General features: G+C 68.2%; 47 protein-coding genes, 1 tRNA gene and 1 pseudogene. 31 read left to right on the top strand and 18 right to left on the bottom strand.

The genetic code is table 11. The annotated features are described in order from the left end of the window. The first annotated feature begins 59 nt into the window (after window positions 1-59). Window positions 60-2,435, top strand: a complete 2,376-nt coding sequence (gene pheT / locus ACE3T2_RS08615) for a phenylalanine--tRNA ligase subunit beta (protein ID WP_374656709.1) — start codon at window positions 60-62, stop codon at window positions 2,433-2,435. Between the two features lie 118 nt (window positions 2,436-2,553). Then, on the top strand, window positions 2,554-4,101 hold the full coding sequence (locus tag ACE3T2_RS08620) for a hypothetical protein (protein ID WP_374656710.1): 1,548 nt from the start codon (window positions 2,554-2,556) through the stop codon (window positions 4,099-4,101). Here ACE3T2_RS08620 and ACE3T2_RS08625 read toward each other — a convergent pair. After that, window positions 4,098-4,853, bottom strand: coding sequence for an alpha/beta fold hydrolase (locus ACE3T2_RS08625; protein ID WP_374656711.1), 756 nt, complete (start codon window positions 4,851-4,853; stop codon window positions 4,098-4,100). The genes ACE3T2_RS08620 and ACE3T2_RS08625 overlap by 4 nt on opposite strands. A gap of 16 nt (window positions 4,854-4,869) precedes the next feature. Beyond that, complete coding sequence (locus tag ACE3T2_RS08630) at window positions 4,870-5,526, bottom strand: DUF1134 domain-containing protein (RefSeq protein ID WP_374656712.1); 657 nt, start codon at window positions 5,524-5,526, stop codon at window positions 4,870-4,872. Window positions 5,527-5,677: 151 nt separating this feature from the next. On the opposite strand from ACE3T2_RS08630, the gene lepA reads away from it, so the two are divergent. Together lepA and ACE3T2_RS08640 are read left to right on the top strand one after the other, a co-directional pair. After that, window positions 5,678-7,483, top strand: coding sequence for a translation elongation factor 4 (gene lepA / locus ACE3T2_RS08635; RefSeq protein ID WP_374656713.1), 1,806 nt, complete (start codon window positions 5,678-5,680; stop codon window positions 7,481-7,483). Between the two features lie 143 nt (window positions 7,484-7,626). Beyond that, entirely contained in the window at window positions 7,627-7,764 is a 138-nt protein-coding gene (locus ACE3T2_RS08640; RefSeq protein WP_374656714.1) for an entericidin A/B family lipoprotein, read from the top strand. An 11-nt stretch (window positions 7,765-7,775) separates the two neighbouring features. Here ACE3T2_RS08640 and ACE3T2_RS08645 read toward each other — a convergent pair whose 3' ends face one another. Next, window positions 7,776-7,928, bottom strand: coding sequence for a hypothetical protein (locus tag ACE3T2_RS08645; RefSeq protein WP_374656715.1), 153 nt, complete (start codon window positions 7,926-7,928; stop codon window positions 7,776-7,778). A 125-nt stretch (window positions 7,929-8,053) separates the two neighbouring features. On the opposite strand from ACE3T2_RS08645, the gene ACE3T2_RS08650 reads away from it, so the two are divergent. The 4 genes from ACE3T2_RS08650 (at window position 8,054) to ACE3T2_RS08665 (ending at window position 10,776) form a co-directional block, all read left to right on the top strand. After that, on the top strand, window positions 8,054-8,434 hold the full coding sequence (locus ACE3T2_RS08650) for a DUF983 domain-containing protein (protein WP_374656716.1): 381 nt from the start codon (window positions 8,054-8,056) through the stop codon (window positions 8,432-8,434). A 78-nt stretch (window positions 8,435-8,512) separates the two neighbouring features. After that, on the top strand, window positions 8,513-8,671 hold the full coding sequence (locus tag ACE3T2_RS08655; protein WP_374656717.1) for a DUF3309 family protein: 159 nt from the start codon (window positions 8,513-8,515) through the stop codon (window positions 8,669-8,671). A 53-nt stretch (window positions 8,672-8,724) separates the two neighbouring features. After that, a complete protein-coding gene (locus tag ACE3T2_RS08660) occupies window positions 8,725-10,059 on the top strand; it encodes an MFS transporter (protein ID WP_374656718.1) in 1,335 nt (444 codons plus the stop codon). Between the two features lie 36 nt (window positions 10,060-10,095). Next, entirely contained in the window at window positions 10,096-10,776 is a 681-nt protein-coding gene (locus ACE3T2_RS08665) for a DUF599 domain-containing protein (protein ID WP_374656757.1), read from the top strand. 6 nt (window positions 10,777-10,782) lie between these two features. Here ACE3T2_RS08665 and ACE3T2_RS08670 read toward each other — a convergent pair whose 3' ends face one another. Further along, complete coding sequence (locus ACE3T2_RS08670) at window positions 10,783-11,121, bottom strand: MmcQ/YjbR family DNA-binding protein (RefSeq protein ID WP_374656719.1); 339 nt, start codon at window positions 11,119-11,121, stop codon at window positions 10,783-10,785. Continuing rightward, entirely contained in the window at window positions 11,118-11,771 is a 654-nt protein-coding gene (msrA, locus tag ACE3T2_RS08675; RefSeq protein ID WP_374656720.1) for a peptide-methionine (S)-S-oxide reductase MsrA, read from the bottom strand. Before msrA ends, ACE3T2_RS08670 begins: the two co-directional genes overlap by 4 nt. A 145-nt stretch (window positions 11,772-11,916) precedes the next feature. Here msrA and ACE3T2_RS08680 point away from each other — a divergent pair. The 5 genes and pseudogenes from ACE3T2_RS08680 (at window position 11,917) to ACE3T2_RS08700 (ending at window position 15,679) form a co-directional block, all read left to right on the top strand. Beyond that, window positions 11,917-12,006: transfer RNA gene (locus ACE3T2_RS08680), tRNA-Ser, on the top strand. Window positions 12,007-12,141: 135 nt separating this feature from the next. Beyond that, a pseudogene (locus ACE3T2_RS08685) lies at window positions 12,142-12,330 on the top strand (DUF6538 domain-containing protein); the annotation flags it as partial. A gap of 27 nt (window positions 12,331-12,357) precedes the next feature. Next, a complete protein-coding gene (locus tag ACE3T2_RS08690) occupies window positions 12,358-13,869 on the top strand; it encodes a tyrosine-type recombinase/integrase (protein ID WP_374656758.1) in 1,512 nt (503 codons plus the stop codon). A gap of 431 nt (window positions 13,870-14,300) precedes the next feature. After that, window positions 14,301-14,525: a helix-turn-helix transcriptional regulator gene (locus ACE3T2_RS08695; protein ID WP_374656721.1), complete on the top strand. Its 225-nt coding sequence runs from the start codon at window positions 14,301-14,303 to the stop codon at window positions 14,523-14,525. A gap of 8 nt (window positions 14,526-14,533) precedes the next feature. Next, entirely contained in the window at window positions 14,534-15,679 is a 1,146-nt protein-coding gene (locus tag ACE3T2_RS08700; RefSeq protein WP_374656722.1) for a reverse transcriptase domain-containing protein, read from the top strand. On the opposite strand, the gene ACE3T2_RS08705 is transcribed toward ACE3T2_RS08700, so the two are convergent. Together ACE3T2_RS08705 and ACE3T2_RS08710 are read right to left on the bottom strand one after the other, a co-directional pair. Then, a complete protein-coding gene (locus tag ACE3T2_RS08705) occupies window positions 15,642-16,061 on the bottom strand; it encodes a hypothetical protein (RefSeq protein WP_374656723.1) in 420 nt (139 codons plus the stop codon). The two genes, ACE3T2_RS08700 and ACE3T2_RS08705, sit on opposite strands and share 38 nt — an antisense overlap. Next, window positions 16,055-17,191 (bottom strand): hypothetical protein, encoded by a 1,137-nt coding sequence (locus ACE3T2_RS08710; protein ID WP_374656724.1) that lies wholly within the window; start codon window positions 17,189-17,191, stop codon window positions 16,055-16,057. The genes ACE3T2_RS08705 and ACE3T2_RS08710 overlap by 7 nt, the downstream gene beginning before the upstream one ends. Before the next feature lie 504 nt (window positions 17,192-17,695). Between ACE3T2_RS08710 and ACE3T2_RS08715 the strand changes: the two genes are divergently transcribed. Genes ACE3T2_RS08715 through ACE3T2_RS08730 form a run of 4 tightly spaced genes read left to right on the top strand, consistent with a single transcriptional unit; the run spans window position 17,696 to window position 19,928 of the window. Next, window positions 17,696-18,463, top strand: a complete 768-nt coding sequence (locus ACE3T2_RS08715) for an SDR family NAD(P)-dependent oxidoreductase (RefSeq protein ID WP_374656725.1) — start codon at window positions 17,696-17,698, stop codon at window positions 18,461-18,463. Window positions 18,464-18,469: 6 nt separating this feature from the next. Further along, the gene (locus ACE3T2_RS08720) at window positions 18,470-18,919 is read left to right on the top strand and encodes a hypothetical protein (RefSeq protein WP_374656726.1); all 450 of its coding nucleotides are present in this window, start codon (window positions 18,470-18,472) and stop codon (window positions 18,917-18,919) included. Beyond that, entirely contained in the window at window positions 18,916-19,512 is a 597-nt protein-coding gene (locus ACE3T2_RS08725; RefSeq protein WP_374656727.1) for an NAD(P)H-dependent oxidoreductase, read from the top strand. The genes ACE3T2_RS08720 and ACE3T2_RS08725 overlap by 4 nt, the downstream gene beginning before the upstream one ends. A 35-nt stretch (window positions 19,513-19,547) precedes the next feature. Then, window positions 19,548-19,928, top strand: a complete 381-nt coding sequence (locus ACE3T2_RS08730; protein ID WP_374656728.1) for a DUF302 domain-containing protein — start codon at window positions 19,548-19,550, stop codon at window positions 19,926-19,928. 10 nt (window positions 19,929-19,938) lie between these two features. Here ACE3T2_RS08730 and ACE3T2_RS08735 read toward each other — a convergent pair whose 3' ends face one another. After that, on the bottom strand, window positions 19,939-20,787 hold the full coding sequence (locus ACE3T2_RS08735; protein WP_374656729.1) for a universal stress protein: 849 nt from the start codon (window positions 20,785-20,787) through the stop codon (window positions 19,939-19,941). Window positions 20,788-20,936: 149 nt separating this feature from the next. Between ACE3T2_RS08735 and ACE3T2_RS08740 the strand changes: the two genes are divergently transcribed. Beyond that, window positions 20,937-21,482, top strand: coding sequence for a hypothetical protein (locus tag ACE3T2_RS08740; RefSeq protein ID WP_374656730.1), 546 nt, complete (start codon window positions 20,937-20,939; stop codon window positions 21,480-21,482). A gap of 380 nt (window positions 21,483-21,862) precedes the next feature. On the opposite strand, the gene ACE3T2_RS08745 is transcribed toward ACE3T2_RS08740, so the two are convergent. Beyond that, complete coding sequence (locus tag ACE3T2_RS08745) at window positions 21,863-22,111, bottom strand: hypothetical protein (protein WP_374656731.1); 249 nt, start codon at window positions 22,109-22,111, stop codon at window positions 21,863-21,865. A 186-nt stretch (window positions 22,112-22,297) separates the two neighbouring features. Between ACE3T2_RS08745 and ACE3T2_RS08750 the strand changes: the two genes are divergently transcribed. After that, window positions 22,298-22,948 (top strand): helix-turn-helix domain-containing protein, encoded by a 651-nt coding sequence (locus ACE3T2_RS08750; protein ID WP_374656732.1) that lies wholly within the window; start codon window positions 22,298-22,300, stop codon window positions 22,946-22,948. 79 nt (window positions 22,949-23,027) lie between these two features. Here the strand turns inward: ACE3T2_RS08750 and ACE3T2_RS08755 are convergent, their stop codons facing one another. The 3 genes from ACE3T2_RS08755 to ACE3T2_RS08765 form a co-directional block, all read right to left on the bottom strand. Beyond that, entirely contained in the window at window positions 23,028-23,855 is an 828-nt protein-coding gene (locus ACE3T2_RS08755) for a universal stress protein (RefSeq protein WP_374656733.1), read from the bottom strand. 1 nt (window position 23,856) lies between these two features. Continuing rightward, window positions 23,857-24,693, bottom strand: a complete 837-nt coding sequence (locus ACE3T2_RS08760; protein ID WP_374656734.1) for a universal stress protein — start codon at window positions 24,691-24,693, stop codon at window positions 23,857-23,859. Between the two features lie 225 nt (window positions 24,694-24,918). Then, a complete protein-coding gene (locus tag ACE3T2_RS08765; RefSeq protein WP_374656735.1) occupies window positions 24,919-25,989 on the bottom strand; it encodes an alpha/beta fold hydrolase in 1,071 nt (356 codons plus the stop codon). A 74-nt stretch (window positions 25,990-26,063) separates the two neighbouring features. Here ACE3T2_RS08765 and ACE3T2_RS08770 point away from each other — a divergent pair, with 74 nt between their 5' ends. Beyond that, window positions 26,064-26,681 carry a TetR/AcrR family transcriptional regulator gene (locus ACE3T2_RS08770; protein ID WP_374656736.1) on the top strand — a complete coding sequence of 206 codons (618 nt, stop codon included), beginning with the start codon at window positions 26,064-26,066 and terminating at the stop codon, window positions 26,679-26,681. Window positions 26,682-26,777: 96 nt separating this feature from the next. Beyond that, the gene (locus tag ACE3T2_RS08775) at window positions 26,778-27,578 is read left to right on the top strand and encodes a YwqG family protein (protein WP_374656737.1); all 801 of its coding nucleotides are present in this window, start codon (window positions 26,778-26,780) and stop codon (window positions 27,576-27,578) included. A gap of 76 nt (window positions 27,579-27,654) precedes the next feature. Here the strand turns inward: ACE3T2_RS08775 and ACE3T2_RS08780 are convergent, their stop codons facing one another. The 3 genes from ACE3T2_RS08780 to ACE3T2_RS08790 are packed head-to-tail and all read right to left on the bottom strand — an operon-like array spanning window position 27,655 to window position 31,701. Beyond that, the gene (locus ACE3T2_RS08780) at window positions 27,655-29,112 is read right to left on the bottom strand and encodes an efflux transporter outer membrane subunit (RefSeq protein ID WP_374656738.1); all 1,458 of its coding nucleotides are present in this window, start codon (window positions 29,110-29,112) and stop codon (window positions 27,655-27,657) included. Continuing rightward, a complete protein-coding gene (locus tag ACE3T2_RS08785) occupies window positions 29,096-30,628 on the bottom strand; it encodes a DHA2 family efflux MFS transporter permease subunit (RefSeq protein ID WP_374656739.1) in 1,533 nt (510 codons plus the stop codon). Before ACE3T2_RS08785 ends, ACE3T2_RS08780 begins: the two co-directional genes overlap by 17 nt. Beyond that, the gene (locus tag ACE3T2_RS08790) at window positions 30,625-31,701 is read right to left on the bottom strand and encodes an HlyD family secretion protein (protein ID WP_374656740.1); all 1,077 of its coding nucleotides are present in this window, start codon (window positions 31,699-31,701) and stop codon (window positions 30,625-30,627) included. Before ACE3T2_RS08790 ends, ACE3T2_RS08785 begins: the two co-directional genes overlap by 4 nt. Before the next feature lie 148 nt (window positions 31,702-31,849). On the opposite strand from ACE3T2_RS08790, the gene ACE3T2_RS08795 reads away from it, so the two are divergent. After that, a complete protein-coding gene (locus ACE3T2_RS08795; RefSeq protein WP_374656741.1) occupies window positions 31,850-32,794 on the top strand; it encodes a LysR family transcriptional regulator in 945 nt (314 codons plus the stop codon). A 75-nt stretch (window positions 32,795-32,869) separates the two neighbouring features. Continuing rightward, window positions 32,870-33,133 (top strand): hypothetical protein, encoded by a 264-nt coding sequence (locus ACE3T2_RS08800; RefSeq protein WP_374656742.1) that lies wholly within the window; start codon window positions 32,870-32,872, stop codon window positions 33,131-33,133. On the opposite strand, the gene ACE3T2_RS08805 is transcribed toward ACE3T2_RS08800, so the two are convergent. Together ACE3T2_RS08805 and ACE3T2_RS08810 are read right to left on the bottom strand one after the other, a co-directional pair. Then, on the bottom strand, window positions 33,130-33,519 hold the full coding sequence (locus tag ACE3T2_RS08805) for a DUF6491 family protein (protein WP_374656743.1): 390 nt from the start codon (window positions 33,517-33,519) through the stop codon (window positions 33,130-33,132). The two genes, ACE3T2_RS08800 and ACE3T2_RS08805, sit on opposite strands and share 4 nt — an antisense overlap. Before the next feature lie 104 nt (window positions 33,520-33,623). Then, window positions 33,624-34,997: an L-serine ammonia-lyase gene (locus ACE3T2_RS08810; protein ID WP_374656759.1), complete on the bottom strand. Its 1,374-nt coding sequence runs from the start codon at window positions 34,995-34,997 to the stop codon at window positions 33,624-33,626. A 105-nt stretch (window positions 34,998-35,102) separates the two neighbouring features. On the opposite strand from ACE3T2_RS08810, the gene ACE3T2_RS08815 reads away from it, so the two are divergent. The 5 genes from ACE3T2_RS08815 to ACE3T2_RS08835 all read left to right on the top strand — a co-directional run bounded on the left by ACE3T2_RS08815 (window position 35,103) and on the right by ACE3T2_RS08835 (window position 40,476). Beyond that, window positions 35,103-35,639 (top strand): GNAT family N-acetyltransferase, encoded by a 537-nt coding sequence (locus ACE3T2_RS08815; RefSeq protein WP_374656744.1) that lies wholly within the window; start codon window positions 35,103-35,105, stop codon window positions 35,637-35,639. A 110-nt stretch (window positions 35,640-35,749) separates the two neighbouring features. Continuing rightward, a complete protein-coding gene (locus tag ACE3T2_RS08820; protein ID WP_374656745.1) occupies window positions 35,750-37,348 on the top strand; it encodes a flavin monoamine oxidase family protein in 1,599 nt (532 codons plus the stop codon). Window positions 37,349-37,403: 55 nt separating this feature from the next. Then, window positions 37,404-37,892, top strand: coding sequence for a RidA family protein (locus ACE3T2_RS08825; RefSeq protein WP_374656746.1), 489 nt, complete (start codon window positions 37,404-37,406; stop codon window positions 37,890-37,892). A gap of 137 nt (window positions 37,893-38,029) precedes the next feature. Next, window positions 38,030-39,229 carry an alanine racemase gene (locus ACE3T2_RS08830; protein WP_374656747.1) on the top strand — a complete coding sequence of 400 codons (1,200 nt, stop codon included), beginning with the start codon at window positions 38,030-38,032 and terminating at the stop codon, window positions 39,227-39,229. Window positions 39,230-39,363: 134 nt separating this feature from the next. After that, window positions 39,364-40,476 (top strand): S-(hydroxymethyl)glutathione dehydrogenase/class III alcohol dehydrogenase, encoded by a 1,113-nt coding sequence (locus tag ACE3T2_RS08835; protein WP_374656748.1) that lies wholly within the window; start codon window positions 39,364-39,366, stop codon window positions 40,474-40,476. 12 nt (window positions 40,477-40,488) lie between these two features. On the opposite strand, the gene ACE3T2_RS08840 is transcribed toward ACE3T2_RS08835, so the two are convergent. After that, window positions 40,489-42,009 carry a hypothetical protein gene (locus ACE3T2_RS08840; protein WP_374656749.1) on the bottom strand — a complete coding sequence of 507 codons (1,521 nt, stop codon included), beginning with the start codon at window positions 42,007-42,009 and terminating at the stop codon, window positions 40,489-40,491. 154 nt (window positions 42,010-42,163) lie between these two features. Between ACE3T2_RS08840 and ACE3T2_RS08845 the strand changes: the two genes are divergently transcribed. The 3 genes from ACE3T2_RS08845 (at window position 42,164) to fghA (ending at window position 46,385) form a co-directional block, all read left to right on the top strand. Next, window positions 42,164-44,020, top strand: coding sequence for a hypothetical protein (locus ACE3T2_RS08845; protein ID WP_374656750.1), 1,857 nt, complete (start codon window positions 42,164-42,166; stop codon window positions 44,018-44,020). A gap of 2 nt (window positions 44,021-44,022) precedes the next feature. Next, window positions 44,023-45,474 (top strand): MBL fold metallo-hydrolase, encoded by a 1,452-nt coding sequence (locus ACE3T2_RS08850; RefSeq protein WP_374656751.1) that lies wholly within the window; start codon window positions 44,023-44,025, stop codon window positions 45,472-45,474. Between the two features lie 80 nt (window positions 45,475-45,554). Continuing rightward, entirely contained in the window at window positions 45,555-46,385 is an 831-nt protein-coding gene (fghA, locus tag ACE3T2_RS08855) for an S-formylglutathione hydrolase (protein WP_374656752.1), read from the top strand. Window positions 46,386-46,556 lie beyond the last annotated feature (171 nt).

Genomic DNA, 46,556 nt, shown 5'->3' on the forward strand with positions numbered 1-46,556 from the left:
CGTCGCTTCGCTCCGAACGCCACCTCCCCCAGCGGGGGAGGAACTAGGAAGAGACGACAATGAAGTTCACGTTGTCCTGGTTGAAAGACCACCTCGATACCGAGGCCACGACGCAGCAGGTCGTGGACGCCATGACCATGGCCGGGCTGGAGGTCGAGCATGTCGACGATCCGGCCGCCAAGCTGGCCGCCTTCTCGGTCGCCAAGATCGTCGAGGCCGTCCAGCACCCCAATGCGGACCGCCTGCGCGTCTGCCAGGTCGACACCCGCGACGGCCGCAAGGAGATCGTCTGCGGCGCGCCGAACGCCCGGGCCGGGCTCACCGTCGTCTACGCCCCGATCGGCGCCTATGTGCCCGGCCTGGATGTGACGCTGGTCGAAAAGCCGGTGCGCGGCGTGGTCTCCAACGGCATGCTCTGCTCGGCTTCCGAGCTGGAAGTGGCCGGCGAGTCCTCGGGCATCATGGAACTGCCGGACGACCTGGCGGTCGGGACGCCGGTCGCCGAGGCGCTCGGCCTGGAAGCGGTCATCGACTTCGAAGTGACGCCGAACCGCCCCGACTGGCTGGGCGTGGTCGGCATCGCGCGCGATCTGGCCGCCGCGGGCCTCGGCGTGCTGAAGGACGTCGGCGTGGCGCCGATCCCCGGCAAGTTCGCCAATCCGATCGAGATCCGCCTGGACGGCTCGGAGGGCTGCCGCCAATACGCCGGCCGGCTGATCCGCGGCGTCAAGAACGGCCCCTCGCCCGATTGGCTGCAGCGCAAGCTGACCTCCATCGGCCTGCGCCCGATCAGCGCCCTGGTCGACATCACCAACCTGATCTCCTACGACCGCGCGCGGCCGCTGCACGTCTATGACGTGGCCAAGCTGTCGGGCGGCTTCATCGAGGCCCGCGCCGGCAAGGACGGCGAGAGCGTCGAGGCGCTGGACGGCAAGACCTACGCGATCACCCCGCAGATCAGCGTCATCGGCGACGCCTCGGGCGCCATCGGCCTGGGCGGGGTGATGGGCGGAATCTCCACCGGCTGCGACGAGACCACCACCGACGTCTTCATCGAAAGCGCCTGGTTCGATCCGATCGTCACGGCCCAGACCGGCCGTGCGCTGACGCTGAACTCCGACGCCCAATACCGTTTCGCCCGCGGCGTCGATCCGGAGAGCCTGGTTCCGGGGATCGAGCTGGCGACCAAGCTGATCCTGGAGCTCTGCGGCGGCGAGCCTTCGGAAGTCTCGCTGGTTGGCGAGGCCCTGCCGCGTCCCGAGCCGATCGTCTTCGACCGGGCCTATGTGAAGCAGCTCTCGGGCCTGGACCTGACCACGGCGCGCATCGACGACATCCTGCGCGACCTGGGCTTCTCCTTCGACGGCGACAAGGTCCTGCCCCCCTCGTGGCGCCGCGACGTCGAGGGCAAGGCCGACCTCGTGGAGGAGGTGGCGCGGATCGAAGGCTACGACGCCCTGCCCGCCTCGCCGCTGCCGGAAATCGCCCAGCCGCCGGGCGGGGTGCTGACCGCCCGCCAGGCCCGCATCCGCGCGGGACGCCGCGCTATGGCCGCCAAGGGCTATGCCGAGACCATCACCTGGAGCTTCACCAAACGCGAGACCGCGGCCCTGTTCGGCGGCGGCGCGCCGGAGCTGGTGATCACCAACCCGATCGCCTCGGACCTCGACTGCATGCGTCCGTCGATCCTGCCGAACCTGATCGAAGCAGCCGGCCGCAACGCCAATCGCGGCTTCCCGGACGTGGCCCTGTTCGAGATCGGCCCGTTCTATCGCGGCGACAAGCCTGAGGACCAGGTGACGGCGATCGCCGCGGTGGTGGCGCCGCACGCCCCGCGCCGCTGGGACGGGGTCGCGATCGATTCGCTGTTCGAGCTGAAGGCCGACGTGCTGGGGCTGCTGGAGGACATCGGCGCGCCGACCGGCTCGCTGCAGGTCGCCCAGAGCGGCCTGTCTGACTGGTGGCATCCGGGCCGGGCCGCGGCTCTGCGCCTCGGCAAGAACACCCTGGTCGAGTTCGGCGAGATCCACCCGCGCATCCTGAAGGCGCTGGACGTCGACGGGCCTGTGCTGGCGTTCGAGCTGGTGCTGGACAACGCCCCGGAGCCGAAGAAGAAGGCGACCAAGACCAAGCCGGCCCTGGAGCTCTCGCCCCTGATGCCGCTGTCGCGCGACTTCGCCTTCGTGGTCGACGAGACGGTGGCGGCAGGCGACCTGACCAGGGCGGTGGCCGGCGCGGACAAGGCGCTGATCACCGGCGCGCGGGTGTTCGACGTCTATCGCGGGGCCGGCGTGCCGGAAGGCGCCAAGTCGGTGGCCGTCGAGATTCTGCTGCAGCCGCGCGAGAAGACCCTGACCGACGCCGAGATCGAGGCCCTGTCCGCCAAGGTCGTGGCCGCGGCGGAAAAAGCCACCGGCGCCAAGCTGCGGGCCTGACGCCTCAGGCGGGACGTGCAGGTGCACGCCCCGCCACTTTAGATTGCCAACACCTCGCGGACGCGCAAATGTAGCGGCGGGGGAGCCCGGCAAGGCCGGGCCGTTGGGGGCGATCGAGATGAATTGGCGCGCAACGCTTGCGCTGGCCGCGACGCTTGGGCTGTCGGGCTGCGCCACACTGGTCGAGAATGTCAGCGGAACTCAGGACAGCAGGGTTCTCAATCCAGACGGGGTTCAGGGCAATCGGGGCCAATCCTCGACGACCGGGCGCAGCAGCCCGGCGAACCCGGCGGCGGCCGACCGGCTGAGGGGCGCGACGCCCGACATGACGTGCGCCGGCGGCGCCAAGGGGTCGCGGTTCGCCTTCTTCTGCCGCCAGCAGGCCGCCGAGCGAGACGGCAGCAGCCCCGAGGACGCCCGCCAGTACCTGGCCGCCGGACTGACCCTCTCCAACGAACTGTGCGACGCCTGGTTCACGCGCCTGCAGGTGACGCAGGTCACGCTGCGCCAGACTTCGGACGTCATCAGCTCGGTCGGCTCGGTCACCGCGGCGATCATGGGCTTCACCCAGACTCCCTCTAAGACCATCGGCCTGACCGCCTCGCTGTTCGGAGCGGCCAAGCAGGCCAACGACAATCTGGCCGCAAACTACATCGTCGCGGCCGACCTGACGTCGGTCGCCTCGGCGGTGCGCGAGTACCGGGCGCTCTACGCCCAGCAGATCGACCAGAGCCAGGCGACCTGGAACTACTACACCGCCCGCAGGGTGATCATGGCCTATGACAACACCTGCTCGGCGATCTTCGTGCGCCGGTTCGTCAATGCGCGGATCGAGGGCGGCAAGGGCGACGACCGCGAGGTCACGCCCCTGCTGGAAGCCGCCATCGCGGCCTTCGTCACCGAGTCGGGCCGCTATTTCGCGAAGCCGTTGACGGTGGGCCAGCTGGTCGACCTCTACGCCTATCTTTACCTGACCGAGACCCCGCAACCGACCCGTGACAAACTCGCCGAGGGTCTTCGCGCCGACCAGCTGCTCAACGACCAGGGCGTAGTGTTCAGAACCAAGGACGGCCAGCCGGCCGCCTCGGTCGAGAGCCTGGCCCGGATGCTGATCGCAGCGAACATCGACGAGGCCATAAGGACCCGCGCCCGGGCGCGGGTGGAGGCCGTGCGCGGGGTGCTGGCGGCCGAAGCCCAGGCCAAGGCCAAGACCGCAGAGAAGGCCGATGCCACGGCGAAGGACGACGCCGCAAAGGCGGTCGAGTTGGCCGCAGCCGCCGACATCAAGGCCCAGGCCGCAGCGAACGCCGCCGCCGAAGCGGACGCCGCCCGCGCCAAGGTCACGGCGCTGAGTGTCGAGCTGCAGGCTGCGCCTGACAGCGCCGCGACGAAGCTCATCCAAGAGGCCACGGACGCCGACGCCAAGGCCGCCAGGCTACAGGACGAGGCCGACAAGGAACGCGCCAGGGCGACCGCGGCGGCCAACACCGCCGCTCAGTCGGCGATCACGCGCGACCAGGCGCAGGCCGCCGCAGACAGGGCCGCCAAGGACCTGGCCGGCGCCGCCACCGGCGCTTCGCGCGCGACCCTGGACGCCGAGCGCGCCGCCGCTCCCGTGCCGAGCGGGCCGAACGGGCGTCCGCTGGACGCCCCGCCCAAGCCCTAAGCCCTCGCCAGCTCCTCGAGAATCAGGTCCCGGCACAGCCCCGGGGCCTGGGCGAGGATATTGTGGCCGCAGCCGGAGACCACCTGCACCCGCACGTCCGGATAGGCGGCCAACAGGGCGTGGTCGGCTTCGTCCAGCATCGAGGGCGCGGCCTGCAGCTCACGCTCCTCGCCGAGCAGGACGTCGCCGCAGACCACCAGAGCGGGGGCCTTGATGCGCCCCAGCAGGTCGCCGTAGCGACGGTCCTCCACGAAGCCCCCCTCGCGCCAGCCGAGCGCGTCGAACAGCAGGTCAGGATGCGGCGCGGCCCCGCGTTCGGCCGACCGGCCCAGCCCGACCGCGATCGGCCATTGCTTGGCCGTCGAGAGGAACGGATCCAGGGCGACGCAGGCGTAGCCGCGTGCGCCAAGCGCCAGGGCGATCACGCCGCCCAGGCCGGCCCCCGCGACCAGCACCCGCCGGCCATCGGCGAAGCTGCGCAGGGCCAGGTCGTAGGCGCCGACCAGCTCGTTCCAACCGCGAGCGGCCAGGGGCGGCCCTTTGCCGTGTCCGGGCAGCGCGCCCAGCACCAGCTCGGCCTCCGGCTCCAGATGGCCGAACCAGGACGCCAGCGCCCCGGCCGATCCCATCACGTCATGGATCAGGACGACGATCGACTTGTGGCGCTCGCGAAGCTCGGGCCGGGCGGCGAAGACCAGCTCGCCGGCCGGCGTGCGGCATCGCACCCACTTGGTCTCGATCGCCGGCCGCATACGCCCCTGCCGGGACCTAGAACGGCAGGGTTCGGCGGTGACGGCTGAAGCCGAGATAGCCGACATTGGCGCCCAGGCGGATGCCGACCCCGGCGCGGATCGGCGCCAGGGTGACCTCGTCCGAGCGCAGGTAGTTCACGCCCAGACCGGCGACCAGATAGGCCGACCCTTCCACGCCCGGGAAGCGCTGGAAGATCACTTCGGGGTACTGGAGATTGTAGCAGAGGGTGAAGACTCGGCTGGCGTTGCCGCCGAAGTCCCAGCCGACCGAAGGGCCCTGCCAGAAGACTTCGATCGGAGGCCGGTTCTTCATGTACAGCAGGCCGCGGCCATACCGCGCGCCGCCGAAGAAGGCGCCCGAGGCTTCCTCGCCGGCGATGTAGGCGGTCGGACGGCCGTTGTCCTTGAACACCCGCTCGATCGCCCCGCCGGCCGCCTCGGCCGTGACGCCCATGAAGTCGGACACGGTGTTGACCAGCTCGTCGCGGCTATAGGTCTCGGCCTGGCCGGTCGGGTAGCTGGGATTGGCGCTCGCGCTGGGCGAGGGCGGCGGCGGAGACCCGGCCCCGTAAGCCGGGCCAGGTCCAGGGCCCTGTCCGGCCGGCTGTGCGCCCGCGCCCCCCGCGGCGCCCATGGCGGCCAGTCCCGAAACGATCAGCGTGCGGCGGTCCATATGTCGCAATATTCCTCGAAGCTTGAACGAGCCTCACATCCCCAGACGGCATGAATGCGGCGTTCAGGCTTAACGGCCGATTAACCATGAAGACGTCGTCGAGCGCTCGCCTACTCGCGATCTGCGCCGAATGTGGTAGAGGGCGGGCGCAATGACGACGCCTCTTTCCCGCATCCGCAATTTTTCCATCGTGGCTCACATCGACCACGGGAAGTCGACCCTGTCCGACCGGCTCATCCAGGAGACCGGCGCGCTGACCAAGCGCGAGATGACCGAGCAGGTTCTGGACAACATGGAGATCGAGCGCGAGCGCGGGATCACCATCAAGGCCCAGACCGTGCGCCTGGAGTACAAGGCCAAGGACGGGGAGACCTATGTCCTGAACCTGATGGACACCCCCGGCCACGTCGACTTCGCCTATGAGGTCAGCCGCTCGCTGGCGGCGTGCGAAGGCTCGATCCTGGTGGTCGACTCCTCGCAAGGGGTCGAAGCCCAGACCCTCGCCAACGTCTACCAGGCGATCGACAACAACCACGAGATCGTGCCGGTCCTGAACAAGATCGACCTGCCGGCCTCCGAACCCGACCGCGTACGCGAGCAGATCGAGGACGTCATCGGCATCGACGCCTCCGACGCGGTGCTCTGCTCGGCCAAGACCGGCGAGGGCATCGCCGATGTGCTTGAAGCTGTGGTCGAGCGCCTGCCGGCCCCGAAGGGCGACCGCGAGGCGCCGCTGAAGGCGCTGCTGGTCGACGCCTGGTACGACCCCTATCTCGGCGTCGTGGTGCTGGTCCGCATCATCGACGGCGTGCTGAAGGCCGGCATGAAGGTGCGGATGATGAACGCCGGCGCCACCCACCAGGTGGACAAGATCGGCGTGTTCCGGCCCAAGCAGACCGAGGTCGCCGAGCTCGGCCCCGGTGAGATCGGCTATATCACCGCCCAGATCAAGCAGGTCGCCGACGCCGCCGTCGGCGACACCATCACCGAGGAAAAGCGCCAGACCGAGCACTCCCTGCCCGGCTTCCGGGTCGCCCAGTCGGTGGTGTTCTGCGGCCTCTTCCCGGTCGATGCGGCCGACTTCGAGGACCTGCGCGCCGCCATCGGCCGCCTGCGCCTGAACGACGCCTCGTTCACCTACGAGATGGAGACCAGCGCGGCGCTCGGCTTCGGCTTCCGCTGCGGGTTCCTGGGGCTGTTGCACCTGGAGATCATCCAGGAACGCCTCTCCCGCGAGTTCGACCTCGACCTGATCGCGACCGCGCCCAGCGTGGTCTACAAGATCCACCTGACCGACGGCAGCGAGGTCGAGCTGCACAACCCGGCCGACATGCCCGATCCGGTGAAGATCGCCGACATCAGCGAGCCGTGGATCAAGGCGACCATCCTGACCCCGGACGAGTATCTCGGCTCGGTCATCAAGCTTTGCCAGGACCGCCGCGGCGAGCAGCGCGAACTGTCGTACGTCGGCTCACGCGCCCTTGTCGTCTACGACCTGCCGCTGAACGAGGTGGTGTTCGATTTCTACGACCGGCTGAAGAGCGTCTCGAAGGGCTATGCGTCCTTCGACTACGTCATCGAGGGCTACCGCGTCGGCGACCTGGTGAAGATGTCGATCCTGGTCAACGGCGAGCCGGTGGACGCGCTGTCGATGCTGGTCCACCGCGACCGCGCCGAGACCCGCGGCCGCGGCATGGTCGAGAAGATGAAGGACCTGATCAGCCCGCACCAGTTCCAGATCCCGCTGCAGGCGGCGATCGGCGGACGGATCGTGGCGCGCGAGACCATCCGGGCGCTGCGCAAGGACGTGACCGCCAAGTGCTACGGCGGCGACGCCAGCCGCAAGCGCAAGCTGCTGGACAAGCAGAAGGCCGGCAAGAAGCGCATGCGTCAGTTCGGCAAGGTCGAGATCCCGCAGGAGGCCTTCATCGCCGCCCTGAAGATGGACGCCGACTAGCCCCCGTCGATCACGATGTATCACGCCGGGCGGGACCGCCCGTCCGGCGCAAGCTGCGCCACATTGATCCAGCCCCGCGCCGCAGCCTAAATTGCGCCGCGAAGCGTCGCCATGTGACGCCGACCAATCGAGGGGAACACTCCATGCGCAAGATCGTCGTCCTGGCCGCCGTCGCCGCGGCCCTCCTGACCTCCGCCTGCAACACCGTGGCCGGCGTCGGCCGCGACGTGCAGGCCGCCGGCAGCGCCGTCACCGGCGCGGCGAACGACGCCAAGCGCTAGTCCAGGCCAGATCAGGCGTCCTCTTCGCGGGACGCCTCCTCGGCGATGCGGGCCTTGTCGCCCGGCGGCACGGCGGGCGCCTCGCGAGAGGCGTCCTCGGCCGGGGTCGTCGGTCCGGTGTGGCCGTGCACCGGCCGCTCGCGGCTGCGGGGTTCCTCGTTCATCGTCGACCTCTCACCTTGGATAAGCGCCGGGCGGGCTGCGGCGTTCCGCGACATGCCGCCGCCCGGCCTTTCCTTTGCGCCGATCAAGGCTCATATCGGGACCACAGTCACCAGGCGGCTTTCGTATGTTCGGTAGATCCATGCTCCGGGGCCTGAAAGGCCGTTGTCCGCATTGCGGCCAGGGCAAGCTGTTCCGCAGCTACCTGAAGGTCAACGAGACCTGCCCCAGCTGCGGCCACAACCTGTCGAAATATCCTGCCGACGATGGCCCGGCCTATTTCACCATCCTGATTGTCGGCCACCTGATCGTCGCGCCGCTGCTGATCTTTCCGGTGATCTGGGAGGCCTCGCCCTGGATCGTGCTCCCGGCGACGCTGATCCCGCTGACCTTGGTCTCGCTGGCCCTGCTGCCGCTCAACAAGGGCTGGTTCATCGGCCTGCTCTACGCGCTCGGCATCAAGCGCGGCGACAGCGCGATCCACACCGCCGACCTCGCCGACCGCTGACTCCTTGGCGGAACCGTGCGCGTCGCAAGCCGTTGGCTTGCTCTGAACGGCGTCAAGCGGGACAAGGAGAAAACGCCCATGGGCCTCGGAACCATCCTGCTGATCATCCTGGTCATCCTGTTGATCGGGGCGCTGCCGACCTGGGGCTATTCGCGCAGCTGGGGCTACTTCCCGACAGGGGGCCTCGGGCTCGTGCTGGTCATCGTGCTGATCCTCGTACTGATGGGACGCATCTAGCCTTCGCCCCGCTCGCCCCCTAGCATCCTCCCAAAATAGGGGGAGGAGCGGGCATGAGCGCCGCAGAGACCGGGGCCGACGCCCCGCCGCCGGAGCTTGCGTTCGCGACTGGCCTGGCGCCGTCCCAAAGGCTGCGGGCCATACTGGGCGGGTCGGCCGGCAACCTGGTCGAGTGGTACGACTGGTTCGCCTATTCGTCCTTCACCCTCTATTTCGCGCCGCACTTCTTCCCCAAGGCGGACCAGACCGCCCAACTGCTGCAGGCCGCGGCGGTGTTCGCCATCGGCTTCTTCGCCCGCCCTCTCGGCGCCTGGCTGATGGGGCTTTACGCCGACCGCGCCGGGCGAAAGGCGGCCCTGACGCTGGCCGTCGGCATGATGTGCGCCGGCGCGCTGATCATCGCGGCGGCGCCCAGCTACGCTACGGCCGGCGCGCTCGCCCCGGCTATCCTGCTGGTCGCGCGCCTGCTCCAGGGCCTGTCGGTCGGTGGCGAGTACGGCGCCAGCGCCACCTACATGTCCGAAATGGCCGGGCGCGCGCGCCGCGGCTTCTGGGCCAGCTTCCAGTACGTGACCATCATCATGGGCCAGCTGGCGGCGCTGGCCGTGCTGATCCTGCTGCAGAACGTCATGGACAAGGCCGACCTGGAGGCCTGGGGCTGGCGCATCCCGTTCGTGATCGGCGCCCTGCTGGCCGTGGTCGTATTCTGGATCCGCAGCCGGCTGGACGAGAGCCCGTCCTTCGTCGCGGCCCAGGCGAGCGGCGCGCCGCGCTCGGACACGATGCTGCTGTTCCTGAAGTTCCCGCGCGAGAGCGCGATCATCTTCTGCCTGACCGCGGCCGGCTCGCTCGCCTTCTACTTCTACACGACCTACATGCAGAAATTCCTGGTCAACACCGCCGGCTTCTCGAAGAACGAGGCGACCGGGATCACCGCCGCGGCGCTGTTCGTGTTCATGATCTGCCAGCCTCTGTTCGGCTGGCTCTCGGACCGTTTCAGCCGCCAGCGGACCATCGCGCTCGCCTTCGGTCTGGGTGCGGTCCTGACCTATCCGGCGATGAGCGCGATCGCGACGGCCGACAACGCCACGCTCGCCTTCCTGCTGATCACCGTCCTGCTGGTCGCGCTGTCCGGCTACACCGCGGTCAGCGGCCTGGTGAAGGCAGAGCTCTTCCCCGCCCATGTCCGCGCCCTGGGCGTGGCCCTGCCCTATGCGGTCGCCAACGCTCTGTTCGGCGGCACCGCCGAATATGTCGGGCTTTGGTTCAAGCAGCAGGGTATGGAAAGCGGCTCGTACGTCTATGTCGCGGGACTCATGGCGATCGCCTTCGCCGTGGCCCTGCGCCTGCGCAACACCAACCGCGAAAGCCTGATCGCCGAGGACTAGGCCGTGAACATCCTGAGCGCTCTATCGCCGGCCGACATGGCCGCGCTCGCCGTCTTCCTGGTGCTGTGGCTGGCCTATGAGCCGATGCTGAAGGCGATCTCGCGCGGGCGCGGGGTCATCAACACCGACATGACCGTGATCCGCGCCGCCTGGATGCGAACCATGGCCGGGCGCGAGAACAAGTTCATGGACGGCCAGCTGCTGGGCCACACCCTGAACTCGGCCTCGTTCTTCGCCTCGTCCAACCTGATCCTGATCGCCGGGGCGGCCGGCGTGCTGTTCGGCGGCGAGGGCGCGTTCAAGAGCGCCTCCAGCCTGGAAGTCCTGAAGACCTCATCGCGCCTGCTGTTCGAGGTGCAGATCGCCCTGGTGCTGCTGACCCTGGCGCGCGGTCTGCTCGACTTCATCTGGGCGATCCGCCAGATGAACTACTGCCTGGCGGTGATCGGGGCGACGCCCCAGAGCGAGGACGCCGCGTTCCAGCAGGCTTATGGAGATATCGCCGCGCGGCTGCTGAACCCGGCCCTGTCGGCCTTCAACCGCGGGGTGCGCGGCTACTATTTCGGCCTGGCCGCCGCGGCCTGGCTGTTCGGGCCCCTGGCCTTCGCCCTTGTCACCCTGGCCGCCGTGCTGCTGCTGGTCATGCGCCAGCGCCGCTCGCCCGCCGCCCGCGCCATCGGCGACCTGCGCCGTCTGATCGAGACCGGCCGGGACTAGGCTAAGCTAGAACCCCAGTTCGGCCCGCGCCTTGCGGGTCAGCTTGGCGGCGATCAGGTCGTGGGACACGGCCAGCCAGCTGCGCGCGTCGTCCGCCTCGGCGTCCTCCAGGTCGACGATCACCCAGCTGCCCTTGGCCAGATACGGCGCCTGGCGACCCGGACCGCCCTCGTCGGTCAGCACCATGAAGCCGATCTCGGTGACCTTGAACGACAGACCGCCGGACAGGCCGCAGATGGCGAACACCTTTCCGCCGACCTTGTAGACGTCCGAGCCGCCCCACTGGACGACCTTCTCCGTCGCCGGCAGCGCCAGGGCTATGGTCTCGACCTCCTCGCGCGTCACGCGCTGACGCCGACGCCGATCGGGCAGGTGACGCCGGTGCCGCCGATGCCGCAGTAGCCGTTCGGGTTCTTGGCCAGGTACTGCTGGTGATAGTCCTCGGCGAAGTAGAACTCCGGCGCCTCGGCGATCTCGGTGGTCACCGCGCCGTAGCCCTTGTCGGACAGCGCCTGCTGGTAGGATTGCAGCGAAGCGGCCGCGGCCGAGGCCTGGGCGTCGTTGTGGACGTAGATGCCCGAGCGGTACTGGGTGCCGATGTCGTTGCCCTGGCGCATGCCCTGGGTGGGGTCATGGTTCTCCCAGAACACCTTCAGCAGGTCCTCGTAGGTGACCACGCGCGGGTCGAAGACCACCCGCACGGCCTCGGCATGGCCGGTTCCGCCGCTGCACACCTCCTCGTAGGTGGGATTGGGAGTGATCCCGTTCTGATAGCCGACCGCCGTCACCCAGACGCCGGGGACCTGCCAGAACTTGCGCTCCACGCCCCAGAAGCAGCCCATGGCGAAGTCGGCCACCTCCAGCCCGTCGGGATAGGGGCCCTTCAGCGGCCGGCCGTTGATGAAGTGGGTCTCGGCCGTCGGCAGCGGAATGGAGCGCCCAGGCAGGGCGGTGTCGACAGTGGGGAGGTCTAGGGACTTCTTGGCGAAGAGCATGGCGCGCCCGATCAATGAGGTTCGTCGCAAACATAGGGTCGGATGCCCCCGATTGCACGCCGCGCCTCAAGGCCGCTTGCCCGCGAAGGCGTCATGAGTATATTGCGCGCCTTCCGCGAGGGGCCACGCGCCCTTCAAGGCCTGTGGTGAGGTGGCGGAGTGGTCGATCGCGCACGCTTGGAAAGCGTGTATAGGTGAAAGCCTATCGAGGGTTCGAATCCCTCTCTCACCGCCAAAATCTGGCAAACCCTCGCAAAATCAACAACTTGGAATACATCCAAGTGTCGTTGACAGCGACGATGCTCCACACCATGCTCCACATTAGGCTTAGCCACCGCGCTAGGCCTACACCGGCTCCAGGGTCGGTGTGGTGACCCGACAGAACCGAAACCGTCACCCGCATCTCGAATCTAGGAATGGAATCTGGACCTTACGGGTCCGGGTACCGAGAGATTTGCGCGCGCGAGTAGGTTTGTCGGAGGTTCGACGGTCGCTTGGGACCGACTCTCTTCGACAAGCCCAACGTCTCGCTGCGCAACATTTTGCGCGGCTGAAGGGGCTGTTTGAATTGGCACACGGAACTAGTTTGTCGGACGCTGAAATCCAGGCGCTTGCTCAGGACTACTACAAGACGCTCGCACCGCAGGCCGAGCGATTCAAACCACGCACCTCTGAACCTGAATGGGAGCAGCGAGAACAAGCCGCCCTCGCCGAGGAGGAGATCAGCGACCTCAAGAGGCAGATCTCCGGCCGCTCCTACAAAAGCGATGTCTCACGCGCAGTCGATGACGCGCTCAGCCAGCGCAACTTGCAGATCGACGACCTATCCGCGAGCGACGCGAACAAGCTCACGAATGCGATTGCGCGCGCCCTCATCGAAAACCTGCGCCTGTTCATGCACCGGCTCGACGAACCCGTCCTGCCCTACGAGCCGGTCGATCCGCTCCTAAAGGGCTTCACCAACGCGTCGCCGCCTGACAGCACACCCGCCCCTCACGTAGAGGGGGGCTCCAGCTTCGGCTCAACCATCTCGGCTCTTGTCGCGGCCTATCTGGCCGCAAAGCGGAGCTCCTGGGTCCCCAAGACCTATGCCAACCGGGTCCAAAAACTCGCACTTTTCGTCGAGCATCTGGGCGCCAGCACACGCACCTCGGAAATCACGCCCGATCACATGCGTGCCTTCCGCAACGGTCTCAGTCGCATGCGCAGAATCCACCACACCGGCTGCGACAGGAGCTTCCAGGGCCGCCAGACTGACGACGAGGGCGCGAGGGTCGATGCCAAAACCGTGGCGCTTCACATCGCCGATGTGAAGTCGATGTTCATCTGGGCTCAGAAGCAAGGATACCTCAAGGAACCGCCACTGGCGGGCTTGGCCGTGGACCAGCCGAAGAAGCCGAAAGGCGAGAAACCCCGACGTCCGTTCGGGGAGGCCGAACTGAGGAAACTCTTCCTGGCTCCCAACTTCACGGGATGCAGGGGCCCCCGTAGGCGCTTTGAAGCGGGCTCGAACATTATTCGCGACGGCAAGTTCTGGATCCCGATAATCGCCTACTACACCGGGGCACGGTTGTCGGAGCTGGTCCAACTGCACCTTGAGGATGCGAATGTGCACGACGGTATTCCGTTCATCGACGTGAACGAGAACAATCCGACCGGCCAACTCCATAGAAAGCACGTCAAATCAGAGGCGGGCATACGGAAGATTCCCCTCCACTCGGATCTGATCGCGCTGGGCTTCCGGGAGTTCGTCGCCAGTCGCCGTTTGGACAAACGCGCGCAATCGGCCGGGCGGCTGTTCTGGGAGATTCCTTACGGCGCGGATGGACAGCCTTCGAGCACGTTCTCCAAATGGTTTGCTCGGCTCATGGACAAGGCCGGCCTGCAGGACCCCGCCTTGGTCTTCCACAGCTTCCGCCACACAGCCGAGGACGCCCTACGCAACGCGAAAGAGCCGCAGTACGTGATCAATCGAATTATCGGGCACGACGATGGCCACATCAGCGGCGAGTACGGCGACGGCGTCTCCCTTGAAGTCTCCAAGGCGGCGGTCGACGCGATGAAGCTGCCTGTCAGCTTGGTCGACCTTTGGTCATGAGGCAGAATTATGCGGTTATATGAGGCCATAATGAAATTGTGATCAGTACCTTCTCGGCCTCTGAGCAGTTACGATCAGAACTGATACGGCTATAGGAGGCAATAATGCAATCGTTTCACTGTCTCTCCATATTCCATCCGCGAGCAAATCGGATGCTGCTATAAGCTGCCATTGTGCAACTGATGTCATTTTTACTAATGACAAGCTCGGAGCCGCATTTAGCTTGACGGGCCATCAAGCGGGGCCAAAATGCGTGGACGCACTGAGCGTCCATAGGCCCAAAGCGGCAAAAAGATTTCCAGCAGGTCAGCTCCGGCGACCATTTGAGGGCCAGCAAAGCGGCCACGAACGGCCAGCTAAGGCGGCCACTGAAAGACGACAGGGACCGCGCTCGCGCCGCCCTGAATCTTCGCTTCCTGCTGGGGTGATCCATGGAAGATCTCGAAAGGGCTCGCGCCTATCTTGCGGGGAGGGCTGAGCGCCCGCAAAGGCTACGGACCGCTCAGGTCGCCCAGATGTTGGGCGTCAAACTCCAAACTGTTGAAAAGTGGCGCGGCCAGGGCAAAGGGCCGCCCTTCGTGAAGCTCGGCCGCAAGCTGGTGCTGTACGAATTGCCCGCCGTCGAGGCGTGGCTGCGCAAGCACGAGCGCGGCTGATCATGTCAATGCCGCAGACCAAAACCATGAGCGGAATTCCGTCCGGCGCTATCGTTCGGAAGGTCCGCGGCATTGCACCTTCCGCAGTTGAGAACTGGTGGGACGCTCCGCAGTCCAATCTCGATTGGCTCGACCAGTACATCAGTCGGTACCAACGGAAGCTTTCACGCTTGGCCGCCGCAGCCAAGAAAGGCGGAAAGGTCATTTCCACCGCCAGAAACGAGGCGCTCCATTCCTACGCGGGGCGCATCTGCTCGTTGATCTATGCCGCTTATCGCAGGGGTCAAAAGCTCAGCAAGGACGAGATCGAGCAGCGCGCTAAGGCCGTCGTCCCGTGGAAAGACTGCGGCGAGACTATTACCGCTCGATTTGAAAAGAAGAAGAATGGGGCGAAACGGGGCATCATCGCGCTTGGTATCAACAGGCTAGCGCTGAACTATTGCGTCAGGGACGTTCTTCTCACGATCTGGGGAACGCCCCCCGACGACTTTGCCCAGCATGGAAAAGGAACGCACCGCGCAGCGCGTGCGGTCATGGATTGCGCCGACGCCGGACAACGGTGGTTCGGCGTCGTTGATATTGCGAATTGGTACCCTTCGCACCGGCAGGAAGGGCTCCAAGAACAACTGAGACTGCCGGAAAGCGTAATCCGGAACACCATCCTCATAGGCGAGAAGGTGAAGATGATCTTCCCCAATGGCCAAGAGATGAATGTGCCGGACAGGGAAACTCTCCGGCTGGGACTCCCGCAGGGCATGCCCACTTCAGCCTTGATCGCCTCGACGCTACTGTCCCGGCGCATTAGCGAGCTCGCACCGCCGGCTTCGATTATCCGCTTCGCGGACGACGTAGCCTTCCTGTGCGAGACCAAGGACGAAGCGGCTGCAATACTGAAAGCCCTTCAGCTCAGCTTCGCTTCGGCGCCGGCCGGAGAGTTTAACCTCCATCACTGCGCGACAGGCCACACGGCGGGGGGCCTGAAATTTCTAGGGTACCGCATCAAGACCACCGCCGAGGGCAAGGGCCGCCTCGCCTCAGTCCTTGCATGCGCCGCGAGTGCTGGCCTGACAGCAGACAGACCAAAGGTCTGCTCGAGCCACCGCGCGCCCAAACTCCCTAATCCATGGGGCTTTGGAACGACTCCGCTTCGGTAGGCGGCCAATCCTTCACCCACCAACGGAGATTGCTGAAGCGCGGATCGCTCTTCAGGCTAGCTTCAAGATCACAAAGGAACGCGATGAATGCAGCGCGATTGGGCCAGAGCCGCCAGGTCATGTCCTTCGACTGAAGAATATAGTCGTCGATGAAGGTGACCTGTATCCAGAAGCGCCGCCCTTGACGATAGGCATTGAGCGACCAGCCGTTCTCGTGTTCATTTTCCGGCTCGTCGACGCGATAGCCACGGGCCGTCAACATTTCTGCGACAGATTGAACGACCGCCTGTCCAGCGAACTGAAGCTCGTTACCGTCTTCGGCATAGAGGGCGTCATCCGGGAAGTCGGCCTTGAACCAGACGTTCGGCCTTAGCTTCACCATTCCTGCTCTCCCTCCAACTCGTAGGCGGCGCCTCCGGCTGCGGCGCCGACCCCTCCGATCCGCGCCTTCAGAGGCGCAGGGCTCCCATGCCACAGTCGACCTGCGAGTCCATGCTCCGGCAACCCAAGATCACGCCCACTCCAGCGCTCACCCAGGACACTTGTCCCATAAAACCCTGGGTCCACCGCAAAGTGGTGTTCATAGAAATCGCCCCGGCTGATGCCCGGCGGTATCTGCCTGTTGAACGGGCCATCCATGTATTCACGTGGGATCGGGCCGCCGCCGAACATGTCCGGCAGCCTGGTCCTCCGGGACACGAAGTGGCTGCCCCTGTTGGATGCCGGGTAGGGCTTCGCGAGATGAGCTGCAGCTCCCGGACTGAATCCCTGTGCGACGTACTTCTCGACGTTGCCCACATTTGACGCGCGGCTGATCCCCTTCACGGCCTTGGCGGCGGGCCCGCCGACCACCAGCGAACCTGCGTCGAAAGCAAGCTCGCCTTGGTTCCGGCCGATGTCGAACGTCCGTCGAAGCTCGCCGGAGAAAGTTGATGCAGCTGGCGTCGCGTTCGGGTCCAGATCAATACGCATCTGGTGGGCCTTCGCCTTCGCGTCATCAACCACCATCTCTGGATTGGCTACCGCCTTGCCGACATACTCTGCAACGCCTCGCCCCGCCTTCGCGAGCTGTTCCCCTGCTGATTGGCCGGGCGGGCTCATATAGCGATCAAGGGGGTTAGCTAACCGCGCCGCGAACAACGCGCCATCGGCCAGCCCCTCCGCTGCGTGCACCCCGCCTCGTACGACTCCGGCCAACGTGCCTGCACTCCCAGCAGCGCCGATGGCGACTGACCTGAGGCCTGGGGTCTCGCCAACGCCGTTCAACGCCTCGCCAGCCCGACGCTTGGCCTGTCCGGTGGCGTTCGATACAGCTCCCGCCACGCGTTTCTGCGAATCCTGCAGAAGCCTTGCACCATGACGCACGACGTCACCGGGTTGGCTCAACTTCAAATCCTGGCCTGCCCTGATCGCCCTTCCATAGGCTTCATGCGCAGCCGCTTCCGCATCTCGGGTGAACCGCGCGGCCCTACGCCGCTGACGTTCCATGAATTCCGCGATGCTTTCACCCATGCCTAGCGCCGGCCCGAGCGGCCGCCCCTTTTCCTGTTTGATATGCAGGCTGGAGCGTCACCCACGCTCGTCCAGCGAAGATACAAGATGCCCATCCGGATCAGGCCCGTCAAGAACAAAACAAGAACATTTGGAGGTGCGAGGCGAGAGGAGGTGCACGGCAGCCGTCTTCGCCTTCCGTGTCGACTTCATCCAGCGAGAGCTCGTCCCTTTGGCTGAGGCCTCCGCCTGACGGCTCACGCGGAGACTTGCAGGCGGATGACTGCTTGCACCGCCAGCCACCCCCGAAAATCAGCTTCGCCTGGGTCGTGAGCCGGCAGCCACCGGAAACGGCGGCGCCATTTTCTGTGCAACCGGGAATTCGCGGCGCGATCTAGGTCATTCTCGGCTCGAATCCGCTAACGATACGCGTGACCTTTGAAGCGCCGGGCCGCCGATTGATCCGGCTCAAAGCCCAATGGCGTCGGCGGCCTAAAGTCCATGCGACCACCAGAGGAGGTCGCGATGGGCAGGCTGGGCGGCAAGGTCGCCGTGATCACAGGAGCGGCGCTCGGCCTTGGGCGCGCCACCGCCTTGCGCATGGCCGAGGAAGGCGCGGCGGTCGCGGTCTGCGACCTGCGCTTTGAGGATGCAGACGCGCTTGCACGTGACCTAGTGGAGCGCGGTCTCCCTGCGGCCGCCTGGCGCCTGGACGTCTCACGCGAACTCGACGTCCAGAGGGTGCTGGGCGAGGTCGCCGAACGCTTCGGGCGCATCGACGTCCTGGTCAACAACGCCGGCGTCGCCGGCGCCGACAAGCCCACCGACCAGCTGACGGAGGCCGAGTGGGACGCGGTCCAGGCCGTCAACGTCAAGGGCGTGTTCTTCGGGGTCAAACACGTGATCCCCCACATGCGCCGCACCGGCGGCGGCAGCATCATCAACCTCAGTTCGATCTACGGCCTGGTCAGCGCCCCCGACGTGCCGCCCTACCACGCCTCGAAGGGCGCAGTGCGGCTGATGACCAAGACCGACGCCCTCCTCTACGCGCCGGAGAAGATCCGGGTGAACTCGGTCCATCCGGGGTTCATCTGGACGCCGATGGTGGAGGGCTATCTGAAGGCGCAGGGCGGCGTCGCCGAGGGCCGCGCCGCGGTGGGCGCCCTTCACCCGCTCGGCCATATGGGTGAGCCGGACGACATCGCCTGGGGCTGCGTCTATCTGGCGTCCGACGAGGCCAAGTTCGTCACCGGCGCGGAGCTGGTGATCGACGGCGGCTACACGGCGCGGTGAAGATTCATGGCTGCGATCCTCAACGCCCTCTCCCGCGCCGTGCTCATCTGGCTGCTGATCATGGCCGCCGAAACCCTGCAGGGCGCGGCGCGCCACCTGCTGCTTTCGCCCGCCCTGGAACAGGCGTTGCGCCAGCTCTCGGTAATCGTCGGCGTCATCGTTATCTTCGCCATCACCTGGGCGTTCCTGCCCTGGATGCGGATCCGCACGACGCGTCAGGCCTTGGCGGTCGGCGCTTTGTGGGCGGCGCTCACCCTCGCCTTCGAATTCGGGTTCGGCTGGTTTTCGGGCGCGAGCTGGAGCCGGATCCTGGCCGACTACGACCTGCCCCATGGCGGCCTGATGCCGCTCGGCCTCCTCGCCATGGCCCTCACCCCATGGGCGGTTCGGCGATTGCAGGCCCTACCGCAGCAAGGTCCGCCTCCCGTTGGCCGCAGAACAGGGAAAACGCCGTGAAACACGCCGTCATCCTCGCCCACCCGGCCCGCAAAAGCCTCAACATGACGATCGCCCAGACGTACCGCGCGACGGTGGAAGGAATGGGCCACGCGGTCGACGTGCGCGACCTCTACCTGATGCGTTTCGATCCCTGCTTGAAGGCTGCCGAGATCCCTGGGCCGAGAGCTCCCGTGTTTCGCGACGACGTGGTGCGCGAGCGCGCGCGCCTGGCGGAGGTCGACGTCTTCGTCTTCGTCTATCCTTTCTGGTTCAACGCGCCGCCCGCGATCCTGAAGGGCTACGTGGACCGCGTCTTCGGAATGGGGTTCGGGTTCAAGCCGGGCTTGGGCGGGAACAGCCCGGCGCTCACCGGCCGCAAGCTCGTCAGCTTCTCGACGTCCGGCGCGCCTGATCATTGGGTCCGCGACACCGGGGCGATGACGGCGCTGACCCGGCTGTTCGACGACCACCTGGCGGGAACCTGCGGGCTGACGGTGGTCGATCATCTTCATTTCGGAGGCATGGTCTCGGGCATCACCGAAGAGGCCGTCGGCGACGTCCTTTCCAGGGTCCGACAGGCCGCCCAGCGCTTGGGAGCATCGAACTCCTAGCGGCCGCAGTCACGTTCCAACGATCGGACAGATACATGTACTACTTCGCCAAGACGCTCGCCGACGGGTTCGAGGAGGTGGTGGCCGCAACGCGGCAAGCCCTTGCTGCGGAAGGCTTCGGTGTGATCAGCGAGATCGACGTCCAGGCCGTTTTGAAGGCCAAGCTGGGTGTAGAGTTCCGCCCCTACCTGATCCTGGGCGCCTGCAATCCGGCCATGGCGCATCAAGCTTTGCTGTCCGAAGACAAGATCGGGACCATGCTGCCCTGCAACGTCGTGGTTCAAGCGCTTGAGGACGGCGTCGAGGTCGCCGCCGTCGATCCGGCCGCCTCGATGAGCGCGATCGACAATCCGCGCCTGCGCGAGGTCGCCGCCGCCGTCGGCCAGAAGCTTCAGGCGGTGATCGCGGGCCTCTGAAGGCTCAGCGTCAGTGCGACATCAGCAGCGGCGCGGGCATATCATGAAGGAGTTGGCGGCTGACACCGCCCAGGACCAGTTCCTGCAGACGCGCATGGCCGTAAACGCCGGCGATCAGCAGGTCGATGTCGAACTCGGCCATCTGCCGTTCGATCACGTCGGCCGCGTGTTCGTCACGGCTCGCATCCAGGATGACGTTGGCCGTCACCCCGTGGCGCTCAAGCAACCGCTGCAACATGCCGTCGGGACCGCCCTCCCCCGTCGGCGAGACGATCAGCACGTGCACCTCCTCGGCCGCCTCGATGAAGGGCCAACCATCGCGCAGCGCGCGGGCCGCCTCCCGCGAGCCGTTCCACGCCACGAGAATTCGCCTGCCGCCGGGAGCGGCATAGTCATCCGCCGGCGTCACCAGCACCGGACCTCCACAGGCCAGCGCCACGTCGGCGGCCGCGACATGGCGCTGGCCCATGTAAACATCGAGCCGACGGGGCATGACCACGAGATCGGCTCTGCGCGCGCACGCGATGAAGGCCTGCGGATCGTCGCCGCTGGCGTTGATGAAGTCAGATTCCGCGCCGGCTTCGCGCGCCGCGCCCTCGAACTGCCGGCGCGCCTCCTCGCTCGCCGCCTCGACGGTCTTCGCGTGGTCGCGCAACAGGCGGTCGATATCGTCCGGCGGCAGGCCGTAGAGGGCTTCCCCCGCGCCAAACTGCAGCATGAACTCGCTCGTCAGGAAGACGCCCGTAAGGTGAGCTTTCCAACGCCGCGCGAGATCGGCGGCGAATTGCGCGCGGTAGGCGCCAGCCGGCGTGGACTCGGTGAGAACGAGAATATCGCGATAGGACATGAGCGCCTCCATTGAAGCGCACATTAGGCCGCGGACGCTGCGCCAACTTGACCTGCATCAACCGGCGTCGCGCTGAAACCGGTTGAATTGATCCGGCGCAAGGCGTGGGGGGGCCGAGCAGCCAATCTGCGCGTCGTTTTCACCCCCTCGAGGACACCGTCATGTCACTTCGCCTGACCCTCGTCGCAGCTGCGCTGCCGTTCTGCCTGGCCGGATACGCCGTTGCTGAAACTCCAAAGCCCGTCGCCAAGGTCGAGGCCGAGGTCCACGCTGTAGACGCGCGGGCCCAGGCTGCGCTGAAACGCGCGCGCGACAGCGCCCAGGCCTCTCTGGACGCGGCCAACGCCGCAGCCGACAAAGCTGAGAAAGCTGCTCAGGAGATGACCAAGGAGGCCGCCGCCGCCTCGCGTGAGGCGGCGCAGAAGGCCGCCATCGCAGCAAAAACGGCCGCCGACGACGGTCGCGCCGCTTTCAAGGAAGCGTCGTCCGAGAACCGCGCGGCGTTGGAACGCTCATCGCAATCGGCCAAGGCCGCCGCCAAGCAGGCCGGCGACGCGCTGACCACAGTGATCGCCAACGACCGCGCCGCCGCCCAAAAGGCGCTCGAAGCCGCCCGGGTCCAGGCCAAGCAGGCGGCGGCCGAGGCGAAGAAAGCCTTCGACGCCGCGGAGGCGGCGTTCCGTCGCCATTCGCCCTCCAAAAGCTAGCGGGGACCAGCGCTCCAGCCAGTCGCGTTCCAAGAACCAATGCGCCTGGTCGGAGGTTGATGTCGCGCTTGTCCTGGAAACGAAAGCAGCCCCGCGCGTCCTAAAATGGCCCCCTCAACGCTCCCCACGCCCCCGCGCGCGGCCGAAGGCGATCCCCGGACCCTGTGCCTTGAGATCCTCGACCAGAACCACGTAATGGCCATAGGCACGATCCGAAGCGACGGCTGGCCACAGGTGGCCTCGCCTGTCTCCACCAACGCGCAGAAGCCGGTCACGCAACCGGCGGCGCCATGAAACGTCAGTTCCAGCCCGCCTGCAGCGAGCGCCTTCCTGGTCATGGTCTCGACATCCGACTTGCTGGAATGTGCGGCGGCCGAGCCTCAGGCCCGTCCAATGCGACGCACCACGCCCAGGCCAATGAGCGCGACGGCCACGCCGGCGATCACACCAGCCGTCGTGGGGTGCTTCTTGACTTGCTTTCGGACTTTCGCGGCGACCTTGCGAGACCGCCGGGCGACGTCTTCGGCCAGGTCCTCGGCCTCGGCGGCGATCCGGCCGGCCGCCTTCTGGACGTTCCGCCCAGCATCCTCCCCGGCGCGGACAAAACGTTGCGACGTCGACTTGCTCATCGTGCTGCTCCTTCTAGGCAGCCACCAGAGATCACGCCGCAAGCGAGAGCGTCTTGACCTCGATCAATCAGTCGCCGCGGTGCTCTCCGTAGATCTACTTAAGCAGCGCCCCTTAAGCACCGCCCCCGAATATCGTCGTTCGGCCATCAGTCTTAACTCTTTGCGTCATCGACAGGGAGACCGACGATGACCGTCCAGGCGCTCAGTGAATTTCCCTCCTTTCCATCTGGCGTCGTCGACGCCTTCGGGCCGATCGGCGTGCGGATGCACTTCGCCGAAAACGAGGAAATCTACGCCCAGGAAGAAGACGCCGACCTGATCTACCAGGTGGTGGAAGGCGTCGTGCGGACCAGTCGACTGCTCAGCGACGGCCGCCGGCAGATCGGTGACTTCTACTATCCCGGCGAGTTCTTCGGTATGGAGGCTGGAGACAGCCACCGCTTTTCCGCGGACGCCCTGGGCGACTGCACCATCCTCGTGGCCAAGCGCTCTGCGGTTCGTCATTGCGGCGAACAGCGCGAGCAACTCGAGCGCCTGATCTGGAACGCCACGACGCAAGAACTGGCCCGGACCCAGGACCACCTGTTCGTGCTGGGCCGCCGGGGGGCCTGCGAAAAGGTCGCGGCCTTCCTGATGAGCGCTGCGGACCGCGCGAAGGCTGAACTCACGCCCCTCGCAATGAGCCGGCAGGACATCGCAGACTATCTGGGCCTGACCATCGAGACGGTGTCGCGGATGCTCACCCAGTTGCAGTCGGAAGGCCTCGTGAAGTTCTTCGGCTACAGGAATTTCCAGGTCATACGGCCAGCGGGCCTTTCACGTCTGGTCGCTCCGTAACCAAGGGACGCGCCCCGAAGCAAAGATGGCGATCGCCCTGCATCCGGGGATTGGTCGGCCGCCCCAAGCGCGACGGGGGTCAATGCGAAACCAACAAGGGGCATGGGGGATCGGTCATGAACTCGCGGCTCACCCCGCCCAGGATCTGTTCGGACAGGCGCGAACGGCCGTAGAGGCCCATCACCAGGAGATCACAGCCCCATTCGCCGGCTCGGCGACGAAGAACCTCCGGCGCCAGGCTATCGTGGGCGTCGTCGGCAAACGTATCGACGGGCCTGTCCCATCGCGACAGACGGAATTTGAGGTCAGCCAGATCGTCGAAGTCGATCTCGGGGCGCACGACGGCCAGGGCGACGCTATCGGCCGCCGCGATGACCGGCCAAGCGTCGCGCCAGGCGCGGGCGCTCTCACGCGTGCCGTTCCAGCAGATCATGACGCGATGCCCGACGGAGACCACCGGCCTGGTTCCGGCAATCGCCACGAGCGGCCGGCCGCAGGCCAGGCCTAGCTGGCCTGCGTCGAAGTCCAAGTCCTCGCCTGCGAGGCGTCGGCCGCTCGGCGCGATCACCAGGTCGCTCAGCCGCGCGCGCGCGACCAGTTCGCCCGCCGTATCGAACGCAATCCACTCGGCGTGGACGCCGGCCTTGGCTGCGCGGGCCATGAAGTCGTCGCGTGCCCGCGTCTCGGCGGCGTCCACGGCGGAGCGTTGTGCTGCGATCATCTGCCGAAGCAGGCTGTCCGAAATCCACCCGCCCTCAACCCGATAGACCGGCAGTGGAAACGCAGGACGCAGGAACGCTCCGGCAAGCCGCCCGCCCAGACGTCGCGCCAGGTCGAGGGACCGCGCAACATAGCCGTCCACCGGCGCCTGGCTCGTAACCATCAGCAAGTCCGCCATCGCGCGCATGTCAGTGAGACACCAGCAGCGGCGCGGGAGGATCGTCCAGGAACGCGCGGCTCACCCCGCCCAGAACCCATTCGCTGACGCGCGGGCGTCCATACAGGCCCATAACCACCAGATCGGCTTCCAACGCTTTCACCTGGTGGCGAAGAACCTCTGCGGCGGACATGTCTTCGTGACGTTCGACGACGATCCGCGCCTTGCAGCCATGGCGCGCAAGATGCTCTGCCAGGCGAGCCTCGCCGGCGTCGTCCGCGGACGGGCGCACCATGACCACGGCCACCTCCTCGGCGTTGTCTAGGAACGGCCAAGCGTCGTGGAGCGCGCGGGCCGCCTCGCGAGTGTCCTTCCAGGCCACGAGAATCCGCCTGGGCGCTGCGGGCCAGACGCCCTGCTCGGGCGCGACAAGCACTGGGCCGCCGCAGGCCAGGCCCAAGGTGGCGGCGTCGATCATGCGACCGCCCACGCCGGTGATCGCGCACGGCGGAAAGATCACAAGGTCGGTTCTGCGCGCCGCGCGGATGAGTTCGTCATTGGTGTCGCCGTCGATCAGGCGCCACTCGAAAGAGGTCGAGGCCAGGTCGGCCGCGCGCCGAAGGGTCTGTTCGGCCGCCTCGACAGCACGCTTTTCGTCCGCGTCGTGCTGCGCCTTCAGCGCCTCCGCGGCGGCGCGGGGCAGATAGGCGAGCCGTTCTGCGGCGAAGACGTCGCTCGGGTAGGGCATGCGCAGGTAGACGCCGGTCAGCCTGGCCTCCGATTTGCTGGCGATGGCGCTCGCCAGCGCGCAGCGCCGGGCCGACGTCGCACGGTCGTCAACATGAACGAGGATGTCGCGAAAGCTCATGACGCAGCTCCGTCTGATGCTCAGGCACTCTCGGCGGTTTGGAGCGCACTCCCCTTGATCGCGATCAAGCGCCTCCGGGGGATCGGTCGGACTTCGCCCCGGTGCGCAAGTTCAGGCAGCGCACCGAAAGCGCCCCCGGCGCACCGAGCATCAGTCGCTCGCTCGACAGCAAGCAGGCGGAAATCGCCCGCGAGGAAACCGCGCTCAGCCAAGTTTGGATAATGTCTAACCCGCTGGGCCGCCCGTCCCGTCCGCGGAGATCGCGCCCACCTGGGCCAGCAGTCGCAGCAAGGCGGCGTTGAACGCCTCCGGTTCTTCGAACGGCGGGTTGTGAGCTGACTCCTCAAACCACTGCAGCCGCTTTTGAGGCGCCTGCAAGGTCTCGAAATAGGCGGCGGCGAGCCGTGAATCGACCTGACGGTCGTGACGCCCCAGCATGAAGATCACCGGGACCGAGACCGCGGGCGTGCTGGCGGCAAGGTCGAGCCGCAGCGCCTCGTCGTTCATCGCTTCGAGCGAGACTTCGTTTCCGCGGAAAAAACGCGCGAGCTCCCAGGGTGCGATGTGCCCGCCGGCGACGCCGCGCATCAGGACGAGCGGAAAACTGAGCTGCCGGTGGAAGTACCCGCCATAGCGCTCCACGATCCGCTGGGTGGCGATCTCGCGGTCGGCCGAGTAGGGCGGCGGCCCGATCTGCGCGATGCGCGCCAGCACCTGCGGCTCATTGCGCCGACGCGCCTCGGCCAGGACGAAATCGTACTGCGCCCGCTGGCGCGCAACCTCGTTCACCGGCTGCCCCACGCCTGCGAAGGCCGCCACCTTCTCTGGATGCGCCTGGGCGTAGAGCAGGCCGAGCGTCGCGCCCCAGGAGTGGCCGACCAGGATCACCTTGTCTCGGCCATAGCGCCGCCGCAGGTGATCGACCACCGCATCCAGGTCGGCGATGTGGCGCGCAACGGTGAGCTGCTTGGGATCGGCGGCGGGGTCGAAGGAACGGCCCGCGCCGCGCTGGTCGAGATAGGCCACGATCAAGCGGCGCTCCAGCGGCGCATTGTAGAGGCGGAACAGGGGCCGTTCGGCCCCGCCGGGACCGCCATGCAGCCAGATCATCACCGGCAGATCCTGCGAGGCGCCGCGCGTCATCAGGTAGAGGGCCGCGCCGTTGACGCGCACGCGCTCCTCCACCCTCACCGCCCGGGCCTGCGCCTGCGGGGCGCATCCGAGCAGCAAGAGACAGGCGACCAGCCGGGCGAGTCGGCTGGGCAGGCCACCTGCTCTGATGGACAATAGGCCCATTGAATCGTCCTCGCAGTCACTATTGACATTATGTCAATATAACGCGAGCCAGGATCTGTCATGGGGAAAGCAGCATGGCGCGCGCAGCCACGCGACGACGGCTGAAGCCGGCCGACCGGTGCGAGGAACTCCTCCAGGTGGGCGAGCAGATCGTCCGCCGACAGGGGCCCGCCGCCCGCATCGAGGACGTGGTCACGGCCGCGCAGGTCGCGCGGGGGACGTTTTATGTCTACTTCCCGACCTGGGAAGATTTCCTGGCGGCGCTACGCGACCGCGCGCTGGACGAACTCGCGCTGCAGTTCGAAGCGGCGCTGGCGGCGGAACCGCACTGGATCGGGCTGATCGGACGCCTGCCGGGCCTCATCGTCGAATTGACCGCCGATCTCGAGGGCCTGCACCCCGTCGCCTTCCACGGACCGCAGGTCGCCGCGCCGCGCCGGGCGGGCTTCGACCTCACCCTACGGCTCGCCGAGCTCCTCGCCGCGGGCCAGGCGCGCGGCGCGCTGGACGCCGCCGACCCCACGGCGACCGCGCCGCTGATCTACGCCCTCCTCCGCGACACGGCCGACCGGGTGCAGGCCGGCGCAGACTCCGGCGCAGCCGTCGACGCCTGCCGCGAACTGCTGCTGCGCGCCCTGGCCGTGCGCGCTGACCCCATAAGGCCTGAGGATCTTCTGCGCCCGGGAGCCTGACCGACAAGCACTGGGGCTCACGGCGACGCCGGACAGTCGACAGGTTGACGTGAGTTCTCTTTTCGTTCACGCCATCTGAGCGATCTGGAGGGTGGTATGTCGATCCTGAGCTGGCTGTTCCGAAGGAAGAAGCGATCGCCGCCGATCGATGATGGAACGGTGTCGCCGTTGGTCGCCCGGGTGATGAACGAGATAGAGGCCCGCGCGCAGCCGTGCATCCGGATGACGCCCGGCGGGGATGGCCGCTCGAGATTGGGCGGCGTACCGGACATGGCTGGCGCTTGGCCACGATACAAGGGCAACGCCCTCTGCTCGGTCGCTCAACTGAATCTCGTCGAGCTGCGCGCCGCCGGCGGGCCTGACTGGCTGCCGGACGCCGGGCGGTTGCTGTTTTTCTACGATCTCGAAGAATGGTCGTGGGGCCTCGATCCGCAGGACGCCGGGAGCTTCGTCGTCTTGCACGAGGTTGAGCCGGCGGCCGCGGCTGTCGAACCCGACGACCTGTCAGAGGAGGCGAAGTTCCCCGCCTATCCGGTGACGTTTGCCCCCCATGCGTCCTATCCTTCCATCGAACGGATCGAACTCGATTGGAGACGCCTCAATACCGCGTCGGAAGCGGCGCTGTGGGCCGCTTTGAAGCCTCTGACTGCGTTATCGCCCACGCATCAAATCGGAGGCTTTCCAACCCCCGTTCAGGACGACTGCATGGAGTTGCAGTGCCAGGGCCTGGTTCCTGGCGGCCAGCTCGAGGACTGGCGCCTCCTGCTCCAGCTCGATACGGACGACGACGCCGGCATGATGTGGGGCGACGTCGGCAGCCTCTACTTCTGGGTCCGCGAACAGGACGCCCGCGCCGGTGACTTTTCGAAGGTCTGGATGATCCTGCAGTGCCATTAGTCGGGACGATGGCGGCGCCAGCCCGATCGCCGCGGTCGCCAAGCCGGCCGGTCGGGAACCATCGACGAGCACGCCCCTAGCCGTCCGCCCCCCGCCAGTCCGCGCCGACAGCGGCGAAGAGGCGGACGGCGTCGGCCAGGCGCTGGCCTTGCGCGCGGGCTAGGGCCGAGCTCGCCTCATGGGCGCGGCGCTGGGCGTCTAGGACGTCGAGGAAGGTCCCGCCGCCCTGCTGGAAGGCGACCTTGGCAAGACGCAGAGTCTCGTCGGCCTGGACCTGCGAGCGCTGGCGCGCGGCGATGGCCGCCTCGTCGGCGGCGAGCGCCGACAGCGCGTCGGCCACCTGGGCGAAGGCGGTCAGCACGGTCTGGCGGTAACGGGCGGACGAAGCGACGGCGGCTTCGCGCGCCTGCTGGCGACGGGCCTTCAGTGCGCCGCCATTGAACAGCGGCGCGGTGAGCCCCGCGCCCAGGTCCCAGCCGCTGGCGTCGTAGGAGAAGAGGTTCCCCGGCTTCAGCGCGCCCTGGGTGATCGAGGCGCTGAGCCGGATCTTCGGATAGAGGTCGGCGGTCGCCACGCCGATGTCGGCGGTGGCCGCATGCAGGTCGGCCTCGGCCGCCAGGATGTCGGGCCGGCGCCGCGCCAGTTCCGATGGCAAGGCGACCGGCACGGCGTTCGCCAGCTTCAGGTCGGCGAGGCGGAAGTCGGGCGCGGTCCAGTCGGCGGGGGCATGGCCGACGAGCACCGCCAGGGCATGGCGGGCGGCGGCGAGCTGGCCCTCCAGCGGCGGCAGCAGCGCGCGGTCCTGTTCGAGCTGGGCCTGGGCCGCGACCTTGGCCGTGCTGGTCGAGCCGCCGAGCGCGCCCGCCTTGCGCACCAGCTCGACGTTCGCCTCGTCGGCGGCGATCATCTGATGGACCGCCTCGATCTGGGCCTGGAGGGTGGCGATGGTCACGGCCTGCAGGGCGACATTGGCGGTGAGCGAGAGATAAGCCGCCTCGGCGCGGCGCGCCTGGGCCTGCGCCCGCGCAGCCGCACCCTCGATCCGCCGCCGCTCGCCACCGAACAGGTCGAGGTCGTAGCCGACCCCGCCGCCGACCGAATAGAGCGAGAAGGTCGGGTTCTCGAGCTGGACCTCGCCAAAGCCGGTGAAGCCGAAGGCCTGGAGGTTCGCCCGCTCGCGGTGGACGCCGGCGTTCAGATCAGCCTGGGGGCCCGCCTCGCCGCGCGCCTGGGCCAGCGCCGAGCGTGCCTGGCGCAGGGTGGCGTCGGCCTCGGCCAGGGTCGGGCTGCCGGTCAGCGCCTGGCCGATCACCTGGTCGAGTTGCGTCGAGCCGAACGCCGTCCACCACGGGCCGGCGGCGGCCGCGACCGGGTCGAGCCGCACCTGGGCGGGCGCAGCGTCCCCGGCCATGGCGTAGCCGCTCGCACCCGTCGTCTCGGGACGCACGAAGTCCGGCCCGACGGTCGTACAGGCCGCGAGCAGGAGGGAAAGGCCCGCGCCGGCGAGCGCGCGCGATCTAGTCGACAGCGACATGAGGGTCCGTCTCGGTCTTGGTCTTGGGCGTGCGCATCAACAGGATCAGCGGTGCGCAGAGGATGGTGATGCCCAGCATCAGCCTGAAGTCGTCCAGATAGGAGAGCATCGAGGCCTGGCGGGTGATCATGCCGTTCAGCCCGGCGATGGCGGCCGGGGTCTGGAACGCCGTCGGCGCATAGGCATGGAACAGCGGGTTGTCGGGCCGCGCATGCTCGACCAGCGTGGCGTGATGGACCTCGACGCCGCTGACATAGCGGGCCTGCATGATCGAGATGCCGGCCGCCGAGCCGATGTTGCGGATCAGGGTGAAGAGGCCAGCGCCCTCGGCCCGGTGCTGGGCCTGGACGGTGGCGAAGGCGATGGTCGACAGCGGTACGAAGATCAGCCCCGTGCCCACCCCCGAGAGGAAGCCGGACACGATGATCAGATGCGTGTCCATGCCCAGGTTGAAGTGGGTCATCTGCCACAGCGATATGGCGCTGATGGTGAGGCCCGCCAGCAGGATGAACTTGATGTTCACCCGCCCGATCAGTTGGCCGACAGCGAACATGGCGATGAACGAGCCGATGCCCCGCGGCATGCTGACCAGACCCGTGAAGGCGACCGGATAGCCCATAAGGGTCTGCATCATCGGCGGCAGCAGGGCGAGCGTCGAATAGAGCAGGATGCCGATGAAGAAGCCGAACACGCAGCAGGTGACGAAGTTGGCGTCGGCCAGCAGGGCGCGGGCGACGAACGGCTTTGACGCGGTGGCCATCTGCACGCCGAAGATCCAGAGCGCGACGATGGCCACGATCAGGTAGGTCCAGATCTCGGCCGAGGCGAACCAGTCCTCGCCCGGGCCGCGGTCGAGCATCATCTGGAAGCCGCCTATGGCCAGCGCCAGGCTGGCGAAGCCGAGGATGTCGAACGGGCGCTTCTCCGCGCCCTTCTTCTCGGACAGGAACAGGGACACGCCGGCGAAGGCGAGCACGCCGATCGGCAGGTTGATGAAGAAGACCCAGCGCCAGTCGAGATTATCGGTCAGCCACCCGCCCAGGGCCGGCCCCAGGATCGGGCCGAGCACCGCGCCGGCGCCCCAGACGGCCATGGCCTGGCCATGCTTCTCGGGCGGGTTGATGTCCAGCAGGACGGCCTGGGACAGCGGGATCAGCGCCGCTCCGAACAGGCCCTGCAGCAGGCGGAACAGCACGATCTCGACCAGGCTGCCGGCGATCCCGCACAGCATGGAGGCGACCGTGAAGCCGGCGATGGAGATCAGGAACACCATCTTGCGCCCCAGCCGGTCGGCCAGGAACCCGGTCAGCGGCGTCATGATCGTGGCGGCCACGATGTAGGACGTCAGCACCCAGGTGATCTGGTCGGCCGAGGCCGACACGCTGCCCTGGATGTGCGGCAACGCCACGTTGGCGATCGTGGTGTCCAGCGAGTTCATCACCGTCGCCAGCATGACGGCGATGGTGATCGGAACCCGGTTGGCGGCGTCGCCCTTGCCGTTTCCGGCCCCGGTCATTTCAGCGCCGAGCGCACGTCGACCGTGGCCTTGGCGCTCAGTCCGTTGCTGAGGTTCGGCGCGGCCTCGTCCAGGGCCAGGCGCACGGGCAGGCGCTGGACGACCTTCACCCAGTTGCCGGTGGCGTTCTCGGGCGGCAACAGGGCGAAGCTCGCCCCGGTGCCGGGACTGAAGCTGGCGACGTGCGCCTTCAGCTCGTGGTCGTAGGCGTCGATCTTGACGGTGGCCGGTTGGCCGACCCGCATGTGGGCCAGCTGGTCTTCCTTGAAGTTGGCCTCGACCCAGGGAGTCCCCGAGATCAGCCAGAACAGGGTCTGGGCGGTGGCGACGCGGGCGCCTGGCTGCAATTGCTCGACCTTGGTCACTATCCCGTCCGCAGGGGCGACGATGGTCGTGTAGGAGAGGTTCAGCCTTGCGCGGTCCAGGGCCGCCTTGGCCTGCATCACCCGCGGATGCTGGTCGGGCGAGGCGGCGGCCCGGCCGCCGATGTCGGCCAGGGCCGAGGCCATCTGCTGGCGCACCACCGCGATCTGGCGGCGGGCCTGCTCGGCGGTGTGCGCCGCTTCGGCCGCCTGGGCCTGCGTCGACACCCCGGCCGCGGCCAGCCCCTTCTGGCGGGCGGCCTCGCGCTCGGCATAGGCGACGGTCTCCTGGGCGGCGCCAAGGTCGGCCTGGCGTTGGGCGTAGACGCCCTGGGCGCTCTGCACCTCGAAGCGGGCGGCGGCGAGCGCCGCCTCGGCCTGCGCGAGCGCCACCTGGTAGTCGGCCGGGTCGAGCCGGAACAGCACCTGGCCCTTGCGGACCTGCTGGTTCTCCTTCACCGCGACCTCGATGACCCGCCCGTCGACGCTGGGGCTGACGGCGGTGCGGGCGGTCTGGACATAGGCGTCGTCGGTGGCCTCGAAGCGGCCGCCGGTCAGCACAGAATAGGCCACCGCCCCCAGCACCACGACCACGCCCCCGATCATCAGCGGAGCCCGCAGCTTCTGGCCCAGCGTGCGCTCTGGCGGCCTGTGGCTGGCCGCTTCGGTCTCGGCCTCGGCGATCGCCTGGTAACCTTCCGCGTCGCTCACGCAGTGCTCCAACGTCTGTACGCGGCCGGCGACTGGCCGTCCGCGGGTCCGGTGTCTTAAGAAGAAACGGCGGGCGGGGAGGCCCAACCTTGAGCGGCAGATAGGCCTCGCATCATCATGAGCCAAATGATAGTTTGGCACGAACACCATGACTGAAATTCATCTTCGCAATCTCGACCTCAACCTGCTGCGGGTGTTCATGGCCCTCCTGGAGGAGCAGAGCGCGACGCGCGCGGGCGAGCGGCTGGGCCTGACCCAGTCGGCGGTCAGCCACTCGCTGGGCCGGCTGCGCCTGGCCCTGGGCGACGACCTGTTCGTGCGCGGCGCGGCGGGCCTGCAGGCGACCCCGCGCGCCCTGGAGATCAGTCAGCCGGTGCGCGCGGCGCTGAAGCTCCTGGAAGAAGCCGTGGCGCCGGCCCGCTTCGACCCGGCCACGACCGAACGGGTCTTCAATGTGGCGGCCAGCGCCTATGCCTGCTCGGTGCTGATGCCCGGGGTCGTGCGCCGGCTGCTGGACGAGGCGCCAGGCGCCAAGCTGCATCTGTTGGCCCCCAGTCCGAACCTGGCCGAGGACCTCGACCGCGGCTGGCTGGACATGGTGATCGGCGGCTTCGACCACGTCGCCGGCCGCTTCACCCACACCCCGCTGTTCGAGGACACCGGCGTCTGGGTGGTCCGCGCCGGGCACCCCGTCCTGTCGAAGCCGATCTCGGACAAGGTGTTGGCCAAGCTGCCGCGCCTGCTGATCTCAAGTCCCGACGCCCCGCGCACGGACCGGCGCGGAGTCGATCTCCAGCGCATCGCCAACTGGAGCGAGTCCTACGCCCTGGGCGGCGTCACCCTGCGCGAGGTCGAAGGTCCGATCAGCGTGCCCGATCCCTATTCGGCCCTGGTCATGGTCGGCGAGACCGACGTCGCGGCGCTGATGCCGCGGCGACTGGCCATGCTGGCGCAGGAGGCCGGCCGCGTGGTGGTGATCGAGTCGACCGGCGAGGCGCCGCCCTTCACCATCGGCGCGGTCGTGCGCGGGGGCGAGGGCGGCTCGGTCGAGTGGCTGCTGCGGCTGATCTGCGAAGTCGCAGCCGCCCTCTAGGCGCGCGCCGGAACTTTCGCCACAGCCCGCGCCTTGAGATGCATCAAGGCGGCCGCCTCTCGTTGGGGCAGGCTGATGGCGGAGGACGCGGACATGACCCTCGACACATCCGGCCCGGCCGACCGGGCGAACGAAGCGGCGCTGGAATTGTCTGCGCTTTGGGACTGCGGCGCGAACGCCTACGGCGCCTATTTCGCCGCTCTCATGGGCGCGCGATCGCCGTACGACCTGATCAGCGCCAATGCGGTGCTGGCCGCCGACCTGCTCGAGATCGGCGGCCTGGCGTCAGCGGCGATGCTGCGGCGCGGGGGCGTGCGGGCCCCGGGGTTGAATGCCTAGGACGCCTTGGCCGGCTTGGCCTTCACCGGCGGCGGCGCCGAGGTGGTCAGGCTGGAGATCTGGCACTTCGAGCCGTCGACCAGGATCTGGCCGAACTTGTCGAGCGAGCCGACGCCCTTGGTCACGAAGCCGACCTTAAGGGCGCTGTCGAGACCCCAGCACTTGCCCATCAGTTCGGCGCGATACCACTGCCGATCCTGCCCCTGGATCCACAGCGCCTTGTCGCCGTCGGGCCTGAAGTCGCGGATGCCGACGCTGTCGGCGAACGGAATGCTCGCCTCGACGCCGAGCGCACGCTCAGCCTTGGCGGAAACCGCCGCCTGGGCGCCAGCCGCGCCGCTCATCAACAGGAGGCCGCCGACCGCGGCGGTGAGGAAGGCTTTCATGTCACCGACCCCTTTCATTGGTGGGTTCAATCGATGACCGGAGCCTAAAGGCTCCGCTTTGAAGCGACCCTGAGCAGGGCGTTCAGCCGCCGTTCATTCCGCGGTCAGCATTCGACCACATTCACCGCCAGACCGCCCAGCGAGGTCTCCTTGTAGATCTCGCTCATATCCTCGCCGGTGCGCTTCATGGTGGCGATCACCTTGTCCAGGCTGACGGTGTGCTGTCCGTCGCCCAGCAGGGCCAGACGGGAGGCGTCGATGGCCTTTACCGCCCCCATGGCGTTGCGTTCGATGCAGGGAATCTGCACCAGCCCGCCGATCGGGTCGCAGGTGAGGCCCAGGTTATGCTCCATGGCGATCTCGGCGGCGTTTTCGATCTGCGCGTTCGTGCCGCCCAGCGCCGCGGTCAGGCCGGCCGCGGCCATCGAGCAGGCCACGCCCACCTCGCCCTGGCAGCCGACCTCCGCCCCCGATATCGAGGCGTTGCGCTTGTAGAGCGCGCCGATCGCCGCTGCGGTCAGCAGGAAGGTGCGCCGTCCCTCCGGCCCGCCGCGATGGAAGCGGTCGTAATAGCGCAGCACCGCCGGCAGCAGCCCGGCCGCCCCGTTGGTCGGCGCCGTCACCACGCGTCCGCCCGAGGCGTTCTCTTCGTTCACCGCCAGGGCCCAGAGATTGACCCAATCCAGCGCCGCCAGCGGGTCCGAGATGTTGCGCTCGACCTTGGCCATCAGCTCGGTGTGAATCTGCTTGGCGCGGCGGCGCACCTTCAGCCCGCCTGGCAGGCAGCCTTCCTGACGCAGGCCGCGATCTATGCAGGCCTCCATGGCCGCGAAAATGGTGTCCAGCCCGGCGTTCACCTCCGCCGCGCTCCGCACCGCCGTCTCGTTGGCGAACATCAGCTCGGCGATGGTGACAGCCGCGGTGTCCGCCTGCTCCAGCAGCTCCGCGCCCGACGCGAACGGATAGGGCTCGGCGACCTCGCGCGCGGGGCCGGCGTTGGCGGCCACCTCCGCCTCGTCGGCGACAAATCCTCCGCCCACGGAGAAATAGAGCTTCTCGTCCAGCTGCGCCTCGCCGTCATAGGCGCGGAAAGCCAGGGCGTTTGGGTGCTGCGGCAGGCGCGTGCGCCCTTCCCAGAGGATGTCCCGCGCCTCGTCGAAGTCGATCTGGGGTCCCTGCGCGCCCAGCTGAAGCCGCCCGCTCGCACGGATTGTCTCCAGGGCCGCCTCAGCCGCGTCGGGATCGATGGTGGCGGGCATGAAGCCGGCCAGGCCCAGGATCACCGCCCGGTCCGTGGCGTGGCCGCGGCCGGTCAGAGCCAGGGACGCATAGAGCGCGACCTCCACCCGCGTGACCCTGGCCAGCAGGCCCGCGTGGGTCAGCCGCTCCAGAAAACGGCCGCCCGCGGTCATGGGGCCCATGGTGTGCGAGCTCGACGGCCCCACGCCCAACTTGAAAAGATCGAACACGCTCGCCATGGCCCGTAGGTACGTCATTGCCCGAAGCCCGCCAAGGTGGGGCATGAGCTTGCAAAGTCGAGATCGTGATGTGACGCGGCCAGGGCAGATGCCTACCTGTCAGCCATGAGCAGCACTCTTGTCACGCGCCTGGCGGTTCCCGGCGACATTCCAGCCCTGAAACGCTTGATGGCCCGGTCGATCGACGGCCTTCTTCCCGATTTCCTGGAGCCGGCGCAGGTGATCGCCTCGCGCGAGGTGATGGGCCTCGACACCCAGCTCATCGAGGACGCCACCTATTACATGGTGGAGATCGACGGCGCGCCCGCCGGATGTGGGGGTTGGAGCCGCCGCGCCACCCTGTTCGGCGGCGACCACTCGGCGGGGCGCGATGCGGCCCTGCTGGACCCTGCGAGCGACCCCGCCCGCGTGCGGGCCATGTACACCGACCCGGACTTCGTGCGCCGCGGCGTCGGACGCGCCATCCTCGACATCTGCGAGGCCGCGGCCGCCGCCGAGGGCTTCAGCCGCTGCGAGATGGCGGCGACCCTGGCAGGCGAGCCGCTCTATGCGGCCTGCGGCTACCACCGCATCGAACCGTTCGAGGCGGAGACCTCGACCGGCGTGCGCGTGCCGCTGGTGCGGATGGGCAAGGCGATTTGAGGTTCCGTCCGCCGCAAGTTTGATCATCGCGCGGAATCCCAGCGCCGCCGCCCGGCCTCGACTTGCCGCCGGCGCGCGCCGGGCGCGCCCTCTCCCCCTTGGTGGACGACATGGGGGATTGGGAGATGGGGATCAGTCGGCGCCTGTTGCTGCAGCGCATCGGGGCGAGCGGAGGCTACGGGGCGGCCTATTCGGCTATGCGCGCGCTCGGCCTGCTGGGCGCCTTCGCTGGGACCGCGCCTCCCGCCCTCGCGGCCGATGCGGGCGCCGGCAAACGAGTGGTCGTCCTGGGCGGCGGCATCGCCGGCCTCGTCAGCGCCTACGAACTGGAGCGGGCCGGGTTTTCGGTCACCCTGCTGGAGGCGCGCGAGCGGCTGGGCGGTCGCAACTGGACCCTGCGCGACGGTTCCAAGGTCGAGATGGTCGGCGAGGACACTCAGACCGTCGCCTTCTCGGATGGCCTTTACATGAACGCCGGTCCGGCGCGGATCCCAAGCCACCACGAGGGGCTGCTCTCCTATTGCCGCAAGCTGGACGTGCCGCTGGAGGTCGAGATCAATTCCAGCCGCAGCGCCTATTTCTGGGCCGAGGGCGCCGGCCGTCTGCAGATGCGCCAGGGCGTCAACGACACCCGCGGCTACCTCTCCGAACTGTTGGCCAAGGCGGTCAGCCGCGGCGCGCTCGACCAGGACCTGAGTGTGGAGGACAAGGAGAAGCTGCTGCCGTTCCTGCGCCAGTACGGCGATCTGGCCCCCGACATGTCCTTCAAGGGCACCGAACGGTCAGGCCTGGCCCAGCCGCCGGGAGCCGCCGACCAGTTCGCGCGCGCACGCGCGCCAGCGGCCTTCCGCGACCTGATCGGCCACCCGCAGATCGGATCGACCCTGTTCGAGGACAACATCAACATGCAGGCGACGATGTTCCAGCCCGTCGGCGGCATGGACCGGATCGTCGCCGGCTTCGAGCGCGCCATCGCCAGCCCGCTCGTGCGCGGCGCCGAGGTCACCCGGATTCGCACCCAGGGCGGCCGCGGCGTGCAGATCGCCTATCGCGACCGCGCAAGCGGGGCCGCCCGCCGGGTCGAGGCCGACTACGCGATCATCACCATTCCGCTGGCGCTGCTGGCCAGGATCGACAACGACTTCGACAAGGAGGTGCAGGCGGCCATCGCCTCGGTCCCCAACGACTTCTCCAACAAGATAGGCTTCGACGCCCCGCGCTTCTGGGAGAAGGAGCAGATCTATGGCGGCCTGTCGTTTGTCGGCGGAGAGACGGGCCTCGTCTGGTACCCGTCCAACGGCCTGCACTCGCCGCGCGGCATGCTGCTGGCCTGCTACGGCTCGGGTCCGCGCGCCGAGGCGTTCGCCCGCCGACCGTTGCCGGAGCAGGTCGCCATGGCCCGCCACGTCGTCGGGCGGCTGCACCCCGGCCACGAGGCCGACCTCACGAACCCCGTGGTCGTCAACTGGAGCAAGATCCCCTTCAACCTCGGCCCCTGGCCGCGTTGGGGCGAGCGCGGCGGCGCCCAGGAGGGGCATTTCGATTCCCGCGAGTACCGGCTGCTGAACCGGCCGCACGGACCGGCGTACTTCGCGGGCGCGCACCTCAGCCAGACGCCTGGCTGGCAGGAGGGAGCAGTCTGTTCCGCCCAGCGGACCATCGCCGCCCTCGCCGCCCAGGTTCGCGACAGATCGCTCACCGGGGGTTGATCCGCCCGCCCGATATCCCGTCCTATGGCCGCCTCATCGAAGGGACTGTTCCGACATGCGTAAGCTCATCCTCGCCACGGCCGCGCTCGGCCTCCTCGCCTCGCCCGCCGCCGCCCAGGTCAAGCGCATCGGCGCCCCGACCTCGCCGATCCTCCAGGCCGCCGTGGTGCCGGCCGGGACCGACATCATGTACGTCAGCGGCATCACGCCCCCGGCCCTGAACGCCGGCGCGCCGGCCGGCACGCCCCAGGAGTTCGGCGACACCAAGACCCAGACCATCGGCGTGCTGAAGCGCATCGAGGACATCCTGAAGGCCGAGGGCCTGACCCACGGCGACGTCTTCATGATGCGCGTGCTGCTGGTCGGCGACCCGGCCAAGGGCGGCAAGATGGATTTCGCGGGCATGATGGAGGGCTACAACCAGTTCTACGGAACCGCCGCCCAGCCCAACAAGACCGCCCGCATCACCAGCCAGGTCGCCGCCCTGGTCGCCCCCGGCATGATGGTCGAGATCGAGGTCCAGGCCGCCAAGCCGAAGAAATAGGACTTCCAGGAGATGGGCGGCCGCGAATCTTTTGCGCCGCCCTATCCAGCCTGGACGGCGGTTGGTACGACCGGTCCTGTAGGTGAGACCGGCATCGTAGACGTGCAGCTCATCGCCCATTCCCCGGCGAGGAAACCGTGACCGACCGCGCAGGACCGCCCACCGCCTTCACCCCGCCGACCACCCCGGCCCTGGTCGTGCGCCGCGCGGCCCTGGAGCGGAACCTGGCGGCGATGCAGGCCGCCTGCGACGGCGCCGGCGTGCGGCTGCGCGCCCACGGCAAGATGCACAAGTGCTCGACCCTGGCCCTGCGCCAGCTCGCCCTCGGCGCGGCCGGCCTCTGCTGCCAGACGGTGGGCGAAGCCCAGGCCTACGCTGCGGCGGGCGCGGACGACCTGCTGATCACCTCGCCGCCCGCCCCCTGGGGCGCGGAGAAGATCGCCGCCATCGCCGCGGCCGGAACCCGCATCAGCGTCGTCGCCGACGATGAAGGCCAGATCGCCCGCCTGTCGGCCGCGGCCCAGGCGGCCGGAACCATCGTCGGTCTGGTGATCGACATCGACCTCGGCACCCATCGCACCGGCGTGCCGCCGCAGCAGGTCGCTGCCCTCGCCCGCATCGCGGCCGATGCTCCGGGGCTCGATTATCGCGGGATCCAGGCCTATCTCGGCCACATCCAGCACCTGGCCGACCTCGACGCCCGCCGCGGCGCCCTGGCGGTGGCGACCCAGCGGCTGGGCGCCCTGGTCGGCGAGCTGACCGCCGCGGACCTGGCGCCTCAGCTTGTCACCGGCGGCGGCACCGGCACCTACCAGCAGGACCTGGCCGGCGGCGTCTTCAACGAGATCCAGGCCGGCTCCTACGTCTTCATGGACGTCGAGTACGAGGACTGCGGCGCGGCCGACGGCCAGCCCTGGCCGTTCGAGCAGGCCCTGTTCATCGCCGCCAGCGTCGTTTCCGCACGCCACAAGACCCACGTGGTCTGCGACGCAGGCCTGAAGGCCCATTCCGTCGACGGGCCGCCCGCCCGCGTCGTGGCCGGCGCGCCACAGGGCGCACGCTGGCGGCCGATGGGCGACGAACACGCCGCCATCTTCCATCCCGCCATGATGGGCGTGCTGAAGGCCGCAGGCGCCGACTTCGCGGGCGGGATCACCGCCGCCGACGAGGACGCGACGCTCACCTGGCCCGCCGACGCCCCCAAGGTCGGCGACGTCGTCTGGCTTCAGCCGGGCCACATCGACCCGACGATCAACCTCTACGACGCCCTGCTGGTGGTGGACGAAGACGGCGCCTGCGAGACCTGGCCCGTCGACGCCCGCCGCAGCTCGCGGTGAGCGCGGACAGGTCCGGGCTTCGGCTGCGCCGAAACCGGGATGACACCTTCGGGAGCGCGGAAACTTGACCTTGCCTCGGCGCGTCCGCTGGCCTCTGTTGCGGCGAATCGAACTCCGCCGCCCATGAGGACGCCATGAAGACCCGCGCCGCCGTCGCCTTCGAAGCCAAGAAGCCGCTGGAGATCGTCGAGGTCGATCTGGAAGGTCCCAAGGCGTTCGAGGTGCTGGTCGAGATCAAGGCGACGGGGATCTGCCACACCGACGCCTACACCCTGGATGGGCTGGACTCGGAAGGCATCTTCCCCTCGATCCTGGGCCACGAGGGCGCCGGCGTGGTGGTCGAGGTCGGCCCCGGCGTCACCAGCGTGAAGCCGGGGGACCACGTGATCCCGCTCTACACGCCCGAATGCCGCCAGTGCAAAAGCTGCCTGAGCCGCAAGACCAACCTCTGCACCGCCATCCGCGGCACTCAAGGCAAGGGGCTGATGCCCGACGGCACCAGCCGCTTTTCCTACAAGGGCCAGGCGATCGCCCACTACATGGGCTGCTCGACCTTCTCGAACTACACGGTCCTGCCGGAGATCGCGGTGGCCAAGATCCGGTCCGACGCCCCCTTCGACAAGGCCTGCTACATCGGCTGCGGCGTCACCACCGGGGTCGGCGCCGTGGTCAACACCGCGGGCGTCGAGCCGGGGTCGAACTGCATCGTCTTCGGCCTCGGCGGCATCGGCCTGAACGTGATCCAGGGCCTGAAGATGGTGGGCGCGGACATGATCGTCGGCGTCGATATCAACCCCGACCGCGAGGCTTGGGGCAAGAAGTTCGGCATGACCCACTTCGTCAATCCGAACGACATCGGCGGCGCCGACATCGTCCAGCATCTGGTCGCCCTGACCGACGGCGGCGCCGACTACACCTTCGACTGCACCGGCAACACCACCGTCATGCGCCAGGCGCTGGAAGCCTGCCATCGCGGCTGGGGCGAGAGCGTGATCATCGGCGTGGCCGAGGCCGGCAAGGAGATCGCCACCCGCCCGTTCCAGCTGGTCACCGGCCGTGTCTGGCGCGGCTCGGCCTTTGGCGGCGCGCGCGGGCGCACCGACGTGCCGAAGATCGTCGACTGGTACATGAACGGGAAGATCCAGATCGACCCGATGATCACCCACGTCATGCCGCTCGAAGACATCAACAAGGCCTTCGACCTGATGCACGCCGGCGAGAGCATCCGCAGCGTCGTGGTGTTCTAGGACGCCCCGCCCCTAGGGCAGCCAGGTCGCCAAGGAGCGGTCGATCTGGCCGTCTCCGAAATAAATGGTGTGATGCACGCTCTCGCCGCTGCCCTTGTCCAGGGTCGATCCGGCGGCGAGGCGCGCGGCCCGCGTTCCGAACTCGGTCATGGCGCGGGTGTGCACCACCAGGTCGTTCTTCTCCTGGAACAGCCGGTTGGTCACCCGGTCCAGCAGAGCCTGGGCTAGCTCCTTCGAAATGCCCTTCGAGGGCTCGAACTTCGGCTTGAAGTCGGACGTCACCGCCCGGTAGCTGGCCAGGCGATCGAGCCCGCCCTGGGCGGTGTTCAGCGCCTTGACCAGCGGGCTGCCAGGCCGCATGGCCGCCAGGCCCGGGACTTTGCGGTCGGTGATCGCCACTTCCGAGAACGCCTGCACGAAGCGCCCCAGGGTCTTGACGCCGATCACCGCCATCGGCGACAGCGCCACGCCGCCCGCCACCGCCGCCACCCGCGCCCCGGCCAGCAGCAGGTTGGTGTAGACCTCGGTCAGGGCCTCCCAGTTCTTCGGTTCGGCCAGGTTGGTGCCGCCGTTGGTGCAGGCCACGAACACCGCCTTGCCCAGCTTGATGTCCGGCCGCTCGGTCGCCAGCAGCTGCTCGGCGAAGGCGCGATAGACCAGGCCGCCGCGGCTGTAGGACACCGCGTCGATCTGCGAGCCCGGCGGCAGGCCCCAGGCGATCAGCCCGTCCAGCATGTCGCGGGCGTTCTCTTCCGGCGTGCGGGCCAGGGTCTTGTGGTCGAAGCCGACCACCGCGTCATAGGCGCCCCGCGCCTTGGTCAGGAAAGCGTTCCCGTCGGCGCTGCGCGTCAGGTCGCCATAGCTGCCGGCGGTGGTCGAGAAGGTGCCATGCACCATCAGCAGGATCTTGGCCGGCCGCCCGGCCGACAGGGTCGGGGCCGGCGCGCCGCCAGGGGTCCAACTGGCCAGGCCCCCGGCCATGTTGACCATGCCCAGCGCCATGTCGCCCTCGATCTTGTCGACCGCGACCTTGATCGCCGCCCCGGCCGCGAACTTCAGCACATAGGCGCGCACCGGCTCGACCATCTTGTCGATCAGCCAGTTGAAGATTGGTCCGCGCCGCAGCGAGTCGATGCCGAAGCCCAGCGCCTGGGACGGGCGGCGCGAGGCGAGGGTGAAGGTCAGGGTCCGCCCGCTGTCCGCCGCCAACGCTAGGCCCCCCTGGGCGTCCGGGAAGCCCCAGCCGAACACCCCGCCCTCGCCTTCCAGCAGGACCACCGCGCCCTGCCCCTTGGCCACCTCGACCTTGACCTGGGCCGGCGCGGAGGTCGTCGCGGTCAGGGTCACGCCCGGCTTGCGCCTCAGGTCCATTTGCGCGGCCAGGGTGAAACCCGCCCCCTGCAGCGCCGCGCCCAGCTCGTCCTGGTCCGCCGCCAGGCCGAAGGGCCGCCCCGCCGCCGGCGTGATCCGCCGCACCTGCACCCGCTCGGCGGTCTCCACGACCACGCCGCCGCCCAAGTCGACCTCGGCCATGCCGGCCTCCCTCCCTGCGATGAGTCATCATCGGCGCGCCACGCAGGATTGTTAAGCCGAAATTCTCGCGAGCCGAGCGCGATTAACTATGCGCGCATGAGTTGACTGACGGCGAAGCCCGGCGCTTCATCTGCCCGGGCGACAGGAGGGCGGCATGAGTTCCGACTATCCGACTCCGGCGGTGCGCCGGTTCCGCGTCTATGCTTTCGATCCCCTGGCCTCGACCTCGCTCGACACGGCGGTGGTCAACGACGCGGTCATCGCCCTGCCCTGGGAGGACCCGTGGGAGACGCCGCTGGCGATCGGCCCCAGCGGCGAATACCTGCAGGTCGTCGACTACGACCCGGCTAGCGGCCTCTTCTATCCGCCGCTCGACCCCAACCATCCGAACCTGCTGGCCCAGGACGGCCTGCCGCCGTCCGAGCTGCGGCCCCAGTTCCACCAGCAGATGGTCTACGCCGTGGCGATGAAGACCATCCGCAACTTCGAGCGGGCGCTGGGCCGCAAGGTTCTCTGGTCGGACCTGAAGGGCGGCCGCGACGCCCAGGCCTTCGTGCCCCAGCTGCGCGTGCACCCGCATGGCCTGCGCGAGCGCAACGCCTATTACAGCCCCGAGAAGAAGGCGCTGATGTTCGGTTACTTCAAGTCGGGCGGCGGAACCTCGGGCCTGCCGGACGGCTGGGTGTTCACCTGCCTGTCGCACGACATCATCGCTCACGAGACCACCCACGCCATCCTCGACGGCGTGCACCGGCGGTTCATCGAGTCCACCAGCCTCGACACTCTCGCCTTCCATGAGGCCTTCGCCGACATCGTCGCCCTGCTGCAGCATTTCACCATGCCCGAGGTGGTGGCCCAGCAGCTGGCCCAGGTGCGCGGGCGCCTGCGTAGCCGCAACCTGCTGACGGGCCTGGCCCGGCAGTTCGGCGACGCCACCGGCCGGGCCGGCGCCCTGCGCGAGGGCATCGATCAGGCCTCGGCGGCGGGCCCGGCCTATGCCGACACCACCGAGCCGCACGCCCGCGGCGCATTCCTGGTGGCGGCGGTGTTCGACGCCTTCGTCACCATCTTCGAGCGCCGCACCGCCGACCTGGTCCGCCTGGCCACCGCCCAGCAGACCGCCCTGGGCGAGGAGCTGCACCCCGACCTCGTCAAGCGCCTGACCCAGGAGGCGATCAAGGCCGCCGACCATGTGCTGCGCATCTGCGTGCGCTCGCTCGACTACGTGCCGCCCATCGACATCCGCTTCGGCGAGTTCCTGCGCGCCATGATCACCGCCGACGCCGACCTAGTGCCGGACGACCCGCTGCACTACCGCCTGGCCATTGCAGAAGCCTTCCGGCGGCGCGGCATCTTCCCCAAGGGCTGCCTGTCTCTGGCCCCCGACAGCCTGATGTGGGAGGCGCCGGCCCTGCATGAGCGCCAGTTCGACCAGACCAACTTCGCCGACCTGCTCAACAAGCTGGACCTGTCCTCGCGCTATCGCCGCCAGGAGATCTGGGAGCAGGCCCGCGCCAACCAGGCCGTCGTCCACGCCTGGCTGAACGAGCCCGACGACCTGACCCGCGAATGGGACAACCTGCTGGGCGTGACGCTCGCCTCCGACGCGCCGGCGACCATCGCCCGCAGCAAGGCCGGCGCGCCGGTGGTCGAGGTCCATTCGGTCCGCATCGCCCGCCGCGCCGGGCCGGACGGCCAGGACGTGCGCCAACTGGTGATCGAGGTGGCCCAGCGCCGCCGCGCCTTCTTCTCGGCGCAGGACCAGGCGGCGGCCGACGCCGGCGGCGGCGATCCCAAGGCGCGCGACTTCTGGTTCCGCGGCGGCTCCACCGTGCTGGTCGACCTGCGCGACGGCCAGGTGCGCTTCGCCATCCGCAAGCGGATCAACGACGAGCGCCGGCTGGAGGATCAGCGCGCCTTCCTGCTGGCCGCGGCCGAGCGCGACCCGTCCCGCACCTATTTCGGCGACCGCTCCTCGGGCGAGCCCTTCGCCTTCCTGCACAGGGGATAGCCGTGGCCAAGCCGCCCAAGACCCGTGTCACCGTCCGCATGTACCGCAACCTGCTGGGCGACTGCTTCCTGGTGCGGATCGCCGCCAAGGAGGCGGTCAGCCACATCCTGATCGACTGCGGAATCCTCCAGAACGTCGAGGGCGACAAGGCCCTGATGCAGGCCGTCGCCGCCGACGTCGCCAAGACGGTCAAGAACCGCCTCGACCTGCTGGTGGTGACTCACGAGCACCACGACCACATCTCGGGCTTCGCCCATGCGCGCGACGTCTTCTTCGACCCGGCCTTCAAGATCGACAATCTCTGGATGGCCTGGACCGAGAACGAGGAGGATCCCCAGGCCAAGGCGCTGAACGCACGCTTCGACCGCACAAAGCAGGCCCTGGCGTTCGCCCTCGACCGCGGCCAGGCCCTGGCCGCCGCCGGCACGCCCGGCGTGCACGACGTGCTGTCGGGGCTGGAGAACTTCATCGGCCCGCTGGCGGCGGCTGGGTCGGACCTCGCCCTCGATCCGGCCGGCGGGCGGATGACCGGCAAGGTCGTGATGCGGCGGCTGAAGGAAAAGACCCGGCAGGACGGCGGGACCGTCAGCTTCCTCGAGCCGGGCCAGGTGCTGACCACCCCCGGCGCCGCGGGCCTGACCGCCTATGTGCTGGGCCCGCCGCGCAAGGAGGCGCGGCTGTTCCAGGACCTGCCCAGCGACGGCGACCACGGCAAGGAGACCTATCTCGACCGCTTCGGCGCCGCCGACCAGCTGCTGAGCGCCCAGGACGGCGCCTGGGAGGACGGCGTGCCCGAGCGCCCCTTCGCCCCGCGCCACGGCTTCACGCCAGATCAGGTCAACGGCGCCGAGCCGCTGCCGATCAAGGACGCCGAGGCCTTGAAAGAAGCCCACATCCAGACCGCCTGGCTGCGGGATAACTACTACCGCGCGCCCGACTGGCGGCGGATCGACGGCGAATGGCTGGGCGTGGCCGGCGCCCTGGCCATGAAGCTCGACAGCGACACCAACAACACCAGCCTGGTGCTGGCGCTGGAGGCGCCGAACGGCGAGGTGCTGCTGTTCGCCGCCGACGCCCAGGTCGGCAACTGGCTCTCCTGGCACGACCAGAGCTACGGCCCCGAGCAGCGCCCGGCCGCCGACATCCTGCGCCAGGTGGTGCTCTACAAGGTCGGCCATCACGCCAGCCACAACGCCACCCTGCGCGACCAGGGTCTGGAGCTGATGAGCGACGCCGACCTCACCGCCATGATCCCGGTGGTCGAGACCATCGCCCGGGCCCAGGGTTCGAAGGGCTGGAACATGCCCTATCCGCCGCTGCTGGAGCGGCTCATTACCCTGACCGCCGGCCGCGTCCTGCGCGGCGACGCCCCCACCGACGAGAGCAAGTTCAAGCACGGCCGCGTGCGCACCCACCCCGACGGGCTCTATGTCGAATACGATGCGGTGATCTGACCGCCCGGCGCGGGTTTGGCCTGGACCTGCCGCACGAAACCCCGCAACCCGGTGACGACGCATAGACCGGGAGCTGCGCCATGACCGTCGAGATCCTCGCCACCCACCGCACCCAGGGCGGGACCCTGACCTATCGCCGCCACTCCAGCGCGGCGACCCGCACCCCGATGCGCTTCTCGGTCTTCACGCCCGACGGCCCCGGCCCGTTCCCGGCCCTGGTCTGGCTCTCGGGGCTCACCTGCACCGAGGACAACTTCACCACCAAGGCCGGCGCCTACGCCGCGGCCGCCGCCCACGGCGTGGTCATCGTCGCGCCCGACACCAGCCCGCGCGGCGAAGGCGTCGCCGACGACCCGGCCTACGACCTCGGCCAAGGCGCCGGCTTCTATGTCGACGCCACGCAAGATCCGTGGGCCGAGCATTTCCAGATGGAGAGCTACATCACCCGCGACCTGCTGGCCGCCCTGGCGAACAGCGCGCCGGTCGACATGGCCCGCGTGGGGATCTTCGGCCACTCCATGGGCGGCCACGGCGCCCTGACCCTTGCCCTGCGCCACCCGGACCTCTTCAGGTCGGTCTCGGCCTTCGCCCCGATCGTCTCCCCGACCCGCTGCCCCTGGGGACACAAGGCGCTCACCGCCTATCTCGGCCCCGACCAGCGCACCTGGAGCGACCACGACGCCTGCCTGCTGATCGAACGCGGCGAGAGCCGCTTCGCCGACATCCTGATCGACCAGGGAACCGCCGACAGCTTCCTCGAAGGCCAGCTCAAGCCCGAACTCCTCGAAGCCGCCTGCGCCTCAGCCGGCCAGACGCTGACCCTGCGCAGGCAGGAAGGCTACGACCACTCGTATTTCTTCATCGCGAGCTTCGTAGCGGAGCATGTGGCCTGGCATGCGGGGCGGTTGTAGGAAAATCGGACCTACAAAGTGTTCTTATGGAAACGCCCGCAATCCTAGGCTCAGGACCCATTGATGTGATGTGCTCGATCTGATTCAGGCTCTGCAAGGAGACTGGATATGAGCGACCTCTATTGGCTTACGGACGAGCAGATGGCGCGGCTGCAGCCGCACTTCCCCAAG

The organism is Phenylobacterium sp. (assembly GCF_041919955.1).
Taxonomy (GTDB): Bacteria; Pseudomonadota; Alphaproteobacteria; order Caulobacterales; family Caulobacteraceae; genus Phenylobacterium.

What these genes read in the sequence shown, in the direction of transcription:
- ACE3T2_RS08645 (WP_374656715.1), bottom strand. Translation starts at nt 7,928, where the DNA reads ATGAACGAGGAACCCCGCAGCCGCGAGCGGCCGGTGCACGGCCACACC.
- ACE3T2_RS08815 (WP_374656744.1), top strand. Translation starts at nt 35,103, where the DNA reads ATGAGCAGCACTCTTGTCACGCGCCTGGCGGTTCCCGGCGACATTCCA.
- ACE3T2_RS08710 (WP_374656724.1), bottom strand. Translation starts at nt 17,191, where the DNA reads ATGGGTGAAAGCATCGCGGAATTCATGGAACGTCAGCGGCGTAGGGCC.
- ACE3T2_RS08620 (WP_374656710.1), top strand. Translation starts at nt 2,554, where the DNA reads ATGAATTGGCGCGCAACGCTTGCGCTGGCCGCGACGCTTGGGCTGTCG.
- ACE3T2_RS08800 (WP_374656742.1), top strand. Translation starts at nt 32,870, where the DNA reads ATGGCGGAGGACGCGGACATGACCCTCGACACATCCGGCCCGGCCGAC.
- msrA (WP_374656720.1), bottom strand. Translation starts at nt 11,771, where the DNA reads ATGCTCTTCGCCAAGAAGTCCCTAGACCTCCCCACTGTCGACACCGCC.
- ACE3T2_RS08775 (WP_374656737.1), top strand. Translation starts at nt 26,778, where the DNA reads ATGTCGATCCTGAGCTGGCTGTTCCGAAGGAAGAAGCGATCGCCGCCG.
- ACE3T2_RS08820 (WP_374656745.1), top strand. Translation starts at nt 35,750, where the DNA reads ATGGGGGATTGGGAGATGGGGATCAGTCGGCGCCTGTTGCTGCAGCGC.
- pheT (WP_374656709.1), top strand. Translation starts at nt 60, where the DNA reads ATGAAGTTCACGTTGTCCTGGTTGAAAGACCACCTCGATACCGAGGCC.
- ACE3T2_RS08660 (WP_374656718.1), top strand. Translation starts at nt 8,725, where the DNA reads ATGAGCGCCGCAGAGACCGGGGCCGACGCCCCGCCGCCGGAGCTTGCG.
- ACE3T2_RS08735 (WP_374656729.1), bottom strand. Translation starts at nt 20,787, where the DNA reads ATGGAGGCGCTCATGTCCTATCGCGATATTCTCGTTCTCACCGAGTCC.
- ACE3T2_RS08640 (WP_374656714.1), top strand. Translation starts at nt 7,627, where the DNA reads ATGCGCAAGATCGTCGTCCTGGCCGCCGTCGCCGCGGCCCTCCTGACC.
- ACE3T2_RS08655 (WP_374656717.1), top strand. Translation starts at nt 8,513, where the DNA reads ATGGGCCTCGGAACCATCCTGCTGATCATCCTGGTCATCCTGTTGATC.
- ACE3T2_RS08705 (WP_374656723.1), bottom strand. Translation starts at nt 16,061, where the DNA reads ATGGTGAAGCTAAGGCCGAACGTCTGGTTCAAGGCCGACTTCCCGGAT.
- ACE3T2_RS08665 (WP_374656757.1), top strand. Translation starts at nt 10,096, where the DNA reads ATGGCCGCGCTCGCCGTCTTCCTGGTGCTGTGGCTGGCCTATGAGCCG.
- ACE3T2_RS08750 (WP_374656732.1), top strand. Translation starts at nt 22,298, where the DNA reads ATGACCGTCCAGGCGCTCAGTGAATTTCCCTCCTTTCCATCTGGCGTC.
- ACE3T2_RS08625 (WP_374656711.1), bottom strand. Translation starts at nt 4,853, where the DNA reads ATGCGGCCGGCGATCGAGACCAAGTGGGTGCGATGCCGCACGCCGGCC.
- ACE3T2_RS08755 (WP_374656733.1), bottom strand. Translation starts at nt 23,855, where the DNA reads ATGCGCGCGATGGCGGACTTGCTGATGGTTACGAGCCAGGCGCCGGTG.
- ACE3T2_RS08715 (WP_374656725.1), top strand. Translation starts at nt 17,696, where the DNA reads ATGGGCAGGCTGGGCGGCAAGGTCGCCGTGATCACAGGAGCGGCGCTC.
- ACE3T2_RS08720 (WP_374656726.1), top strand. Translation starts at nt 18,470, where the DNA reads ATGGCTGCGATCCTCAACGCCCTCTCCCGCGCCGTGCTCATCTGGCTG.
- ACE3T2_RS08780 (WP_374656738.1), bottom strand. Translation starts at nt 29,112, where the DNA reads ATGTCGCTGTCGACTAGATCGCGCGCGCTCGCCGGCGCGGGCCTTTCC.
- ACE3T2_RS08650 (WP_374656716.1), top strand. Translation starts at nt 8,054, where the DNA reads ATGTTCGGTAGATCCATGCTCCGGGGCCTGAAAGGCCGTTGTCCGCAT.
- ACE3T2_RS08835 (WP_374656748.1), top strand. Translation starts at nt 39,364, where the DNA reads ATGAAGACCCGCGCCGCCGTCGCCTTCGAAGCCAAGAAGCCGCTGGAG.
- ACE3T2_RS08630 (WP_374656712.1), bottom strand. Translation starts at nt 5,526, where the DNA reads ATGGACCGCCGCACGCTGATCGTTTCGGGACTGGCCGCCATGGGCGCC.
- ACE3T2_RS08770 (WP_374656736.1), top strand. Translation starts at nt 26,064, where the DNA reads ATGGCGCGCGCAGCCACGCGACGACGGCTGAAGCCGGCCGACCGGTGC.
- ACE3T2_RS08760 (WP_374656734.1), bottom strand. Translation starts at nt 24,693, where the DNA reads ATGAGCTTTCGCGACATCCTCGTTCATGTTGACGACCGTGCGACGTCG.
- ACE3T2_RS08695 (WP_374656721.1), top strand. Translation starts at nt 14,301, where the DNA reads ATGGAAGATCTCGAAAGGGCTCGCGCCTATCTTGCGGGGAGGGCTGAG.
- lepA (WP_374656713.1), top strand. Translation starts at nt 5,678, where the DNA reads ATGACGACGCCTCTTTCCCGCATCCGCAATTTTTCCATCGTGGCTCAC.
- ACE3T2_RS08810 (WP_374656759.1), bottom strand. Translation starts at nt 34,997, where the DNA reads ATGGCGAGCGTGTTCGATCTTTTCAAGTTGGGCGTGGGGCCGTCGAGC.
- ACE3T2_RS08745 (WP_374656731.1), bottom strand. Translation starts at nt 22,111, where the DNA reads ATGAGCAAGTCGACGTCGCAACGTTTTGTCCGCGCCGGGGAGGATGCT.
- fghA (WP_374656752.1), top strand. Translation starts at nt 45,555, where the DNA reads ATGACCGTCGAGATCCTCGCCACCCACCGCACCCAGGGCGGGACCCTG.
- ACE3T2_RS08840 (WP_374656749.1), bottom strand. Translation starts at nt 42,009, where the DNA reads ATGGCCGAGGTCGACTTGGGCGGCGGCGTGGTCGTGGAGACCGCCGAG.
- ACE3T2_RS08700 (WP_374656722.1), top strand. Translation starts at nt 14,534, where the DNA reads ATGCCGCAGACCAAAACCATGAGCGGAATTCCGTCCGGCGCTATCGTT.
- ACE3T2_RS08795 (WP_374656741.1), top strand. Translation starts at nt 31,850, where the DNA reads ATGACTGAAATTCATCTTCGCAATCTCGACCTCAACCTGCTGCGGGTG.
- ACE3T2_RS08825 (WP_374656746.1), top strand. Translation starts at nt 37,404, where the DNA reads ATGCGTAAGCTCATCCTCGCCACGGCCGCGCTCGGCCTCCTCGCCTCG.
- ACE3T2_RS08845 (WP_374656750.1), top strand. Translation starts at nt 42,164, where the DNA reads ATGAGTTCCGACTATCCGACTCCGGCGGTGCGCCGGTTCCGCGTCTAT.
- ACE3T2_RS08765 (WP_374656735.1), bottom strand. Translation starts at nt 25,989, where the DNA reads ATGGGCCTATTGTCCATCAGAGCAGGTGGCCTGCCCAGCCGACTCGCC.
- ACE3T2_RS08730 (WP_374656728.1), top strand. Translation starts at nt 19,548, where the DNA reads ATGTACTACTTCGCCAAGACGCTCGCCGACGGGTTCGAGGAGGTGGTG.
- ACE3T2_RS08740 (WP_374656730.1), top strand. Translation starts at nt 20,937, where the DNA reads ATGTCACTTCGCCTGACCCTCGTCGCAGCTGCGCTGCCGTTCTGCCTG.
- ACE3T2_RS08785 (WP_374656739.1), bottom strand. Translation starts at nt 30,628, where the DNA reads ATGACCGGGGCCGGAAACGGCAAGGGCGACGCCGCCAACCGGGTTCCG.
- ACE3T2_RS08805 (WP_374656743.1), bottom strand. Translation starts at nt 33,519, where the DNA reads ATGAAAGCCTTCCTCACCGCCGCGGTCGGCGGCCTCCTGTTGATGAGC.